Origin of the sequence: Gulosibacter sediminis, from assembly GCF_014904065.1 — a bacterium.
Classification (GTDB): domain Bacteria; phylum Actinomycetota; class Actinomycetes; order Actinomycetales; family Microbacteriaceae; genus Gulosibacter; species Gulosibacter sediminis.
This window is the reverse complement of sequence record NZ_JACXJG010000006.1, coordinates 83-56161: the sequence shown is the minus strand read 5'-3', so window position 1 is coordinate 56161 and position 56079 is coordinate 83. Positions and strand designations below refer to the sequence as shown.

Here is a 56079-nt window from a genome sequence, read left to right as displayed (position 1 = left end):
ACCGGTTACCCGGAGCTTGCCGCCACCGCGAGCTACACTCCGGGCGTTGAAATGCAGGCGAGCGGAACCGGTACGGTCGACTACGAGTTCACGGAGTACGAGGACTTCGAGATCACGCTCGTGTGTGACTCGTCGTTCTAACCAACAAGTAACCTGAAGAGATTCCTAGGAGAGGTGCACGCAATGCGAGCGAACCTGCGACACGCGAGCGGTGCCATCGCCGCGCTGGCCGCGATGACGCTGCTCGTCGGCTGCTCGACCTCGAACACCGATTCGCCCGAGGCCGACGCGAACCGACCGGAGTCGGACGGCAGCAACATGCCCTTCAATCTGACGGCAAGCGGCGGCGGCAGCACGACGCCCGACACCGGGCCCACCGAGACCACCGGCAGCGACTCGGGCTCGAGTAGCGACTCTGGCTCGGGCAGCGATTCGGGCAGTTCGGGTGGCTCTGGCGGTGGCGACGGCACCTCGGTCGTGAAGTACGGCGACGTCGACCTGTCGGACTCGAACTGGACGGTCACGTGCATGGATGACTACCTCATGGCGAGCGACATCGAGGGCGATGACTACTCCGCCGACTACAACAGCGTCAGCGTTTCGCTCGACAGCGACGGCAATGTCGATTACGTCATGGTGATGCCGGTGGAAGGTCCCTCGCTCTATTACTCGAGCGATCTGTCTGAGAGCGACCCGCCCAAGGTGTCATTCGAGGGCATGGACTTTGAGGTGAGCGGCGAGGCGTTCCTCGACTACGACACCTCGAACCTCGCGCAGTTCGAGATCAAGCTCACCTGCGACTCGAAGCTCTAGTCGACACAACGAGGTACTTGGGAGGGCCAGTGACTTCACGAACGCGACGCGCGCTGACGTCCGTCGGCGCGATTTCGGCGGCCCTCATGGCACTGATGGCGTGCTCGCAGCCTGGTGGCAGCGATCCCGAGCCCGAACGCCCGGAGTCCGACGGAAGTAACCTCCCGTTTGCGCTGCCCGGTAATGACGAGCCCGACCCGACGCCGACGCCGACGACCGAGCCCGATCCGACGCCGAGCAGCACCTCGGGCGGCGGAAGTGGCGATAGCGACGGCGCTGACAGCATCAAGCTTGACGGCGAAGACGTGACGGGAACCTCGTGGCAGGTCACCTGCTCGCCCGACGCGACCGGCACCTACCGCGTTACCGCGTCGAACGACGACGGCGGGTACATCTTCGTGCTCGTCGATGGCGAGGGGAAGTTCGAGCGCTTCGAGTACGCGCCTGACGACGGTACCTCGACAGTGCGGTACTGGTACTGGGTCAACGAGCACGAGGGTGAATCGACTGCCCTCGAAACGTCGGGGCCCGACTTCAAGGATGGCAAGGTGACGATCACCGGCCAGACGTACGAGTACGACGATTTCGACTACGCCACGCCCGTCAGCTACGACGTCACGCTCACCTGCGACACCACGGACTAGCGAAGACGGGGGTACGGCATGCGAGGCAAGCTTGGCAATGGGGTAGGCACGGTCGCGGCGGTCAGTGCGGTCATGCTGTTGACCGCCGGCTGCGCGCCACAGAGCAGCGCGAAGGCCGACATCGACCCTGCCGACGGCAACTGGTACCAGGTCGGTGTCGACTTCACCTCGGCGTGGGGCGAGGTTGTGACCTGGGACGGTGGGCCCGACCTGAGCGGGATGGACTGGGATGTCGACTGCCAGCCGAACGAGTACTACGCGGTCTACGCCTACGGCAACGTGAACTCAGCTGAGGAACCATACATTGCCATTCGTATCGACACCGACGGCACGGTTCAGCAGCTGCAGGCCACCCCGAGCAGTACGTCGTACGACAATTTCCTCTGGTATTCGTCAGCCGAGAAGTCGAACATGCCCTCGAATGTCGACCCGGGGAAGGTCGTGTTCGAAGGCAATGGCGTGCGTGTCTCGGGTCAGGCCTTCCAGTACTCCGACTTCGACTACGCGACTCCGCTTAACTACGAGATCCGATTGACCTGCGACTCGCAGGGCTAGCAGTCAGCAGAACTGCAATGCGAGACGACAGGCAACGCTGAAGGAACGCCGCAGCGGCGTCCGCACGCCTGCTCATCACGACCGGATGCGCGACCTCGAGCAACGCGGGCGGCACGGGCGCCGATATCGACCCAGCAGTTGCGAACGAGCCGTACGTCGGCATTCCCGTTGGGGCAAGCGTTCCAGCACCTCGACTACGACCACGAGACCGCGATCGATGTTGCGCTTCCGCTCACCCGCGATGTCTGGGACTAGACGTCCTCACCCTCGAGCAGCGCCCGGCGACGCAGCAGCGGTGCGATGCTCGGCTCCTCGCCGAGGAAGTCACGCACCATCGTGAGTTCGTCGCGCGAACCACCCGGTTGCAAAACGGCCTCGCGGAAACGGCGACCGGTGGCCGCCAGGTCGTCGGAGCGTTCGAACACGTCGACCGAGGCCGCGTCGAACACCTCCGACCAGAGGTAGCCGTAGTACGAGGCCGCGTAGCCGCCGCCGAAGATGTGCTGGAAGTATGTGATCGAGTATCGAGGGGGTACCGCGGTGAAGTCGAGCCCCGCGTCGGCGAGCACGCGCTGCTCGAACTCGGCCAGGTCGCTGACATTCGCGGCCTCGTCGGGCGAGAGCTGGTGGAGCGCCTGGTCGAGGGTGCTCGCGGCCACGTTCTCGGCGGTGAGGAAACCCTGGTTGAAGGTCGCGGCGGCCCGAAGCTTGGCCGCGACCGCTTCCGGCAGCGCCTCGCCCGTCTCGTAATGCTGGGCGTACCCGGGCAGGATCTCGGGGTGGAGCAGCCACGACTCATTGACCTGGCTCGGGAACTCGACGAAGTCGCGCTTCACCTCGGTGCCCGACTGCGCCGGGTATACCGTGTGGGCGAGCAGCCCGTGCAGCGCGTGGCCGAACTCGTGGAAGAGCGTTTCGACCTCGTCGAAGGTGAGCAGCGTCGGCGCACCCGCCGGCGGCTTCGTGACGTTGAGGATGTTGAACACGACGGTCTTGTGCCCGAACAGCTCGTTCTGCTGCAGGTAGGTCGACATCCAGGCGCCGCCGCGCTTCACGTCGCGGGCGTAGAGATCGACGATGTAGAGCCCGAGGCCGCTGCCATCTTCGTCGAACACCTCGAAGACGCGCGCGTCGGGGTGGTGCGCCACGAGGTCCTCGCGTTCACTGAACGTGATGCCGTAGAGCAGGTTGGCGGCCCGGAACACCCCCTGCTCGAGCACCCGACCGGCCTCGAAGTACGGGCGCAGGGCGGTCTCGTCAACGTCAAAGTCGCGCTCGCGCACCTGTTCGGCGTAGAACGCCCAGTCCCACGGCTCGATCGGGGTGTCGCCAGCGAGTTCCTGGAGCTTCGCCTGCTCGCGCTCGACGCTCGGGGCTACAGCGCGTCCGAGACGCGCGAGGCGCTCGTTCACCGCATCCTTCGACCCTGCGGTCGAGTCGGCGAGCCGGAGGTCGGCGTAGGTGTCGAAGCCGAGCAGGGGCGCCTTCTCGGCCCGTAGCTGCAGCAGCTCGCGCACAATCGCCGAGTTATTGTTGCCGTTGTCGCGCGCACCTCGGCTGCGCGAGGCACGGTAGATGCGCTCGCGCAGGGCCCGGTTGGTGAGCTTCGCGAGCCAAGCGTGCCCGACCGGCAGCGTCAACGTGATGCGGTACTTGCCCTCGAGCCCGGCCGCGGTCGCGGCCTCGAGCGCCGAGGCCTTGTCGGCCGGGTCGAGGCCGTCGAGCTCGGACTCGTCGTCGACGACGACCGCGAGCTCGTTCGTGTCGGCGAGCAGCTGTCGCACGAACTGCGACTGCAGGCGGGCCTCGCGCTGGTTGAGCTCCGCGAGACGCTCCTTGTCGGCATCGCCGAGGGTGGCGCCGGCGAGGCGGAATCGCAGCTCGTAGTCCTCGACCAGCTTGAGCTGGTCGTCGCGCAGCCCAAGCGCGTCGCGCTGCTCGTAGATTGACCGCACGCGCTCGGAGAGCGCGCTGTTCAGGTGAATTCGGTCTTCGTGTGCGGCGAACTTGGGGGCGTACTCCTCTTCGAGCGCCTCGATCTCGGGTGTGGCGTCGGACGACGCGAGGGCGAACAGCACCGAACCCACGCGCCAGAGTAGTTGGCCCGAAGCCTCGAGCGCCTCGAGCGTGTTCGCGAAGGTGGCGGGCTCGGGGTTGCTCGCGATGGCGTCGATCGCGGCCTCGCGGTCGCGGAAACCCTGCTCGATTGCCGGAGCGAAGTGCTCGGGCAAAATGCGCTCAAAGTCGGGAAGTTCGTAGGGGAGCGGGGAAGGGGCGGCGAACGGATTCTCGGACGACAGCGCAGCAGTCATGCGCCTCACCCTACGTGTCGCCGTCTGGGTTAACCGAGCCAGTCGTCGTCGTCGAGGTCGAGCTCGGTCTCGCCGGCCGCGAGTGTGGCGGCGGTGCCATCCTCGCGTTCGAGCACGCGGAGCCCGGATGTGTGGGTCGCGATCGCGCGCCCCTCGAGCCAGGTGAGGGTCCAGTCGCCGGCGAAGTCGCCGTCCGCCTCGAGCTTCGAGCAGGCCTCGGCCACGGGGGCCGGGATGCTGCTCGGCGCGGGCGAACCGACCGACCAGCGGGTGCCGATCTGCATGCTGCCTCCGATTCGGCGACGAAAACGAACGTGCTCGGGTGACAACTTGGCCTGCGTCGCAGAAGTCATCAGTGAGTTGTACATGAGGATAGGCGAAGCGGGTGATGGTGTCTGGACGGTGTTCCTCTTAGATTGAATTTGTGCCGCGCTCTGCGTGGCACTCCCGGTATTTCTTGCCGGGACCCTGGGGAGGGAATCGCCGGGTGGTGGTGTTCAGGGGGAACGCCGCCACCCGGTTCACTCATTTCCTGCGCCGACCGGGTGGTGCGCCGTTACGGGTTCGCGGAGAGGTACGTGTCGGACTCGTAGAGGTCGAATGCGAGCGTGCCGGTGAGGTTCTGGACAGTTCCGTTGACCGTGATCGTGCGGCCGTCGGCGGTGACCGTGGCCGAATAGTTGATCGTTGCGACGACGGTGACGGCGTCCTGGCTGTTATAGCGGTGGCTCGTGTGGGTGTCGCTGAGTTCGGGGAGCCCCTGATCGGCCCACGACGAGCCGGGCGTCTCGAGCGTCTGCGAGGTGCCGTCGCCGTAGTCATACGTGGTCGAGACGGGCGTGAAGGTGACAGTGACCTGGTGCCCGAGCACGGTCGCGCCGACCGAGTGGGTGGATGCGGTGGTCCAGAAGTTCACCGGCTGGCCGAGGATCGCCCAGCCATTCGGCTCCATGAAGAGCTGTGCCTGCGACGGGGCGACGTTCGCGAGATCGGTGACCTGGATGACGTCGGGCAGCGGCGCCGGGCCCGATGTGTTGGTGTCGACCGGGGCAGGGTCGCCGAAGTCGAGGCCGTCCAGGCAACGCTCCTCGGCGGTGCCGTTCACGCACGGACCGTCCGGCACGTATGACGTGCCACCACCCGAGCCACCAGAGCCGCCACCACCGGAGCCGCCTCCCGACCCGCCCGAGCCCCCGCCGCCCTGTGAATAGTCGATCGAAACATCCACCGACGCCCCGTCGGAACTACATTGCATGTCCCAACTGGTTGCATTCGCGCAGTCATTTGCCATCGCACCGGCTGGCGTCAGCAGAGTCGCGGCCCAGACTGTGACGACCGATAGTAGTGCTACGCGCAGAATGAGTCGTTGTCCCAATGCGCAGCCTTGTCGATTAGGAACGAATCACCGCTCCGGACTAAGTAGACTTCTTTGGCTTCGAACGCAGACGCGCGATCACCGCCGACGGGCTGTCCAGCGCTGTCGGTCAAGCTCGACTCGGAAAAGTCGAGGCACGCATAAAAGTGGATGCTGTCGTCGTCAAGTGACTGCAATTCGGCAGCTCGTACCTTGATGGTTCCAGCGGCGGTGTAATCATCTTGGCTGGCCGACTCCTCGAGCCCGACGACGTACTCAGCCATGTTGTCTGTGACCAGATTCTTCATTTCATCGATCGACTCGCCGCCGCTGTCGAACACCGCACCCTCAACCGAAAGAAACTCCTCGTAGGTCGCAACCGCGATGTCGAGGGCCTCCGACTCGGTGAGCTCGGTAGGCGCGGGCGTCGGGTCAGCCCCCGAGGTTGTTGCCGAGGCGGAGCCGGTCGGGGCCGCGTCGCCGCTGCCGGCGCATCCGCTCAGCGCGAGCAGCGCTGCGGCCGCGACCAACGCGATGGCGTGCCGGCCTTCGCTGCGTGAACCTGGTGTGCGCATCCGCCCTCCTCAAAATGAAGCAACCCGCTGAGGGTACGAAACTTTGGCAATCGCGTATCCGACTTATCCACAGGCGCGCGATCGTCGCGCGGCGGGCGAAACACCGGATAGGCTAGGGCCATGGAAATGTTCTTCGAGATTCTCTTCCTGGGTCTGCTCAGCGCTGCGGTTATCGGCATCCTGGGCGTCAGCGTCGTCGTGCTCCGCCGCCTCTTCAAGGGCCAGAGCTAAACCACATGATCGAGATTCCGGTCGGGCTGCAACCCGAACTGGTTCCGCTGGCCTGGGTGATTGGCACCTGGGAGGGCACCGGCATGATCGAATACTCGGTCGACGGGCAGCTCCGCGAGCACGCGTTCCGCCAGCAACTCGAATTCACCCACCGCGAGCTGCCGTTCCTCGAGTATCGCTCGCAGCTGTGGTTGCTTGACGACGAGTCGGGCGACGAGACGCCGCTCACCGCGGAGTCCGGATACTGGCGGCTCGNCGCGCCCGCGCACCGACGGCGACGTCGGTCCGGGCATTCTGCCGCCCTCCGGAGTTGCACCCGTTCAGGGTGTTGATGACGTCGAGGCGCTGCGCAACGCAACGGGCGGCTTCGACCTCGAGGTGACGCTGGCGCATCCGACCGGCCTCACCGAGATCTACACCGGCACCATCGCCGGCCCGCGCATCGACCTTGCGACGAGCTCAGTGCAGCTCGCCGAGGGCGCGCACGCGTACGAGTCCGCGACGCGCATGTACGGGCTCGTCAACAACATGCTGTTCTGGGCATGGGACATCGCGGCCCTCGGGCAGGAGCTCGCGACCCACGCATCCGGCCAGCTCAACCGAGTTTCGAACGAATCGGACGAATCGTGACTTCCCCCTTCCTCGACCGCCCCGGCGCGGTCGCCGTCGAGTCCGGCCCCGACGTGGGCGTCGCGGCGCACTACGGCCAGCCGCTGCCCGAGCAGCGCGCGCTCGCGGCTGGCGAGGCCATCGTCGACCTCGGCCACCTCGGCGTCGTCGAGGTGCGCGGCGCCGACCGACTCACCTGGATCAACTCGCTCACGAGCCAGGACGTCGTCAACCTCGCCGATGGCGTGAGTGCCGACGACCTGCTCCTCTCGGTGCAGGGTCGCATCGAGCACGAGTTTGGGATGCTCGACGACGGCAGCAGCGCCTGGCTCATCACCGAGGCTGCCGCGGCCACCGACCTCGCGGCGTGGTTCACGAAGATGCGGTTCATGATGCGCGTCGAGGTGCTCGACCGCAGCGACGACATCTTCCCCGTCGGAACCCTGGCCGACCGTGACCTTGGCGCCACCCTCGTGTGGCGCGATCCCTGGGCGCAGGGGGCGATCGGTGGCGTGACCTACGCCGCCACCGGCAACCACCCCGGCACCGCCTACACCCTGCAGTTGCACCTGCTCGAGGCCGACGCCTACCGCGCCGCCGCGCAGGCCGAACAGGTTGCGGGCGTCGACGCGCTTGAAGCCCTGCGCATCGCCGCGTGGCGACCGCGCGAGGGCCGCGAGTTTGACGACCGCGTGCTGCCGCACGAGCTCGACCTGCTGCGCAGCGCCGTGCACCTGACGAAGGGCTGCTACCGCGGGCAGGAGACGGTCGCGAAGGTGCACAACCTCGGGCATCCGCCGCGGCGTCTCGTGCAGCTCGACCTCGACGGCACCATCGCCCAGCCGGGCGCGCTCGTGTACGTGCCCGGCAACGACAAGCCCGTCGGCCGCGTGACGTCGTGTGCGAACCACTTCGAAGACGGTCCCATCGCGCTCGCGATCGTGAAGCGTGGCACTGATGTGGCCGCCCAGCTCGAGGTGGCCGACGGCGACGACGCGCGCATCGCGGCGGCACAGACAGTGATCGTGCCACAGGGCGCCGGCAGCACGGTCGACCTCAGCGCCTTCCGCGGCCGCTAACCAAGCCCGCGCACGCTGTGACGAATGTCACGGCGAAGTCGTGACGCTTCAGCGAGCCTGGGCGTTGGCCTGCGACGCATGCTGGTGGCATGAACACCGAACGCAGCTCCGGCACCGCACTGCAACTCACGGGCGTCACGAAATCCTTCCGTGTAGGCACCGAAACGGTCCGCGCCGTCCGAGGCATCGACCTCTCCATTCAACGCGGCGAGATCGTCGCGCTTCTCGGCGCGAACGGCGCCGGCAAGACCACGACGCTCGACATGGTGCTGGGCCTCACCCCGCCCACCTCGGGCGAGGTGCGTGTGCTTGGTGACACCGCCGAGCACGCGGTCGCAGGCGGCCGCATCTCGGCCGTGCTGCAGACCGGCGGCCTGCTGCNCCTCAAGGTCGGCGAGACCGTGAAGCTCATCGCGAGCACGTACCGCCACCACCTCGACGTGGACGAGGTGATGCGTCGCACCGGCCTCGAACGGCTCGCGAATCGCATGGTCTCGAAGTGCTCCGGCGGCGAGCAGCAGCGGCTGCGCTTCGCGCTCTCGCTGCTCTCGGAGCCCGAACTGCTCATTCTCGACGAGCCGACCGCGGGCATGGACGTCAACGCCCGCCGCGAGTTCTGGGGCACCATGCGCAAAGAGGCGCTCGAGGGCCGCACGATCATCTTCGCGACGCACTACCTGCAGGAGGCCGACGAGTTCGCCCAGCGCATCGTCATGATGGCGGGCGGCGAGATCGTCGCCGACGGCAGCGTCTCCGAAATCCGCGCCCTCGCGGGCCGCAAGCACGTGTCGGCCAGGTGGGCGGATGCGCGCGACGAGGAGCTCGCGCGGGTCGCGGGCGCCGAGCGGGTCCTTCGCCGCACTGGCGAGCGCGTCACCTTCGAGTCGGGCGACGCCGACGCGACCGCGCGCTACCTCCTCACCGAGACCGCCGCATCCGACCTCGAAATCGTCGCGGCCAGCCTCGACGACGCCTTCAGCGCGCTCACCTCGACCGACCGCACGCCAGCCACGACCAAGTAGGAGCCAGAGATGTCTGCAACTGCCACCGCCCCCGCCGCCACACCCCGCAACAGCGTCAAGGTATCTGGCACCAACATGATCGGTACGTATGTGCGCATCGAGCTCGTGCGTCAGCTCCGCCAGGTTTCGAACCTCGTGTTCATGGTCGGCCTGCCGCTCATGCTCTTCTTCATCTTCGGCGCCATGCAGGAGTATTCGACGACCGAACTCCCGAACGGCAACGGCAACGTGTCGGCGTCGATCATGGTGTCGTTCGCGTCGTACGGTGCGATCACCGCCACCGCAGGGCTGGCCGGCTCGGCTGCGATTGAGCTGCAGCAGGGCTGGGGCCGCCAGCTCGGCATCACCCCGTTCCGCGGCACGCACTTCCTCGTCTCGAAGACGATCGTGGCGATGGTGCTCGCGCTGCTGCCGGTCGGCGTCATCTTCCTCGCCGGTGCCCTGACCACGGCCCGCCTCGACGGTTGGATCTGGGTCGCGTGTGGCGTGCTTGTGCTCGTGCCGGCTGTCGTGTTCTCGCTCTACGGGCTCGCGATCGGCACGCTGTTCCGCAGCGAGACGGCGGTGGGCGCCGCGAGCGGCATGATCGTGATCTTCATGTTCCTCGGCAATGCGTTCATGCCGCTGTCGGGGTTCCTCTTCGACCTCTCGCCCTTCACCCCGGTCTGGGGGGTCATGCAGCTCGCCCTGTGGCCGCTGCAGGAGGGCACCGTGTTCAGCTCCGACAACCTCACGCAGTACGAGCTCTGGCAGCCGATCGCCAACGTCGTGGTGTGGGGCCTCATTTTCGCCGGGCTAGCCGTACTCGGGGCGCGCCGTGGCACCAGCCGCCGCTAACTCAAGCCTCTAGGCTGATGGCACTGTGAAGCGAATCCTGCGATACGAAGATCTCTACGCCGGGGTGTGGCTGGTCTTCCTACTCCTCCCGGTGCTGTTCGTCGCGCTCTATTCCGACGCCGGTGTGTGGTGGGATGGCGGGGCCTACCTCGCCATTGCCGCGTTCGCCGTGATCTACGTCGTGGTCTTCCGCTGCATGATCGCCCGCGACATGCCGTCGATCGTTGCCGGTGCTCGCCCCAACCTTGGGTCGGCGAGCATCGGCACGGTGCTGCTGCTCGGCTGCATCGCCGTCACGGTGCCCTCGCTCGGCCCGAACGCGACCGCGATGATGCCCTTCCTCGCGGCGCTGTGGATGTGGGCACTGCCGATGGGCCTCGCGATGTTCGCGGCCGCCGTGTGGTGGTTCGTGTCGATGGGATTCATCTGGCTCTTCCTCGGCCCCGATATGGCGAGCGTCTGGATCGGCCCCACCATGGCGCTCCTGTTCATCTGTTTCTTCCGCTTCTTCAACGAGCGCGCGGCGCGCGAGGAGTCGCTCGCGACCGAGCTCGCGACGGCACGTGAACGCGAGGAGATCTCGCGCGATGTGCACGACCTGCTCGGCCACTCGCTCACGGCGGTGTCGCTCAAGGCACAGGTGGCGCGTCGCTTTCTGCGCACCGAACCGGACCGCGCCGAGGCCGAGCTCGAAGAGCTCTTGCAGCTCACGCAGCGTTCGCTCGAGGAGGTGCGTGGTGTCGTGGGGCGCATGAGCACGCCCGACCTGGCGTCGCAGCTCGCCGCGGCGCGCGAGGTGCTCGAGGCCGCCGAGGTTCACGTCGAGGTGCGCGGCGCGAGCGAGCGGGTGCCCGCGCCGCGCCGCGCCCTGTTCGCCTGGGCCCTGCGAGAGGGCACCACGAACGTCGTGCGCCACGCGCAGGCCGCGAACGTGACGATCACCCTCGAGCCGGACCGCCTCGAGGTCGCCGACGACGGCCGCGGCATCTGCGCAGAGGAGGGCCACGGGCTGACCGGGCTGCGTCGCCGCATCGAGGATGCTGGGGCCACCCTGCGCCTGCGACCCACGAACGCGGCGCTCGAGCGCCCCGGCACCCAACTCATCGTGGAGTACGAGTCATGAGCATCCGCATCCTTATTGCCGACGACCAGGACCTGATTCGGGGTGCCCTCGCGGCGCTGCTCGGGCTCGAGGAGGATCTCGAGATCGTCGCGCAGACCGGCCGAGGCGACGAAGTTGCGCAGCTCGTGGAGGAGCACGACGTCGACGTGGCCCTGCTCGACATCGAGATGCCCGGACGCAACGGCATCGACGTCGCGGCCGAGCTCACGAACTCGGGCTCGGCGTGCCGCGCCCTCATCGTCACGACGTTCGGCCGCCCGGGCTACCTTCGCCGCGCCATGGCCGCGGGGGCACGGGGCTTCGTTGTGAAGGACACTCCGGCCGAGCAACTTGCGAAGACGATCCGCGAGGTCGCCGCGGGGCGCCGCGTCGTCGACCCCGTGCTCGCGGCCGAGTCGATGGGTGTGGGGGAGAGCCCGTTCAGCCCGCGTGAGGCCGAGGTGCTCGCCGCCGCGGCCGACGGGGCGAGCGTGCGCGAGGTTGCCGCGCGGGTGCATCTTTCGGCAGGCACCGTGCGAAATCACCTCTCGGCGGCCATCGGCAAGACCGGCGCCGGCAACCGTGCCGAGGCCGCGCGGATTGCTCGGGATCGCGGATGGTTATTGGACACGTGACCTCGCTACGCTGAAGTCATGAACGCACCGCTCACGCTCATCCTCGTCCGCCACGGTCAGAGTGACTGGAACGAAAAGAATCTCTTCACCGGTTGGGTCGACGTCGACCTCACGGAGCAGGGTCGCGCGGAGGCCAAGCGCGCCGGCGAGCTGATCCGCGACGCCGAGCTCGCACCCGACATCCTCTACACCTCACTGCTTACGCGCGCCATCGAGACCGCGAACATTGCGCTGAAGGAGGCCGGGTTCAACTGGATTCCGGTGAAGCGCGACTGGCGCCTCAACGAACGTCACTACGGCGCGCTGCAGGGCAAGAACAAGGCGCAGGTGCGTGACGAGTTCGGCGAGGAGCAGTTCATGACCTGGCGCCGCTCGTATGACACGCCGCCGCCCGCCATCGCCGACGACAACGAGTTCTCGCAGATCGGCGACCGCCGCTACGCCTCCCTCGGCGACGACGCGCCGCGCACCGAGTGCCTCAAGGACGTGCTCGAGCGACTCCTGCCCTTCTGGGAGTCCGACATCTCCGGCGACCTCAAGGCTGGCAAGACCGTACTCGTCGCAGCGCACGGTAACTCGCTGCGCGCGCTCGTGAAGCACCTCGACGGTATCTCGGACGACGAGATCGCCGGGCTGAACATCCCCACGGGCATTCCGCTCGTCTACCAGCTCGACCCCGAGACGCTGCAGCCCGTCGCCCCGGCCTCCTACCTCGACCCAGAGGCAGCTGCCGCGGGTGCCGCAGCCGTCGCAAACCAGGGCGCCCAGAAGTAGCGATCGCCAGTAGAGAACGGCCCGTCTCCGCTTGGAGACGGGCCGTTCTTCGTTGCGGTGTCGAGCGGGACTAGGCTTCCTGCTCGGTGCCCTCCTGCTGGTAGCGGATGCGCTTCGCAATCGACACGGCGTGGTCGGAGAAGCGCTCGAGGTAGCGGTTCGCGAGGGTCGCGTCGACGACCTGGGTCGGCGAGGCCTCCTGATTGCCGTCCTGCTCGAGCTCGCCGAGGGTGTCGAGCACCTGCTTGTGCCTCGCGTCGATTTCGTCGTCAGCCGCAACGATCTCGTCGATGAGGCGGGGCTCTTCGCTCTCGAAGAGTCGCACGAGACGCTCGGCCTGCGCAACGTCGAGCGCACCCATTTCGAGGAGGTGCTGACGCACCTGCGAGGCGCCCGACTCCTCGGGGTAGCGCATGCGGGCGAGCTGCGCGATGTGCGCGGCGAGGTCGCCCATGCGCTCGAGCGACCCACTCATGCGCATCGTCGAGACGATGAAGCGAAGGTCGTTCGCGACCGGCGCTTGCATGAGCAGGATCTCGAGAGTGAGGTCGTCAAGCTGAGCCGTCTGCTCGTCGATCTTGAGGTCATCACCGATGACCTCGTCAGCCACGGCGACGTCGGAGTGCGCGAACGAGGCGAGGGCACGAGTCATGGCCGACTGCACGTGGTTGGCAACGTTGACGAGGCCGCCCTGCACCTGGGCGAGCTCCTGCTGGAAAATTTCACGCATGATCTGTCCTTCGATGGAAGTGGAACTTAGTGGGCTTATGCCAAAAAGAAGGGCCGATGAACTCGGGTTTGGTTCTCCACGCTAGTGGCTGCCGGTGACGTGGCGGTGAACAGCACGCGCCAAACCGGTGATTGCCGAACCCAGGGCAGTGACAACCGACGGCTCCTATGCTTAAGCGTTGTGAGTCCCGGCTTGATTTTCTTCCTCGCGATCCTGACGGGCGTTGTCATCGGCATCGTCGGCACCTCGGTGGTCTTTCTCGCGCGACGAAATCGGGCTGAGGTCGCCGCGCTGCGGAACCCGCACGTGCCCCAAGGTGTTGAGGAGGTGCTGCGGGCGCTGCCGCAGACCGCGATCGTCGCCGACCCCTCGCACAACGTCGTTCGGGCCTCGGACAACGCCTACACTTCGGGCCTCGTCTCGCGACCTGGCCGGCTGACGACCGACATTCACGACATCGCGTCGCGGGCCTGGCAGACCGGCAACGCCGTCGAAGAAGTCGTGCGGGTGCCTCGCGGCCCGTTCGGCTCGGTCGAACTGACCTATCGCGTCCGCGCGGCACTGCTCGAGCCCCGCTATGTGCTGATTCTCGCCACCGACATCACCGAGTCGCTGCGCGTCGAGGCCACGCGGCGCGACTTCGTCGCGAACGTGTCACACGAACTCAAGACGCCGATCGGCGCGGTCACGCTCCTCGCTGAAGCGGTGAAGGAGGCCGCCGACGATCACGACCAGGTGCAGTACTTCTCGGACCGCATGCTGCTCGAAGCGGAACGGCTCGCGCGCCTCACACGCGAACTCATCGACCTCTCGAGGCTGCAGGCGATGGACACGCTCGAAGAGGCCGACGACGTCGAGGTGTCCGACATCGTCGAACAGGCCATCGAGCTCGCGCGCGTCAACGCCGAGCGCAAAGACATTCGGGTGCACGCGAAGATCACCGAGGGGCTCGTCGTGTGGGGCGACGAGCGACTGTTGCTCATGTGCTTCCAGAACCTCATCACGAATGCGATCACGTACTCGCCGGTCGGCTCGCATATCGGCATCGGCGCGCGCCGACTCGGCGACGTCATCGAGGTCTCGGTGGCCGACCGTGGAATCGGCATCTCGGAGGACGACCAGAAACGCATCTTCGAGCGGTTCTACCGCGTCGACGCCGCGCGTTCACGCAACACCGGCGGCACCGGGCTCGGTCTCAGCATCGTGCGGCACATCATCGAAAACCACGGCGGTGAGATTCGTGTGTGGTCGAAGCTCGGTTCGGGCTCGACGTTCACGGTGCGCCTGCAAGCGGCGGATGCGCGCCGCTCAGGCCGCGACGAGACGACCGAGAGCATCCGCTTGCCCAACAAGGTCACGTCTTAACACCCGAACATGCAGCACGCCTGCAGGTTCACGAAACGTTTCCCCGCCGTATGCACAATGGAGACGTGACACGAATCCTGATCGTCGAAGACGAGTCATCCCTGAACGAACCGCTCGCATTCCTCCTCAAGCGGGAGGGCTACGAGACCGCGATCGCCGAAACCGGCACCGACGCGGTCGAACAGTTTGAGCGCGANCGGGGCCGACCTCATCCTGCTGGACCTCATGCTGCCCGAGATGCAGGGGACCGAGGTGTGCAAGCGCATCCGCGCCACCTCGACCGTGCCGATCATCATGCTCACGGCGAAGGACTCCGAAGTCGACATCATCGTCGGCCTCGAACTCGGTGCCGACGACTACGTCACGAAGCCATACTCGACGCGCGAGCTGCTCGCCCGCGTGCGCGCCGTGCTGCGCCGCAGCGAGGTCGACTCGGAGGACGAAGACGAGAGCATCGTCCAGGTCGGTGACATCCGCATGGACATCGATCGCCACACCGTGCTCGTGCGCGGCAACCTGACGCAGATGCCGCTCAAGGAGTTCGAGTTGCTCGAGTACCTCATGCGCAACGCGGGGCGCGTGCTCACGCGCAGTCAACTCATCGACCGCGTGTGGGGACCCGACTACTACGGCGACACGAAGACGCTCGATGTGCACATCAAGCGCATCCGCTCGCGCATCGAGGTGACCCCGTCGTCGCCGAAGCTGCTCGTTACCGTGCGAGGGCTCGGCTACCGCTTCGAGGGCTAGGCGCGCCACACGCAAAGAGGGAGGGCCCCAAGCGATCGTTTGGGGCCCTCCCTCTTTGGCTGCGTGGTCTTAGCCGACCGGTGCGTTCTCGGCGCCGGTCGACTGCTGCGGCAGGAGCGTCTGGTATTCCTCGTGGACCGAAGCGGCGTCGTCGTCGCCGAGCACGGGCACCGCGTGAGTTGCTTCGACCGTCTGGCGAGCGCCGTCGGCGTCGGTGTAGGAAGCCTGGAAGGTCACCTCGACCGTCGTCCCGGTGGTGAAGTCACCCTGCACGAGCTGCTGGCCCTGGTCGCCGAAGCCGACGTCGGTGAGCTGCTGGCCCGGGGTGTAGGTGAGGGGGACGTTCACCGTCGTGCCTTCGATGTCGAGGGTGAGCTGGGCGTCTTCGGAGGTGGTATTGACTGCGGTGAAGACGAGGTTCGCCTCAGTGCCAGCGTCGTTGGTGAGCAGCAGCACGTTGCGCGCGTGCACGTCGCCGAGGTCGATGTTGACGCCATCGCTCGCCGCGTACTCCATGGTCGTGCGCTGCGGGCTGAACATGTTGCAGCCGGTCAGGCCTGCAGCAAGCGCAAGAGCCAGGGCGGATGCGGCAACGGCACGGATCTTCACGGCAGGGGCCTCCCGGTGTGGTTGCGAACCGTTCCCGGTTCGCCCAATAAAGCTGTGCCAAGCCTAGCGGATTGTAGGGGCTACACCGTGCACCGCGGCGGCGGCGCGGAATAGTAGCACTCCTCCGTGATAGAATGGGGCGTTGGAGAAAGGGGCCCATCTATGAATCTTGAGGTCGGCGAGACCGTCGTTTACCCGCACCACGGCGCGGCAACGATCGAAGAAGTCAAGACTCGCATCATCAAGGGTGAAGAGCGGACCTACCTGAAGCTCAACGTTTCGCAGGGCGACCTGACGATCGAGGTGCCGGCTGAGAACGCCGAACTTGTCGGCGTGCGCGACGTTATCGATGAGCGTGGCCTCCAGGAGGTCTTCGACGTCCTCCAGGCGCCGATCACCGAGGAGCCCACGAACTGGTCGCGACGCTACAAGTCGAACCAGGAGAAGCTCGCGTCGGGTGACGTGCTCAAGGTGTCGGAGGTCGTGCGCGACCTGTGGCGCCGCGACCAGGACAAGGGCCTGTCGGCCGGCGAGAAGCGCATGCTCGCGAAGGCGCGACAGGTGCTCGTGAGCGAGCTCGCGCTCGCCGAAGAAATTGACGAGGGTGCCGCAAACGAGCACCTCGACAAGGTGCTCGCGGCCTAGTTCCGCGGTGACAACTATGCACCTGGGGGTGCCCTGTACCGGCGTCGTAATTGTGGCGGCGGGCAGTGGCACCCGCCTTGGTTTTGGGGTGCCGAAGGCCTTCGTGGAGCTCGCCGGTGAGCCCATGCTCGCGCACACGGTNCGCGCCCTCGACGCGCTCCCCGGCCGCGTGGCCGTCGCGATTGCCACCCCGCCGGCAGATGCCGAGCGCGGTGGTTACGCCCAGGGGCTGCTCGTGGGGCTCGCCGAGCGAATCGGCAGCGACCGACTCGTCAGCGCCGCCGTCGTTGAAGGTGGCGCGACGCGCTACGACTCGGTGCAGGCGGCCATCGCGCAGCTGCCTGACGACTGCGACGTCATTCTTGTGCACGACGCGGCCCGTGCCTTGACGCCCGGCGAACTGCACGAGCGCGTCGCTGGTGCGGTGCGGGCCACCGGCCACGGCGCCGTGCCCGGCCTGCCGGTCGTCGACACGATCAAACGCATCGATGGCGCCGGACTCGTGCTCGAGACCGTTGATCGCGCACCGCTGCGCGCGATGCAGACGCCGCAGGGTTTTCCCGCGGATGCGCTGCGTCGCGCCTACGAGCGGGGGAGCGTCGCCGACACCGACGACGCGGCAACATTTGCCGCCGCGGGCGGCCGGGTCGAGATCATTCCCGGTCACGAGGACGCCTTCAAGATCACGACGCCGCACGACCTGGCGCGGGCCGAACGCGAACTCGCGCGCCGAGCGGGTGTCGCGGTCGAACTGCGCGTTGGCGTCGGCACCGACATTCATGCCTTCGACGACCATTCGCCATGTTGGCTCGCCGGGCTGCATTTCCCGGGGGAGCCTGGCCTCTCCGGCCACAGCGACGGCGACGCGGCGAGTCACGCGCTCGTCGATGCACTGCTCGGCGCTGCTCGCCTCGGCGACATCGGCAGCACCTTCGGCACCGACGACCCGCGCTTCGCGAACGCGCACGGCGAGGTCTTCCTGCGCGCGACCCGTGAGCTGCTCGAGTCGGCCGGGTGGCGCATCCGCAACGCGAGCGTGCAGGTCATCTGCCGCCGTCCCCGGTTCGGCCGCCGCGCCGAGGAGGCCTCGGCGTTCCTCAGTGAGGTGCTTGGTGCACCGATTTCGGTGAGCGCGACGACGAGCGACGGGCTTGGATTCATGGCCCGCACGACCGACGGCGGCGTGTTCGCGATCGCCACGGCGCTGCTCGACAACGAGAACCTAAGATAGAGGGCGTGACTCAGCGCCTTTACGACACTCGACTGCAATCGCTCGTCGACTTTGCTCCGCTCCGCCCGGGCGAGGTATCGCTGTACGTCTGCGGCCCGACGGTGCAGTCGGGACCCCATCTCGGGCACCTGCGCTCGGCGCTCATCTATGACCAGATTCGCCGTTGGTTCACGCACGAAGGGTACCGCGTGACCCTCGTGCGTAACGTGACCGACATCGACGACAAGACGCTCGCGAACGCGACGCCGGAGGAACCCTGGTGGGCATTGGCGTACCGCGTCGAGCGCGAGTTCGGCGAAGTCTATGGCGCGCTGCGCATCCTGCCGCCGACGTACGAACCCCGCGCGACGGGGGTAATTCCTGAAATACAGGAGCTCATCTCCCGCCTCATCGAGCGGGGCCACGCCTACGCCGTGAACGACGGCTCGGGCGACGTCTACTTCGACACCGCGAGCTGGCCGGCCTACGGCGAACTCACGCATCAGCGGCCGGCCGACATGGTCGACGCCGCGGACGGCCCCGCGCGCGCGAAGCGCAATGCGACCGACTTCGCGCTCTGGAAGGGGCGCAAGGCCGACGAGCCCGCCTCTGCGGCGTGGGCGTCGCCCTGGGGCGAGGGGCGCCCGGGCTGGCACATCGAATGCTCGGCGATGTCGACGAAGTATCTCGGCCCCGCCTTCGACATTCACGGCGGCGGCCGCGACCTGCGCTTCCCTCACCACGAAAACGAACTCGCGCAGTCGAAGGCCGCGGGCGACGACTTCGCGCAGTACTGGCTGCACAACGGTCTCGTCTCGCTCGGCGGCACGAAGATGTCGAAGTCGGTCGGCAACACCATCTCGGCGACCGAGCTGGTGCACACGCGCCGGCCCATCGTCGTGCGGTACCTGCTCGGCACCGGCCACTATCGCTCGACGATCGAGGCGGGTGACAGCGCCTACGACGAGGCGGAGGCCGCGTTCTCGCGCATCGAGAACTTCCTCGAGCGTGCGACGCGCCTCGTTGGGGAGGTGGACGCGGCGGCCGAGCTCCCGGAGGCATTCGAGGCGCACTTGCGCGACGACTTCTCGGTGCCGCAGGCGCTTGCCGTCATCTTCGACACCGTCTCCGAGGGCAACAACGGGGTCTCGGCGGGGGACACCGAGGGAGTGAGGGCGTCGGTGGCGCTCGTGCGCGGGATGCTCGACATCCTCGGCCTCGATCCGCTCGCCGACGAATGGGCGCAGGACAACGCGGGTGCGTCGCTTGAGCCCGTGCTTGACAAGCTCGTCGGCGAACTACTCGAACAGCGCACCGCGGCGCGCACAGCCAAAGACTGGGCCGCCGCCGACCGGATCCGCGACGGACTCGCCGCGGCCGGCATCACGATTGAAGACAGCCCGCAAGGACCACACTGGAGCGTGAACGAATGACTAAGTCACAGAAGAAGGGCCCCGCGAAGGGCACCGGCGGCCTCGGCCGCAAGGCCCTCGAGGGTAAGGGTCCAACGCCGCGGGCGGAGGACCGTCACTGGGCGAAGGACCGCCGGCGCAAGCAGGCCGCCGACGCGAAGAACCGCCAGGCGCGCCCGCAGCAGCGGCAGCGCCGTGCGTCGTCGAGCGGACAAAATGACGCTGAGATGGTGACCGGTCGCAACGCGGCCGTCGAGGCACTGCGCGCCGAGATTCCTGCCACGACTTTGTACGTCGCGCAGAACATCGAGGTGGATGACCGTATTAAGGAGATCATTCAGCTCGCGGCGAAGCGACAGATTCCCATGCTCGAGGTGACCCGCCAAGAGCTCGACCGGATGGTGCCGTTCGACGCCGTGCACCAGGGCGTCGCGCTCAAGGTTCCGCCGTACGAGTACTCCGACCCGGTCGAGCTCACCGAGCGCGTGATCTCGCGCGGCGATGTGGCGCTGTTCGTGGCGCTGGACGGCATCACCGACCCCCGGAACCTCGGTGCAATCATCCGTTCGGTCGCCGCATTCGGCGGTCACGGTGTCATCGTTCCCCAGCGACGGGCCGCAGGTATGACCGCGACCGCGTGGCGCACCTCGGCGGGCGCGGCCGCGCGCCTGCCGGTCGCGCTCGCGAGCAACCTCACGAACACGATCAAGTCGCTCAAGCAGCAGGGCGTTTTCGTCATCGGCCTCGATGGCGACGGTGACGTCGAGCTTCCCGGACTCGACCTCGCGACCTCGCCGCTGCTCGTCGTCGTCGGTTCGGAGGGCAAAGGAATTTCGCGCCTTGTCGCCGAGCAGTGCGACGCGATCGTGTCGATTCCGATCGACGCGGCAACCGAGTCGCTCAACGCGGGCATCGCCGCGTCCGTCACCTGCTACGAGATTTCGAAGCTGCGCGCGGCCGCCGCCGAGGCGAAGGAAGCATTGCTCTAGTTGAGGCGAGTGCCGTCGTCGAGGCGGAACCGGTGCAAGCGCTGCCGGTTCGCCTCGAGGCGTACCTCATCACCGATCTGCGGGTGGTCGCGGCCGTCAACGCGCGCGACGAGTTGGATCTCTTCACCCGCGATCTCGCCGGAGCAGAACAGGTAGCCGTCGGAGCCAAGCTCCTCGACGAGCGTGACGCGCGCCGGGATTCCGCCCTCGTTCGTGAGACGGAGATCCTCGGCGCGGATGCCGACGCGTTCACCGTTTTCGGTCCAGAGGTTCATCGCCGGTGTGCCGATGAAGCTCGCGACGAACTCGTTTACGGGGCNCAGCTTGCCCTCGTTGAGCACCGCGATGCGCGTGCCCATGGTCATCGCCTCGGTCTGGTCGTGCGTCACGTACACCGTCGTGGTGCCGAGCCGGCGCTGCAGCGAGGCGATCTGCGCTCGCGTTTGCACTCGCAGCTTCGCGTCGAGGTTCGAGAGCGGCTCATCCATGAGGAAGACCTGGGGCTCGCGCACGATGGCGCGTCCCATCGCCNGCTGGCGCTGGCCGCCCGAGAGCTCCGAGGGTCGGCGGTGCAGCAGGGGCTCGAGGTCGAGCAGCTTGGCCGCCTCGCGCACCTTCTCGTTGCGCTCGGCCTTCGAGACGCCGCGCGTCTTGAGGCCGAAGCCCATGTTCTGCTCGACCGTGAGGTGCGGGTAGAGCGCGTAGTTCTGGAAAACCATCGCGATGTCGCGATCCTTCGGCGCGACGTTTGTCACCTCGTCGTCGCCGATGAGAATGCGGCCGTCGTCGACCGGGTCGAGANCGCGAGCATCCGGAGCGTCGTCGTCTTGCCACAGCCCGAGGGACCCACCAACACCAAGAACTCGCCGTCGGCAATCTCGATGCTGAGATCGTCAACGGCGTTTCGGGTGGCGCCGGGGAAGCGGCGCGAGACACTCGCGAAGGTAACTGCGGCCATACCGAGCAATCGTAGTCGGGTGTCGTTCAGCGCGCGGTGCCACGATGAGCAGACCTCCCATCGAGAACAAAAGGGGTCATATTCATGTCATTTGCAGGTCGCGTCGCATTGGTCACCGGAGCCGGCTCAGGCATCGGCGAAGCCATCGCGAAGGAGCTCGCCGCGCAGGGCGTCAAGGTCGTCGTTTCCGACATCAACGAGGACGGCGCGAACCGCGTCGTTGAGGAGATCACCGGCGCCGGGGGAACCGCCGCTGCCTTCGTCGCGAACACCGCGGTGAAGGAAGACAGCGAGAAGTCGGTCGCGTTCGCGATCGAGACCTACGGCAAACTCAACTACGCCGTGAACAACGCGGGCATCGGCGGCGCGAATGCCCCCGCCGGTCAGGTCGACCTCGACGACTGGGACCGCGTCATCGACATCAACCTCAACGGCGTGCTCTACGGCATGCGCTTCCAGATCCCCGCCATGCTCGAGGCCGGCGCCGCCGAGAGCGCCATCGTCAACATGGCCTCGATTCACGGGACCGTCGCGGCCCTCGGCAACGGCGCTTACACCGCCGCGAAGCACGGCGTTGTCGGGCTCACGAAGAACGCCGCCGCCGAGTACGGCGCGCAGGGCCTGCGCATCAACTCGGTCGGCCCTGCCTACATCAACACGCCCCTGCTCAAGCAGATGCCCGACGAGATGTACAACGCGCTCGCCGCCAAGCACCCGCTCGGTCGCCTNGGTGAGCCCGAGGAGGTCGCCAAGGTGGTGCGCTTCCTGCTCAGCGAGGACGCCTCGTTCGTGACCGGTGGCTACTACCTCATTGACGGCGGCTACACGGCCATCTAGCTCGTTACCGCAGCATCCCATCACCCCGTAGTATGGGATGCTGTTGCCGCCTTAGCTCAGCTGGTAGAGCATCTGTCTTGTAAACAGAAGGTCATCGGTTCGAACCCGATAGGCGGCTCCACGACTTCGCAGGGTTAAGGTGAGTCGCTACCACCGCACCCAGTAAAGGAGCCAGCACATGGCAATTGATCCGCAGCTTGCCGGTACTTGGCAGATCGACAACGCCCACTCCCGCGTCGGGTTCTCGACCCGCCACGCCATGGTGTCGCGCGTTCGCGGCGCGTTCAACAACGTGCAGGGCCAGGCCAGCATCAACGCCGAGAACCTTGGCGAGTCGAGCGTGCAGGTCACGATCGAGGCCGCGAGCATTGACACTCGCCAGCCGGAGCGCGACGATCACCTGCGCAGCCCTGACTTCCTCAACGTCGGCGAGTTCCCGCAGATCACGTTCGTCTCGAGCTCGATTGACGAGATCGGCGACAATCAGTTCATCATCACGGGCGACCTGACGATCCGCGGCATTACCCGTCAGACGTCGATCCCGCTCGAGCTCATGGGCATCGAGCACGACCCGATGGGCGCAACGCGCGCGGGCCTCGAGGGCTCGCGACGCATTGACCGCCGCGACTGGAATGTTCGGTGGAACACCCCGCTCGACTCTGGCGGCGTGCTTGTCAGCGACAAGATCACGCTCGAGTTCGAACTCGCGCTGGTTAAGCAGTAGCGGGCACGAACTCCAGGCTGACCGAGTTCATGCAGAACCGGTCGCCGGTGGGGGTGCCGTAGCCGTCGGGGAACACGTGCCCGAGGTGCGAACCGCACTTCGCGCAGCGAACCTCGACGCGGCGCATGCCGAGCGTGTTGTCTTCGAGATACTCCACGGCGCCCTCACGCAGTGGCTCCCAGAAGCTGGGCCAGCCGCAGCCCGCGTCGAATTTCGTCGTCGCATTGAAGAGCTCGTTGCCGCAGGCGCGACACGTGTAGGTGCCCGGGCGCTCCTCATTCAGCAGCGCACCGGTGAACGCGCGTTCGGTTCCAGCCTGCCGCAGCACCTGGAATTCCTGCGGGTTGAGTACCTCGCGCCACTGTGCGTCAGTGCGTTCAACTTCGTACGACATGGGACCTCCTGGTTAGGCAAGTGTACGCGCGCCGTTGGGGCGAATGACCCGAGCGCGCGTAGGCTCAGGGCGAGCATTCCGCTATTAGTTCAACACCGCTGAGGAGGCGAATATGCCCGAAGCTGCAGGCGCCCTGCGACACTCGAGCCCGCCGCCGCTCCACGACGAAGACCGTGCCCTGCTCGAGTTCGAGGCGGAGCATCCTCGCCATAGCCGGGGGAAAGAGGACGCGATTCGCGCCCAGTTCGGCTATTCTACGGCTCGGTATTATCAGATACTCGGTACGCTCATTGAGTCGCCCTCGGCGCTCGTCGCGTATCCGATGCTTGTGCACCGGCTTCGGCGGATGCGCGAGGCACGTCGAGCGCACCGGTTTGGTACGGTCGACGCCCGCAACTAGCCCCACCCCTGCAGGAAGATTCAGCACACGTGAAGTACCCCAAGGATCGCTTCGACGACTTCCCCCGCACGCTCAAGCGCCGCGGGGCACACCGCGCACCGCGAACCTGGGCGTCGAAGTTCATGTCGTGGATCGTGGCGATCATCGCGTTCGTGCTGCTCGTCGGCATCGGCGTCGGCGTGATGTGGGCGATTGACAACCAGGTGCAGTTCACCGCCGACATGGGCGGGCAAGAAGAGACGACGTCGCCGACCGAGTCGAGCACCGCCGAAGCGACCCCGACGCCGACCGAGACGGGCCCCACCGCGACGGTGGATGCATCGCTCAGCGTCACGGTGCTCAACGGCATCGGCACGCCCGGCCTCGCGACCGCGGGCTCGGAGGCCATGACGAGCGGCGGCTGGACCGTCGGCACGGTCGCCGACGCCGACAGCTTCGACTACCAGACTACGAGCATTGTCGTCGCGAGCGAAGACCAGCGCGGCGCGGCGCTGGGCGCGCAGGAGACGCTCGGCTTCGGCGAGATCTCGGTCGACCCGAATATCGCCGCTGAGGGCACGCTCGTCGTGATTCTTGGCGCAGACGCAGCCGACGCGCTGCTATAACGGCCTCGTTGCCCTTCCCGTCACGCGAATTTCACGTGCCGGTTGCGCTTGCCACCTAGGGTGCCGCTATGGCTACCGGCATCGTGAAATGGTTCGACGCAGAAAAGGGTTTTGGGTTCATCACCGTTGATGGTGACACCACCCCCGCACAGGAAGTTTTCGTGCACTATCGCTCGATCGACATGAATGGTTTCCGCACTCTGCAGGAGAACCAGGCGGTCGAGTTTGAGGTGACGCAGGGTGACAAGGGGCCGCAGGCCGAGCATGTGCGCTCGCTCTAGGCGGACTCTCCTTGCACTCTCAGGGTGGGAGTGCCAACATTGGTATTAGCACTCCACGACACTGAGTGCTAATCCGAAGACCACTCAGGTCCTGAAAGGACGACACATTTATGTCGAAGATGATCGCCTTTGATGAAGAGGCTCGTCGCGGTCTCGAGCGTGGCCTGAACACGCTCGCTGACACCGTCAAGGTGACCCTCGGCCCGCGCGGCCGCAACGTTGTGCTCGAGAAGAAGTGGGGCGCCCCCACCATCACGAACGATGGTGTCTCGATCGCAAAGGAAATCGAGCTTGAGGACCCGTACGAGAAGATCGGTGCGGAGCTCGTCAAGGAGGTCGCGAAGAAGACTGATGACGTCGCCGGTGACGGTACGACCACCGCAACCGTGCTCGCCCAGGCCCTCGTGAAGGAAGGCCTGCGCAATGTTGCTGCCGGCGCCGACCCCATTTCGGTCCGCCGTGGCATTGACAAGGCCGTCGCCGCCGTCGTCGAGCACCTGCTCAACTCGGCCGTCGAGGTCTCGAGCAAGGGACACATCGCCGCGACCGCGTCGATCTCGGCCGCTGACCCGCACATTGGTCAGCTCATCGCCGAGGCGATCGACAAGGTCGGCCGCGAAGGCGTCGTGACCGTCGAAGAGTCGAACACCTTCGAGACCACCCTGGAGCTCACCGAGGGTATGCGCTTCGACAAGGGCTACCTGTCGCAGTACTTCGTCACCGACACCGACCGCCAGGAAGCGGTGTTCGAAGACCCGTACATCCTCATCGTCAACAGCAAGATCTCGAACGTGAAGGACCTCCTTCCCGTCGTTGACAAAGTGATGCAGGCTGGCAAACAGCTCCTCATCATCGCCGAGGACGTCGAGGGCGAAGCACTCGCGACCCTCGTGCTCAACAAGATCCGCGGCATCTTCAAGTCGGTCGCCGTCAAGGCTCCCGGCTTCGGCGACCGTCGCAAGGCGATGCTCCAGGACATCGCGATCCTCACCGGCGGCCAGGTCATCTCGGAAGAGGTCGGCCTCAAGCTCGAGAACACGAACCTCGACATGCTCGGTCGCGCACGCAAGGTCATCATCTCGAAGGATGAGACCACCATCGTTGAGGGCGCTGGCGAAGCCGCGCAGATCGAGGGTCGCGTCGCGCAGATCAAGCAGGAGATCCAGAACACCGACTCCGACTACGACCGCGAGAAGCTTCAGGAGCGCCTCGCCAAGCTTGCCGGTGGCGTTGCCGTCATCAAGTCGGGCGCGGCCACCGAGGTCGAGCTCAAGGAGCGCAAGCACCGCATTGAGGACGCTGTCCGCAACGCGAAGGCTGCGGTTGAAGAGGGCATCGTCGCTGGTGGTGGCGTTGCGCTGACCCAGTCGGGCTCGGCCATCGACGCCCTCGACCTCGTTGCTGACGAGGCGACCGGTGCCGCGATCGTCAAGTCGAGCCTTGACGCCGCGCTCAAGCAGATCGCCCTCAACGCTGGCCTCGAGCCGGGAGTTGTGGCCGAGAAGGTCCGCGGCCTCGAGACCGGTCACGGCCTCAACGCTGCGACGGGTGAGTACGTCGACATGATCGCCGAGGGCATCCTCGACCCGGTGAAGGTGACCCGCTCGGCGCTGCAGAACGCTGCGTCGATCGCCGGCCTGTTCCTCACCACCGAGGCTGTTGTCGCCGACAAGCCGCAGCCGGCTGGCGCCGCTGCTGCTGGTGACCCCACGGGTGGCATGGACTTCTAGTCCCTGGCACCAACTGATACCGCGAAGGCGGGCGACTCCTATGAGTCGCCCGCCTTCGCCGTTGTTAGACGGTGAACAGGCGAATCACATCGTTCTCGGTGTTGCCGTAGTGGACGCCCGCCGAGGAGAGCGCCTGATTGATCTGCTCGATCGACGTCTCGACCTGGCCCTGGGTCGACTTCCATTGGTCGACGACGCTCTGGAACTGGGCCTGTGCCTGGCCCTGCCACGAGCCCTGCAGGCTCGTGAGGTGCGTTGTGAGCTGATTGGCGGCGGTGCGGACCGACTCGATGTCGGCCTGCACCGTCGAGACCGCGCTCTGAATGATTTCGCTGTCGACGGTGAACTTTGCCATGTGGGGCTCCCTTCCTGCGGCCCCACATCCTTGGTTCATGCGAGGCACGGCCCCAAAGGTAGAGCCCGGCGTTTTGCGCGCCGGGCTCTATGTCACGATTCTGTGGAGGGCTCTTCATCCACAGGTGGCGCCATGAGCAGGGGGAAGCTCAGGCGGAATGTGGCACCGCCACCGGGAGTCTCGACCACGTCGACCGTGCCCTCGTGCGTCTGTAGGATCGCCGACACGATGGCGAGGCCGAGGCCTGTGCCGCCGGTGTCGCGCGTACGCGAGGTGTCGGCGCGCCAGAATCGCTGGAAGATCTGCGCTCGGCTCTGTTCGGGGATGCCGTCGCCGTGGTCGATTATCTCGACGATGGCGCGCTCGCGGGTCACGTCGATGACGACCCCGAGCTCGATGGGCGTGCCCTCGGGAGTGTAACGCAGGGCGTTGCCGACGATGTTCTGGATGGCCTGGCGCACCTTGTCGCTGTTGCCATAGATCATGGCGGGCACGTCGTCGTCCGACGCGAACTCTTCGCCGCCCTCGAGCGGTTCGCTTGCTGTCTCGGCGGTCGCGTCGGGCTGCTCGCTCGGGCCCCCCGGCGAGGAGCGTCGTCGCAGGCGTAGAACGCGGGCCAGGCGGCCACGCGTGGTGCCCTTGACGGGTTCGGGTGCATCGGTGTCGGGCTCGGGTTCGGTGGGGGCATCCGTCTCGACCGGCAGGTCGGTGAACGCCGTCTCCTCGGGCCGGTACGGGTGATCCTCATCAGCGACGAGCACCGTCGGATGCACGCGGATGGTGCGGTCGGGCGCCTGCGCGCGGGTGTCCATCGCCGCATCCTCGACGAGCGGCTCGAGGTCGAGCACATCCTTCGCCATCTCGCGGTTCTCGTCGAGTCGCGCGAGCTGCAGCAGGTCTTCCACCAGGCCGCCCATGCGCTTTGCCTCGCCCTCGATGCGGTCCATTGCCTGGCCGACCTTGGTCGGCTCGTCGAGCGCGCCCATGCGGTAGNGCTCGGCGTAGCCGCGCACGGTGACCAGTGGCGTGCGCAGCTCGTGCGAGGCATCGCCGACAAACCGGCGCATCTGGCTGATCGTCCTATCTCGCTCATTCAGCGCCGAGTCGATCTGCCCGAGCATCGAGTTCAGCGAGCGCGAGAGCCGGCCCACCTCGGTGTTCGGGGTGGCCTCGGGCAGGCGCTGGTCGTAGTCACCGGCCGCGAAGTTCATGGCGGTTGACTCGACCTTACGCAGCGGCCGCAGTGTCGCTGAGACGAGCATGCGGGTGAGCACGGCCGCGAAGATGAGCACCGAGAGGCCGAAGCCGAAGAAGATGGCGAGGAAGCTCGCCATCGTCGCGTTGACGCTCGACATCGGCATCGCGACGATGAGTGTGCCGAACACCTGGTTCGAGTTGTATTGGTCTTCCGGAACCACCACCGCGCGCCAGGGCGCGCCGAGCCCATCCTTCAGCTCGTAGATCGCGAAGCCAGCGCCGCTATTGCTGTCGAACTTGAGCTCCATGGTCGACAGGTCGGGCGCCACTGAACGCGGCTGCCACTCCCAGTTGTCGACCATGACCTGGCCCGAGTCATCGACGACCGCGACGTAGTACGGCTGCGGCGCCGTGCGGATGTTCTCGAAACCGAACTCGCCCGTGCTCGCGTCGCCGCCGAGCACGAGCGTCGGGTCGGCGGCGATCGAACGTAGGCTCGCGTCGAGCTGCCCCACGAGCGTGGGTCGCAGCAGCAACGTGGTGCCGCTGCCCGCAATCACCAGAGAGAGGGCGAGCAGCACCACGTTGACGATCGTGAGCTGGTTTCGGAGGGAAAACTGATCCCACCGCGAGGGGCCGGAGGTCAAACGAGTTACGCCTTGACCCCGGGAACCTTGAGCATGTAGCCGAAGCCACGCTTCGTCTGAATCAGCGACTCCGACGTGTGCGCGTCGAGCTTGCGGCGCAGGTACGAGATGTAGGACTCGACGATGCCCGCGTCACCGTTGAAGTCGTACTCCCACACGTGGTCGAGGATCTGCGACTTCGACAGCACTCGGTTCGGGTTGAGCATGAGGTAGCGCAGCAGCTTGAACTCGGTGGGGGAGAGGTCCACCGGCTCGTCGTTGATGAACACCTCGTGCGTGTCCTGGTCCATCGTGAGGTCGCCGACTCGAATGACGGCCTCCTCTTCGGTGTGCATCGTGCGGCGAAGAATAGCCTTGATGCGGGCGACGATCTCGTCGAGGCTAAAGGGTTTGGTGACGTAGTCGTCGCCGCCCGAGTTGAGGCCTTCGATCTTGTCGTCGGTGTCGTCCTTGGCAGTGAGGAAGAGGATCGGCGACACGTACCCAGAGGCACGAAGGCGCTTGGTCACGGCGAAGCCGGACATGTCGGGCAGCATGACGTCGAGCACGATCAGGTCGGGCTCCTCGTCAATGACGGCCGCAATCGCGCCCGCGCCGTTGCCTACCGTGCGCACCATGAACCCTGCAAAGCGAAGGCTCGTCGAGAGCAGCTCGCGAATGTTCGGCTCGTCGTCTACCACCAGGATTTTTGGTCCAGCATCAGTCATGCAGCTATTTTGGCGCGAGCTTGCTGAATGCCGTCTGATGCGCGGTTATGCGGAAGTTATGTGTCGATATCTTGGAGCGCATGGCTCGTTATCTGCACGGACACGCACCCTCGGTGCTCGCATCGCACACCGTTCGCACCGCTGAGAATTCCTGCGGTTATCTGCTGCCACATTTGCGGGAGGGGATGCGCGTGCTCGACGTCGGCTGCGGCCCAGCGACCATCACGCTCGACCTCGCCGCGCTGGTCGGACCGAGCGGACAGGTGACGGGCCTCGAACTGTTCGAGGAGACGCTCGAGCTCGGGCGAACTGAGGCCTCGAGGCGTGGCGACGACCGCACTCGCTTCGAGGCGGCCGACGTCATGGCGCTGCCCTATGACGACGGCAGCTTCGACGTCGTGCACGCCCACCAGGTGCTCCAGCACCTCACCGATCCGGTCGCCGCGCTCCGCGAGATGTGGCGCGTGCTCGCCCCCGGAGGCGTCCTCGCCGCGCGCGACGCCGACTACGCCGAGATGTCGTGGTACCCGCAGCCGCGCGAGCTCGACCGGTGGCGCGAGCTCTACCTCGCGGTCGCGCATGCGAACGAGGCGACGCCGGATGCGGCGCGTCACCTGCGCGCGTGGGCGCGGGCCGCGGCGCTCGAGAACATCAAGCTCGGCGCCTCGACCTGGACGTACGCCGACGAGGAGACCTGCGCGTGGTGGGGCAAGCTCTGGCAGAAGCGGGCGCTCACGTCGCGCTTCACCGAGGAGGTGCTCGAGCGCGAGCTTGCGGGCCAAGATGAGCTTGAGGCCATCTCGCACGCGTGGCAGGCGTGGGGCAGTGACCCCGACGCCATGTTCATCATGACGCACGGGGAACTGCTCGCCTTCCGTCAGGCGAACTAGCCGGCCGCGACCTAGCGCTTCGGCGACCAGCCGAGCGCTGGGCCGACGCGCGTCGCGAGCTGCTCGAGCATCTGCTTCCAGTCGGCGAGCTCCATCTCGAACGGCAGCTCGAACAGGAGGTCGTCGGCCGCCTGAATCGCGGCGTCGTTCGCGACGAACTCGAGAATGTCGTCGAGCGAGCCGAGCACATCCTTCGCGATGATCGTATTGCGGCCGACGATGCCCTCGGTGCGCGGGTTGCGGCCCTCGGCGTACGCGCGGTATTTCTCGACCTGCGCATCCGTCGCCCCGTCGGTGGGCACGATGACGCGGGCGACCGTGACACGCGAGCCGCCAGCGTCGCGATAGGCGTCGATCTGGTTGCGCTGCGCTGCGGAGAAGTTGGTGACGCCGTTCTCGGACGAGGAGATGTTGCTCACGAGCCAGTTCAGGCCCGCCTCGCCCGCCCACGCGGCCGACTTCAGCGAGCCGCCGCCGTACCAGAGCCGCTCCGCGAGCCCCTCGGAGTGCGGCTCGACGCGCTCCGAGTCAAAGTCGCCGCCGAAGCCCGAGTACGCCTCGAGCTCGCGCACCGGCTCGCCGCGCAGCAACGACCGGAGCCGCTCGATGCGGCCGTAGCCGTAGTCTTCCTCGCGCCAACCGGTGTCGAAGACGAGGTCGTTCGTCGCCTCCTCGTAGCGGGGCGGGTGCACGCTGAGACCGGGCAACACGCGGCCGCCGGTGAGCACATCCGCCGTCGCGAGGTCCTCCGCGAGCCGGAACGGGTTCTCGAACTCGACCGGAATCACGGCGTTGCCGAGCCCGAGGTGCGTTGTTTCACGCGCGAGGGCGCCGAAGAGCACCGCGGGCGAGGGCACGCCGTACTGCATGTGGCGCGTGCGCAGCCAGCCCGAGTCGAGGCCGAGCTCGTCGGCGAAGCGGAACAGGTCGATCGCATCCTCGAACCCGGCGCGCGGGGCGTCGCGTGCAAAGGGGACGAGGTGGATGAATCCGAGGTGGGTGAACGCCATGATGCTCCTAGCTTGCGGTGATGTCGTCCGCGTCGAGGATGGAGTAGGAATACCCCTGCTCGGCAAGGAAACGCTGTCGGTTCTGCGCGAAGTCCTGGTCAACAGTGTCGCGCGCCACCACGGTGTAGAACGACGCGGTGACGCCCGATGACGACGGGCGCAGGAGGCGACCGAGGCGCTGGGCCTCCTCCTGTCGCGAACCGTACGAGCCTGAGATTTGTACCGCCACCGAGGCATCCGGCAGATCGACCGAGAAGTTGGCGACCTTGGATACGACGAGGATCGGCTCAGCACCTGAGCGGAAGGCGTTGAACAGCTCCTCGCGCTCGGCGACCGGTGTCTGGCCGGTCACCTTCGGTGCGTGGAGCTCCTCGGCGATCGCGTCGAGCTGGTCGAGATACTGGCCGATGATCAGGATGCGCTCGCCCGCGTGCTTTTGCACGAGCCGGCGGGCGACATCGTGCTTCACCTCGGCGCTCGCCGCGATGCGGTAGCGGTCTTCGTCGCTCGCGCCGGCGTACTCCATGCGGGCCTCGTAGGGTAGGTCGACGCGCACCTCGAAGCACTCGGCGGGCGAGATGTACCCCTGCGCCTCGATCTCTTTCCAGGGCGCGTCGAAGCGCTTCGGGCCAATGAGTGAGAACACGTCGCCCTCGCGGCCGTCCTCGCGCACGAGGGTCGCGGTAAGGCCGAGGCGGCGGCGCGCCTGCAGCTCGGCCGTGAGCTTGAACACAGGGGCCGGGAGCAGGTGTACCTCGTCGTAGACGATGAGGCCCCAATCGAGCGCGTTGAGCAGCGACAGGTGCGCGTACTGGCCCTTCCGCTTCGCGGTGAGGATCTGATAGGTGGCGATCGTGACCGGCTTGACCTCTTTCACCTCGCCCGAGTACTCGCCGATCTCGTCCTCGGTGAGTGAGGTGCGGGCGAGCAGCTCGCTGCGCCACTGGCGCGCCGAGACGGTGTTCGTCACGAGAATCAGGGTGTTCGTGTCGGCCGCCGCCATCGCGCCGGCGCCGACGATGGTCTTGCCCGCGCCGCAGGGGAGCACGACGACGCCCGAGCCACCGGTGAAGAAGTGGTCGACCGCGTCGCGCTGGTAGTCACGCAGGCTCCAGCCGTCCTCATTGAGGTCGATCTCGTGGGGCGTGCCCGGCGTGTAGCCCGCGAGGTCTTCTGCCGGCCAGCCGAGCTTGACGAGCTGCTGCTTGAGCTCGCCGCGTGCCCAGTCCTCGACCCGCATCACGCCCGGCGCGAGCTCGCCGTGCAGCAGTGGCGCGATCTTCTTGTTTGACGAGACCTGCCGCAGCACCGATTCGTCGTTGCTGCGCAGCACGAGCCCACCGTCATCGTCACGGTCGACCGTGAGGCGGCCGTAGCGGTTCACGGTCTCGCGGAGGTCGATCGCGACGGCGTCGGGCACCGGGAACTTCGCGTACCGGTTCAGCGTGCCGAGCATCTCGTCGGCGTCGTGACCGGCCGCCCGAGCGTTCCAGAGGCCGAGCCGCGTAATTCGATACGTGTGGATGTGCTCGGGGGCCCGCTCGAGTTCGGCAAACACCGCGAGTTCGTGACGAGCCGCATCCGCGTCTGGGTGCGCGACTTCGAGCAGCACCGTGCGGTCGCTTTGAACGATGAGGGGTCCGTCAGCCATAACCTGCAAGTTTAGTCGCGTTCGGCGACCCGGGTGCCCTCGACCGCGACGATCGCGCGAAGCGGAACCGTGCGCTCGACCTCGGCTTCGGTATCGCGGGCCCGCAGCCGCTGCTCGGTGACCGAAATCGGCACGAGTTCGAGCTGCGCGGTTCGATCGCCGCCGAGCGCGATCTCGAGGCGGAGCTCAGCCCGATCGCGGCGCGCCAGCTCGAGCCGCCGGCGCAGCCAGGTCGCCTCGTCGTCGCGCTCGGGTTCGCCCGCGGTGTGTTCGGCGAGGGCGGCCGCGGCGGCGCGCAGGGTCGCGCTCGGGTCCGGCCGGTATACGGGGGCCGTGACCGGGTCGACGCCGCGACGCAGTTCGCCGTCGAGATCCTCGAGCGCCGCCGGGTAGCGCGCCTCGATGAGCGTGAGCAGCGTGGTTTCGGGGCTCGCGGCCGAGGCGAGCTCAGAGTCGGCCGGGCGCAGGGCGAGCGAACTCAGCGCGGTGTCGATGCGCAGGGTATCGAGCAGCTGCGGCGACTCGGCGCGCACTCGCGAGCTGATGCGGCCCAGATCGTCAACGTGCGCACGCACGCGCACCCGGCCGAAGCGTTCGGCGCTCGACTCGAGCAGGTAGGCGACCGGCTGCGGGATGCCCGTGAGCGAGAGTCGCTCGAGCTGCCCGCGGATGCCGGCGAGCGTGTCGCCAGCGAGCAGGGCTCGCTCGATCGAGGCCTGGGTCAGCCGAAACTGGCTCGCGAGGGCGCGGTGTTCGAGGTCGGCGACCCCGCGCAAAGCGGCATCGTCGGCGGCGCTGAGCGGGCCCGGCGCGATGATGGTTTGGTCGGGCTGCACGTAGACGCCGTGCACTGGCGGCGTGAGTTCGCCGGCGAGGAGGTCTCGGGCGTCGTCCGCGCGCCCGTCGAGCACGAGCGCGCCGAGCTTCGTGAGTGAGCCGTGTGCGGCGTCGGCGAGGCCGAGCGCAACCGCCGGATGCTCGGGGTCGCGCAGCCAAGTCGCCTCGCGCACCTCGTCGAGCGAGAGTTCGGCCAGCCACGCCTGCGCGAGCGTCAGCCACCGCTGCTCGATCGGGCGAGAGGAGAATTCGCGGCCGGATGCGGTGGGCGCCCAGATCTCACCGGCGGGACCAATGAGCTCGGCGTGGGCGAGCCAGGCGTACACGGCGGAAACGACCTCGACCGGGCGCTCGAGCTCGACGGCGAGACGCCGCAGCTCGATCGCGCTAAGCCGAACGCCGGTGCGCGCGTGCTGCACGGCTCGGCGGCGCGCATCCAATTGCCAGAGCGCGTCGAGCGCAAGTTGGGCGCCCTCCTGGGCGCGGTCACTGCCGCTGGGGGCGTCGTGCGCGAGCGCGTCGGTGTAAGTGGGCACTTCGGGCAGCAGGCGCTCGAGTTCGGCTCGTGCGTGCGGCAACAGCTCGATGTGGTCGCCGCGCACCGCGAGCTGTAGCCGGGCGGCGGCCTCGAGGGCACTCTCGTGCCCGAGTCGCAGTCCGCGCAGCAGCCGCCAGTGCAGGCGGCGAAGACCGCTCGTGACATTCGCGTCGTCGCAGAGCCACTCGGCAAGGTCGATCGGGTCGGTCAGCCCGCGCGTCGGCACCCGCCGTGCGCGCAGCAAACGGACAAACCCCGACTCATCAAGCTGTCGGAGTGCAGCGAGAATTCGTAGCGAGTCGGGGACTTGAGTCACTTGTACCTGCGGTTCGCGATGATGCGCCAGACGATCACCGCGGTGACGCCGATGAGGGCGATGGGGAAGCCCCACCAGGCGACGAGCAACGCCACGGGCCAGAACCACGTCGCGTCGGTTGCGAAATCGACGCCCATCAGCGGGGCGATGAGCACGGCGAGGAGGCAGATGAATGCCACGATCGCGAGCGTCGCGGTGGCGTTGGCGAGAACGCGCTCGCCGCGACCCACCGGAGCCTGGTTCTGGGACTTGGTCACCGAACAAGCCTAAGCCACCGCGGGCGTCGGTAGAATAGGGGTTCGTTCGATTCGACGCAGCCGCGACTGCGCTGCACAAGGAGATGTGCCATGCCAACGGGCAAGGTCAAGTTTTATGACGCCGACAAGGGCTTTGGGTTCGTGCAGGGCGACGACGGACAGGAAGTCTTCCTCCACGTCACCGCGCTGCCCGCCGACGTGACGCAGTTGCGGGCCGGCACCAAGCTCGAGTACGGCATCGCGGACGGTCGTCGGGGCCCGCAGGCCCTGTCGGTGCGTGTTGTGGAGGCGCCCGCGTCGGTGACGCGCATGAAGCGCAAGTCGGCCGATGACATGGCGATCGTGGTCGAAGACCTCATCAAGGTGCTCGACCGCTCGGCCGGGCAACTGCGCCACGGCAAATACCCTGAGGGCGCGACCGGCGCCAAGATTGCGGCCATGCTGCGCCGCGTTGCGGATGACTTCGATGCCTGACGCGCTGACCCAGCTCGCGCTCGTCGCGCTAGGTGAGGTCGCACCCGCCGAGCAGATTGGCGAGCTCATTTCGATGAGCGAGCCCAACGAGGAGGGCGTACGCACGCTTCGCTTCGCTTCGGCCGTGCCCGGCCACCCGGACTGGTTTTGGACCGTCTGGACGACGCAGGTCGACGACGACGAGCCCACGGTGCTCGAGTGCGACCTGCTGCCCGGTGAGGATGCCCTGCTCGCGCCCGCGTGGATTCCGTGGGCCGAGCGTCTGGCCGAGTTCCGCGCGACGCACGACCGCAGCGGCAAGCTCGTTGACGAGGACGACGGCGAGGATCTCGATGACGAGGGCGAAGAACCCGAACCCGGGGCCGCCGACGCCGACGCCGAGTCGGAAGAGCTCCGCAGCTCGCGCGGCAAGTCCTCGGCGCGGACACAGCGCCGCACTCGGCGTCGCCGTCGCCGCCGGAGTTCCTAGCTAGAGGCGCTCGGCGACGTAATCGATCGCGGCGGCGAGGCGCTCAACATCGGAGGTCGGCACGGATGCAAACGTGCCGACTCGAAGCTGGTTGCGGCCCAGCTTGCGGTACGGGTCGATGTCGACGACGCCGTTCTCGCGCAGAATCGCGCGGAGCTGTGCGCTGTCGACCTCGGGCGCGAGGTCGAGTGTCGCGACGACCTGCGAGCGGTACTCGGGCCGCTGCACGAACGGGGTGACCCAGTCGCGCCCTTCGGCCCAGGTGTAGATGTAGTCGCTCGAGGCCTTCGTACGCGCCGACAAGGCGGGCAGTCCGCCGAACTCAAGCATCCAGCGCAGCTGCGAGTCGAGCAGCGAGAGCGTCGCGACCGCAGGCGTGTTCAGCGTCTGCTCCTTGCGCGAGTTCGCCACGGCCTGCGTCAGGCTCAACGACTCGGGGATGTACCGCCCGGATGCGCCAACGCGGTCGATGCGCTCGATCGCGGCCGGGCTCATCAGGGCGAACCAGAGGCCGCCGTCGCTGCCGAAGTTCTTCTGCGGGGCGAAGTAGTAGACGTCCCATTCGGCGGGCGAGGTTTCGGTGCCGCCGGCGGAGCTCGTCGCGTCGATCATCGTGAGTGCGCCCGGCGCATCGACCCGCTTCGGGGTGATCATCGCGCCCGTCGACGTCTCGTTGTGGGGCGTCGCATAGAGGTCGATGCCCTCGGCAGCCTCGAGCAGCGCGACCTCGCCGCCCGGCGCTTGCCGAACATCCGGCGCTTGCAGCCAAGGTGCCGCTGCCGCCTTCGCGAACTTGCCGCCGAACTCGCCGAACGATGCGACCTGTGCGCGCGTTTCGATCAGCCCGAATGCCGCCGCGTCCCAAAACGCCGTCGACCCGCCGTTACCGAGTACGACCTCGTAACCGTCGGGCAGGGCGTAGAGCTCGGCGAGCTGTGCGCGCACCGATGCCACCAACTGTTTCACCGGCGCCTGGCGGTGCGAGGTGCCGAGCACGTCGCGGCCGCGGGCCACGAGTTCGTCGAGCTGCGCTTCGCGGATCCTCGAGGGGCCCGAGCCGAAACGGCCGTCTGCGGGCAGAAGATCGACGGGGATGCGCATGTCTGTCATGACAATAAGACTACGTGCGGCGTGAGCCTGCGCATCGCATCAGGGCAGAGCCGATATATTTGAATAACGTGCCTTGCGAACAGCGGAAGGGGGTGCATGGTGTCGAACCTGGTGGACACAACGGAGATGTACCTCCGAACGATTCTTGACCTCGAAGAAGAGGACATCACGCCGCTGCGTGCCCGAATTTCGGAGCGACTGGGACACTCGGGGCCAACGGTGTCGCAGACGATTGCGCGCATGGAGCGCGATGGCCTCGTTGAAGTAGCCGCAGACCGACGACTCGTGCTCACCACGACGGGTCGGGAAAAAGCGATTCGGGTGCTGCGCAAGCACCGCATCGCCGAGTCGCTGCTGGCGAACGTGATCGGCCTCGACCTCGCCATCGTGCACGACGAGGCCTGTCGGTGGGAGCACGTCATGAGTGACGAGGCCGAGGAACGCATCTACAAGCTGCTGGGGGAGCCGACCGAGTCACCGTACGGCACGCCGATCCCTTCGGAGGTCGACTGCGGGCTGCAGCCCGACGTGGAGTTTTTTCGAGGCGTAGCCTCGCTCGACCAGGCCGAGATCTCTTCGGGCGATGTTGCCGAGGTGCGCCGCCTCGGCGAGCCACTCCAGGCCGATCTCGAGTCGATGCGGATGTTCCGGGAGCAGGGCGTGCTGCCTGGCAGCCGGGTCGTGGTCGAGTATCTCGGCGACGACATTCGTCTCTCGCCGGTGGGAGGGTCGACGAAGGTCGACGTGCCGATCCAGCTCGCTCGCCACGTCTATATCACGGCCGAGTAGACGCGCCGTTATAATTGAAAAGTGGCTCTGACCAGGGAAACGTTATCTAAAGTATCCAAATTCGGTACATTACCGTGACATTTTCGTGATCTTTCGTTACCGTTGGTGTATCGACGAACGCACTCGCGTTCACGATGTACCGAGGCACCGCGAACCCGCCCCCTCAGTACTTCTCACCTAGATCTCGGTGGGCGGGGGAGNCCGCGGTGCGGAGGGTCGAAACTTTGCAGAACACCACCCCCACTGGCGCACTTACTCGTCGGGAAGCCCGCGAGATCGAGCGCCGCACTGGCGTCCGGCCCGTCGCGTCGACGACCGTCTCCCCGTGCCCCAGCACGTCGAACGTGTGGGACACCGGTCGCATCGATCGCAATGAAATGGCCGCGCTGCTCTCGGTGATCCCCACCGAGCTTGCTGCCGAGGCTGAGACTGCGGCCGTGTCGAGCCGTAATGGACGCGGGCTCACCGTTCGTGCCGAGCGCCCCGCCGCCCTCGTCGCCCGCGGTCGCCGCCGCACTGCCGGCGGATTCGCTGCCGCCGCATCCATCACCGCGCTCGCTGCCGTCGGTCTTACCTCGGTCGTTGGCCAGGGTGCCGTCGTGGCCGACAGCTCGAACCACGAAGCCGACCTGCTGGCCCGCGTTGGTGCCAATGAGGCCCTCAAGCAGTCCGACGGCACCGTGAAGTCGGACGACACTGAAAAGGACACCACTGCCGAATCGAGCAATCCTGCCGCTGAGTCGAGCGAGCTGACCGAGATCGAGGCGTTTGACGCCGGTTCAGTGTCGTCCGCCGCCGCGGCCACCGAGGTCGAGGAGCCCGAGGCCTCGGTCACCGAAGTGAGCGCCGAAGGCTCCAGCGAGACCGCGACCGATGACACCACGGCCGCCGCCGACTCGAGTGCCACCGCATCCGCGAGCACCTCGGGCAGCTCGGTCATGTCGATCGCCGAGCAGTACATGGGCACTCCCTATGTCTGGGGCGGCACCACGCCGTCGGGCTTCGATTGCGCAGGCTTCGTCGCCTGGGTGCTCAACGAGTCGGGCTACAGCGCTACGACCTCGATCGCGCAGCTCGCGTCGATGGGCACCGTGACGACCGATCCGCAGCCTGGCGACCTCGTGATCTACGACGGGCACATCGGCTTCTACGCCGGCCCGAACTCGATGCTGCACGCTCCGTACGCAGGCGATGTCGTCCGCTACGGCACCATTGACTGGGGCTCGCACTACTTCGTGCACCTCGGTTAAATCGGGCTCCGTGACAAATCTCGTTATCTTTTTGTGAGATTTCTGTCACATGGGCGTGACATTCCCGTGATCTTTCGTTACGCTCATTTTTGTCGACGAACACGACCGTGTTCAGGTCATACCGAGGCACCGCCAACCCGCCCCCTCGGTACACTCACCAAAGTCTCGGTGGGCGGGGAAANCCGCGGTGCGGAGGGTCGAAATTGGACAACACCACTCAGAATGGCGCAACGCTCACCCGCCGTCAGGCACGTGAGATCGAGCGCCGTACCGGCGTCCGCCCCGTGGCAAATGCCGAGCCCGGCTCGTCGTTCCACCGCGAGGACACCGGTCGCATCGAGCGCAACGAGATGACCGCGCTCATCTCGGTGCTGCCGACCGAACTCATTAACCAGCTCAGCGAGCCGGCTGCCGAGGCCGAGGCGCCCCGCGGCCTCACGGTCCGCGCCGCCCGCCCTGCAGCGCTCATCGCGCAGCGTCGCCGTCGTACCGCGGGTGGCTTCGCCGCCGCGGCCTCGGTGACCGCCCTTGCTGCCGTTGGTCTCACCACGGTTGCTGGTCAGGGTGCCGTTGTCGCTGACACGCAGCACCAGGCCGACCTCCTCTCGGCCGTAAACTCGCAGGTCACCGGCGCAACCGCCGACGCCGCGACCCAGGCTGCCGAAGACAAGAAGGCCGAAGAGGCCGCCGCGCAGGAGCAGTCGGCTCCCGCTGCCGAGTCGACCGAGGCAACCGAGATCGAGTCGTTCGACTCGGCAACCGTCGCTTCGGCGGCCGTGGCCGTGCCGACCGAAGAGCCCGAAGAGACCACGACTGCCGCCGACACGAGCTCGAGTTCGACTGAGGCCTCGTCGTCCGACAGCACCGGCAGCAGCAGCTCCGCGTCGACTCCGGCTCCCGCCCCCGCGACCGGCAACGTGCAGCAGGTCATGCTGAGCTACCTCCAGTCGATGCTTGGTTCGTACGGCATGGACTGCACCGACTACGTGCAGAACGCGCTCGCCGCGGCCGGCCTCACGACCGCTCGCCTCGACGGCGGCTACGACTACGGTGTTGGCGACTTCACGCAGTTCGGCACGCAGATCGACCCGAGCCAGGCGCAGGCCGGCGACATCATGATCAAGTACGGCTACCACGTCTCGGTCTACGCCGGTGGCGGCCAGGCCTACCACGGTGGCTGGAACGGCGCGAAGAACGACAACGTCCTCACCTCGTACCAGGGCGACCCGTACTTCTACGACGTCATCATCCGCGTCAACGGCTAGTACCGGTATCGCATGCGGGCGGGCAGCACTCTTCGAGTGGTGCCCGCCCGTTTGCGTTTTCGCCCCAGCGCGCAGTCGAGGTGTCGAACGCGTGAACTCTGCGTGACGAGCTCGCGCGTCGCCGAGGCAAGATCGGCAACTCCGGCCCGTTGGGCAGTAGCATCTTCCACAGATCACCCCGGTGACTCGAGTCCGAAAGGAGCAGTCATGACCTTGCAACGTCGTCAGGTCAGGCCGCAGGCGCGCGCCTGCTCCGGTTTCGAGCGCCATTTCCACCATGGAATAATCGCGCCTGCGTCTAGTTATGGCACTGCCTTGTGGCAGTGCCATTTTTTGTCTGCATTCCAGGAGCAAGCATGCGAACTCTCGTTTTGAACGCCGGGTACGAACCAATCGCCGTGGTCTCAGACCGCCGCGCGCTCGTGCTGGTGCTGGGTGGTAAAGCCGCCCTGCTCGAGGCCGACGATACAGTGCCGCTACGTTCCACGAACCAGGAGTTCTCCCGGCCGCGGGTGATCCTGCTCAAGCGCTACGTGCGCATCCCCATGGCGCGACGGATGCCCGTGTCACGCAAGGGCGTACTACGTCGCGACGACAACAGTTGCGCCTACTGCGGTCGCTTCGCGAACACGATCGACCACGTGCAGCCGCGCTCACGTGGGGGCCGCGACTCGTGGGAGAACCTCGTAGCGTGCTGCCTGCGTTGCAATAACGTCAAGGGAGACCGTACGCCCGAGGAGATGGGCTGGCAGCTACTGTGTCGCCCGGCGGCGCCACTGAGCCACGGCTGGCACGTGCGCGGGGTCGACCGGGACTCCTCGGAGGAGTGGGCCCCGTACCTCGCGGCTTAGCGGTCGCGGTGGCGCGCGCCGTGGGGGAGCGACCCCGCGGTCGCGCGCTCGACGAGCTCGACGTCGCGGGCGGCGGCGCGGAAGTCGTCCATGCGTGCTTCGAGCAGCGCGCGGAGCTTCACGAGCATGACTTGCTCGGCCTGCGGCCCGAACACGGGGAGTCGGTGACGGAAGGTCGTCTTCCAGGTCACTCGGGTGCCACCGTCAGTCGGGGCGAAGTGCCAGCCCTCACCGTAGCTCTCGAGCCACCACGGCCCCTTGACGAGCCGCGTGCTCGAGAGCTGGCCGGGCATCCAGTGGTCGTACTCCTGGATCAATCGCAGCCCATCGTCGAGCCGCACGAACACCTGCGCGCCGCTGCCGAGTCTCGTCGCATCGCGCAGCAGAAGCTGCTTGACGACACGCGTGTCCCACGCCGTGCGGTCGGGACCGAGCGTGTGCGCGAGCGCGAACGCTTCTTCGGGAGTGAGTGGAACGGTGGCCGTGACTTCGTACGACTGCGACATGCCCCCAGTCTACGAAGCGGCCTGCACGGGCCACCCCTCGGAGGGCTGGATCACGACAAATCCCTGGCCGTGGAAAGCCAACTGGAACGCCTCGCCGCTGCCGCGGCCGATGAGCGAGCCCATCTTGAAGTCATTCTTCAGCGTCGGCTGGAGGTTGGCCGACCACGCGACGGTGGCCTGCGGATCGGTGAACACCGGACCCTGGCTTGCGTCGAGCACGAAGGGTGTGCCGTCAGACGTCAGCGCAACCGTACCGCTGCCGCCGATCTCGAGATTGAACAGGCCGCCGGCGAGCAAGCCAGCGTTGCCGAGCATCCGCGGCTCGTACTGAAGGGTGTCGTCAAACGCGAGCAGGTGGTCGGTGTTGAGGGTGATGCCCTCGTTCTCGACCTCCATCATGAAGACCTGCTGGGCGCGGTTCGCGAACCATGCCTCGCCCTGGCCGGTCACGTGCATGAGGCCCTTGCCCTCGCCCGTGAACTGCTTCTTGAAGAACTGGCCCACCGACTTGGAGCCCTGGTGGGCGAAGTCGAGCCCGCCGCGGTAAGCAACCATGACGCCCTTGCGCGCTATCACACCGGGGCCGAAGCCCGTGCGTAGCAGTCGGCTGCTCTCGAGCACCCAACGGTCGGTCGACGGGTCGCGAAAGTTGTCCTTGTCAAAGATTGGGCTGCGCATGGTGTATTCCTTTCGTTCTGCAGCAAGTTATACACGCGTTGACCAGGTGCGCTCACTGCTTGCCCGCCGGTGCACCCCTTGCGGTGGAGGCGGATTACTCCAGGGGGCGGACATAGGCTGGCCAAACACCATCAACGTCGATGAAACGAGGGTCCATGTTCTCTACTGCTGACGAACTCATTGCCGCGCTGCAGCCCGCAAGCGGCGGTCGAGACGTTATCGATCCGAGCACCGGTGAGGCATTCACACAGGTGCCCGTTGCCGCGTCGGAAGACCTCGATGCGGCGATCGACCGTGCCGAAGCCGCGCAGAAGTCGTGGGCCAAGCTGTCCCATGCCGAGCGCAGCGACTACCTGAACAAGGCGGCGGATGCGATCGAGGCGTCGAGCGAGGCACTCGCCGTGCTCCTGTCGCGCGAGCAGGGCAAGCCGCTCAACGGCCCAAACGCCCGCTTCGAGGTCGGCGCGTGCGTGAGCTGGCTGCGCGCGACCGCGGCCTTTGAGCTTGAGCCCGAGGTCGTCATGGAGGACGACACGCAGCGTGCCGAGCTCCACTACGACCCGATCGGCGTCGTCGCCGCGATCAACCCGTGGAACTGGCCGATGATGATCGCCATCTGGCAGTTCGCGCCGTCGCTGCGCATGGGCAACACGGTTGTCTCGAAACCCGCAAGCTCGACCACGCTGTCGGTCCTCGCGCTTGCGAAGGTCATGAACGAGGCGCTGCCCGAGGACGTGCTCATCGTCGTGCCGGCGAACAGCAAGGTCGGCGCGGCGCTCACGGGCCACCCGAAGATCGGTAAGGTCATGTTTACCGGTTCGACCGAGGTCGGCCGCATCATCGCGCGCGACGCCGCCGAGAACATCGCCCGGGTCACCCTCGAGCTCGGCGGCAACGACGCGGGCATCGTGCTGCCCGATGTTGATGCCAAGGCAATCGCAGAGGACCTCTTCTGGGGCGCGTTCATCAACACCGGCCAGACCTGTGCTGCACTGAAGCGCCTCTACGTTCCGGCCGAGATCTACGACGACGTCGTTGAGGCGCTCGTCGAGGTCGCGAAGAACATGCCGATGGGTAACGGCCTCGACGAGCAGAACGTGCTCGGCCCGCTGCAGAACCAGGGCCAGTACGAGGTCGTGGACCGCCTCGTCAACGCAGCCCGCGACGGCGGCGCGACGATCAACGTCGGCGGCGACCCGGATGCGTCGGCTCCCGGCTATTTCTACCCGACCACGATCGTGTCGAACATCAGCAACGACAACCCGCTCGTGGCCGAAGAGCAGTTCGGCCCGGCCCTGCCGATCATCAAGTACGACTCGCTCGACCAGGCGATCGAGTGGGCGAACAGCCTCGAGGTTGGCCTCGGCTCGAGCGTGTGGAGCTCCGACACGGCGAAGGCCGTCGAGGTCGCCCGCCAGCTCGAGGCCGGCACGACGTGGATCAACGCGCACGGCGCGATCGACCCGCGCATCCCGTTCGGCGGCGCGAAGGCGTCGGGCTACGGCCTCGAGTTCGGCACCGCCGGTCTCAAGGCGCTCGGCCAGCCGCACGTCATCACGATCCCCAAGGCGTAATCGCCGTCACGAACAAACCGCGGCCCCACTCGTTTGAGTGGGGCCGCGGTTTCGCTGTGTGCCCTCGGCGGGAATCGAACCCGCGCGCACCCTTTAGGAGAGGGATGCTCTATCCACTGAGCTACGAAGGCGCACTGCAATCGTAGCGGGCCCGCGAATGCATGAAACTCCACGGGCACTGCGGCAATCACCGGGCAACGTCGCCTAGGTTGAAACCTGTGTGGGGCATTTTCCGGAGGCAGAACGCCAAGAACAACGACGAAGCAACCGTCGACGTCTCGGCGGAGCGCGATCGCAAGGAGGCGAGCGCGACTGAACCCATTCTCGAACGCGAGCAGCGCGAGCGAGAACTCGAGGACGGCGTCGCGGTTGGTGATCGCCCGACCGAGTGGATTAATCAGGCGCGCGCCACCCGGGCGACCAAGCCTGCCGACGAGACGCCCGAGCCGACCGACACCACCGCGTTTGCGCCGATGCCGACGCTGCCGGCGGTCGAGGTAGAGGAGCGGGAAGCAGAAGCGAGCTCCGAAGCGCCGGCCGACAGCGAGTTTGCCGCACCCGAGACGTCACCCGTCGCGGCGCAGCCGGTCAACATCGGCGACACGCACGTGCGCTGGCGCGAAGAAATTGCCGAGCTCGGCGGCACCTCGCCGCTGCGCAACTTCGCGGCTCGCCGGGGCACCTACATCGACCTGACGACGGCGCACCCCTCGGGCATCGCGACGCTGCTTGCGCGGCGCCCCGTCATGCTCTCGAGTCTCGTGCGCGAGCCGATCGCTTTCCGCACCGCCCTCGAGGCAGCGGGTCTCGTCGCGCGTCGCGGCGCCGAGCTCGAGGCGGGGCGCGGGCTGAGCTGCGTGCAACTCGCGATCGGGTTTGCGAGCTGGCTTTCGAGCGACGGGGAGCTCCACGCCCCGATCTTCCTGCGCACCGCGACCCTGCGTCGCCTCGGCCGCGACTATGAGATTCGCCTGCGGGGCAAGCTGCAGCCGAACATCGCGCTGCTGCGTGCGCTATTCGACGACGGCGTGACCGTGCGCGCGAGCGAGTTGCAGACCCGGCTCGGCGACTCGGGCTCGCTGTTCCCCGACGCCGCGTTCGAGTACGTGCGTGAGGCCGGGGCGAACCTGCCGAAGTTCGAGATTGACTCGATGGCGGCGCTCTCGACCTTTGCCGACTTCTCGGGCGCCATGCTCGACGACGCCAAGCAACTGCGGCACCCAGTGCTCGACGCGCTTGCGGGCGACCGGGATGCGCGGGCGCGGCTCGCGCGGCCGATCAGCGCCGAGACGTCGATCGACCCCGACCGCCGCGACCCAGCATCCGACCGGCTGCTGCTCGACGCCGACACCGAGCAGGAGCGCGTCGTCGACGCGATCCTCGGCGGCTCGAGCTTCGTCGTCGAGACCCTGCCCGGCACCGGTGTCACTCAGACTGTCGTCAACGCGATCGGCCACCTCGTCGACCGCGACCGTCGCGTGCTCGTCGTGACGCCTCGCATCGCCTCGATTCGGGCCATCCGCGCGCGGCTCAAGCACGTGGGGCTCGAGGGCCTCGCGGTGACGTCGCGTACGCTGCGCCGCGACGTCATCGCCGCGATCTCGCGCAACGAGCGTGCCGATCGCCCGAACACCGCCGACCTTGACGACGCGCTCGTGCGCCTGCGTCGCGTGCTCGCCGACTACCGCAGCGCGCTGACGACCGACCACCCCGAGTTCGGGGTGTCGCCGCTCGACGCGCTCGAGGAACTCAGCCGTCTCGAACTGCGCGATGTGCCGCCGTCGACGACCGCGCGCCTCGGCCACGAGCAGCTCGTCGCGCTGCGCGAGCCCGCGAAGCGCGCCGGCGTCGCCGAGCAGATGCGCGACCTCGCCGAGCTGGGGGAATTCCGCTTCTCGCACGACGAGTCGCCCTGGTACGGGCTCGGCTTCCAGAGCACCGACGAGGTCGAGCACGTGCACTCGACCGCCGTTCGCCTCGCCGACGGCCGCACGAGCGAGCTGCTGCGCTCGGGCGAGAAACTCATCGAGCAGACGAACCTCCGCGCCCCCGAGACCTTTGCTGAGCTCGGCATCTACCTGCGGCTGCTCGCAGACATTCGCGAGACGCTCGACCGCTTCACGCCCGAGATCTTCGACGCCGACCTTTCTGAGCTCATCGAGGCGACCGGCCCGCGCCGCGAAGGCAGCGACATGTCGGCCTCCCGCCGCCGCGAACTGCGCAACTACTCGCGCGAGTTCGTGCGCCCCGGCGTCACCGTGAACGAGCTGCACGAGTCGCTCAAGTACGTGCAGCGCCAGCGCATCATGTGGCACCGCTACGTGCGCGACGCCGCGCAGCCGAACGTGCCGACCGGCATCGACCGCATGCGTTCGGAGTGGCGCGACGTGAATGCGCTCGTGCAGATCGTCGACGCGCCCCTCGGCGACGCCGGCAAGACGACGCTCGCCGAAACGAAGCTCGACGAGCTCGAGGAGCGCCTGCAGCAGTTCGCCGCAAAGTCAGAGGTGCTCGACAACGCCGTGGATCGGCTCGCCCTCAACGAGCAGCTGCGTGGCCAGGGCCTCGGCGAACTGCTCGACGACCTCGGTGAGCGCCACCTCGAGCCCCACGAGGTCGAGGACGAGCTCGAACTCGCCTGGTGGCAGTCGGTGCTCGAGGAGCAGCTCGCGAACGAGAAGGCGCTGCTCAACGCGAACACGCGCGTGCTGACGCGACTCGAGAGCGACTTCCGGGTCGTCGACGAGGCGCACACCGCATCCAGCGCCGACCAGCTCGCCTGGCAGCTCGCGCAGGCGTGGAAGGTCGCGCTCGTCGACCGCGCCGAGGAGGCGGACTCGCTGCGAGAGCTGCTGCGCACGCCCGGCCTGACCTCGCGCCAGCTCGTGGACCAGGCGGCGGGCCTCTCGCGCTCGGTGTCGCAGGTGTGGATCACGACGCCCTACGACGTGCCCCGCATCGACCCGCGCGCGAAGTTCGACGCCGTGCTGCTCGTCGATGCCGCGGCCGTGCAGACCTCCGAGGTCGTCGGCGCGATCCGTCGCGGCACGCAGGTGATCGCCTTCGGCGACCCGGTGACGCAGTACCCGACCCCGTTCAGCGTGGCCGTGCTGCCGCCGAGCGAGCCGCAGCCGGGCGTGAACCGCAGCGAGGCCGAGGTCGAGGCGAGCATCGACGACACCGCACACGCGCAGCTCGCGAAGCTCCTGCCAACCATCTCGCTGACCCGGTCCTACCGGGCAGGCGGTGAAGACCTCACTGAGCTCGTCAACGAGCGCTTCTACGGCGGCCGGCTGCACTCGATGCCCTGGGCCGGCGCGTTCCTCGGGCACTCCTCGCTCACCTACTCGTATGTGCCCGGCGGCACGGGCCTGCCCGACCGCCGCACCGGCACCGTCGAGGCGACCGACGCCGAGGTGACGCGCGTCGTTGAGCTCGTGCTCGACCACGCCATCCACCGCCCGCGCGAGTCGCTCATGATTGTGAGCGCGTCGGCGGCGCACGCCGAACGCGTCGAGCAGGCGATCTGGTCGGCGGTCTCGCAGCGCAGCGACCTCGCCGAGTTCTTCACGAAGCCGCGCAACGAGCCGTTCACCGTCGCGACCATCGAGGCCTCGGTGGCGCAGGCGCGCGACCGCGTCATCTTCTCGCTCGGCTACGGCGTGACGCCGCACGGCCGCGTGCTCTCGGACTTCGGCGTGCTCGGCAGCCCCCTCGGCGAGCGCGCGCTCGCCGTCACGATGACACGCGCGCGTCGCTCGCTCGTCATCGTGACCTGCGTGCGCCCCGACCAGTTCGAGGTGTCACGCCTGACCCGCGGCACCGTCGGCCTCGCCGAGATCCTCACCGAGCTCGGTGAGCGCACCGAGCAGCCCGGCGGTTCCGACCCCGACGGCAGCGGCGACGCGCCGATGCTCGTCGACCTCGCGCGCCGCCTCGCGTCGTTCGGGATGCGCGTCGAACTCGGCTTCCGCGGCGAAATTCCGCTCGCGGCGTCGTACGGCAACCGGGCCATTGTCATCGACATGGATGTGGCGGCCGGCGAGTCGGCGCCGACCACGACGCTGCGCGAGTCGCTGCGCTTGCGCCCCGAGCTGCTGAAGCGCCTCGGCTGGTACTACCTGCGCGTGCGCGCATTCGAGCTGTTCGCGAACCCCGAGGCCGTGGCCCGGCGCATCGCGATCGCACTTGACGTGCCGATCCCCGACGAGGATGCGGCCGATCTGCCCGAGCTCACGCGCGGCAAGCCGCAGCTGCCTCGAGCGGAGGCGGAGTGACGCGCAAGCATCGGCGGGTGATCACCGAGCCACCCGCTGGCAGCGATCCGCAGCCGGCCGACACCTATCGCGAGCTCGCGGGCGAAGACCGCCCCGAGCAGTGGGGGGATGCGCCGCGCAAGGCGGAAGACTCCGCCAACGATGACCGGCTGCGCGACAACGTGCCGCCACACAACGTGAACGTTTAGGTGTCGATGAGCACGCGTCACCCCGAGCGCGACGACGAAGAACGTGAACTCGTCGCCGCCGAGACCGGGCAGATTCCACTTGATGAGATCGCCGCCGCCGCGAAGCAGGCCGACCGCATCCCGCGCGAGATCTGGATTCTCATCGGCGCGACGTTCTTCGTGGCCGTGGGCTTCGCGCTCGTCGTGCCCGTGCTGCCGCAGTATGCCGAGAGCTTCGGGGTCGGCGCGTTCCTCGTCTCGGTGGTGGTGAGCGCGTTTGCGTTCATGCGCTTCATCACGGCGCCCGTCGGTGGCATCCTTGTCGACCGCTTTGGCGAGCGGCCGATGTACATCGCCGGCCTGCTCATCGTCGCCGGCTCGAGCTTCGCCTCCGCCTTCGCGAGCAGCTATGTCGAACTGCTCATCTTCCGCGGGCTCGGCGGCATCGGCTCGGCGCTCTTTACCCTCTCGGCGTCGGCGATGGTCGTGAAGTTCTCGCCCCCGCGCATCCGCGGTCGCGTCACGTCGCTGTGGTCGGGCACCTTTCTCATCGGCAACATCTCGGGGCCGATCTTCGGCGGGATCCTCGGTCAGGCCGGTATGAGCGTGCCATTCTTTGTGTATGGCTGCGCGCTCGTCGTCGCTGCGGTGATCGTCGCCGTGCTGCTGCGCGGCGGCCGGTCGCGCGCGAGCGCTGGCGCGGTGAAGTTGCCGCCGATGACGTTCGCCGAGGCGTTGGCGATTCCGGCCTATCGCACCTCGCTGCTGTTTGGCTTTGCGAATGGCTGGGCGAACCTCGGCATGCGGGCGGCGGTAATTCCGCTGTTCGTGAGCCAGGTCGTCAATGACGAGCCGTATGCCGCGGGCCTCGTGGTTGCCGCAGCGGCGATCGGCATGGTGCTTATCCTGCAGTGGTCAGGCCGCGCGAGCGACCACCGTGGTCGTCGACCGCTTATTCTCGCCGGGCTCGTCGTGTCGTCGGCCGCGATGGTCGCCATGGTGTGGTCGCACGAACTTTGGGTGGTGCTGCTGGTCAGCTTCGTCGCCGGCATCGGCAGCGGGCTCTGCGGGCCGGTGTCGCAGGCCGCGGTCGGCGACATCATCGGGCCGAACCGCTCGGGCGGGCGGGCGCTGTCGCTGTTCCAGATGCTGCAGGACCTCGGGCAGATCGCGGGGCCGATGATCGCTGGCCTGCTCATCGACTTCGTGAGCTATGAACTTGCCTTTGTCGTCGCGGCGGTCGTGCTGTTGCTGCCTGGGATCGCCTGGGCATTCACGCGCGACACCTTGCCCGGACATGAAACTGGGCCCGGCCAACGGCCGAGCCCAGTGCGGTAAGCAGTGACTACTGCTGACGGGTTGCGAGCAGGTCGCGGATCTCGACGAGCAGGTCGGTCTCGGTCGCCACGGCCTCTTCCTCTTCTGGGCGGTGGCCGTGCTTGCGGATGTACATGGCTTCGTTCAACTTGTTCATCGGCTGGACGATGACGAAGTAGACGACGAGCGCGATGAGCAGGAAGTTGATGACGGCGGCGATGACCTGGCCGACGCCGAAGGCGACGGGGCCAACCTGCCACACGGCGCTGGCGAGCTGGTCAGCGTTGAACATTGCGGCGATGAGCGGGTTGAAGATGCCCTCAACGAGCGCGTTGACGATCGCAGTGAATGCAGTGCCGATGATGACCGCGACGGCAAGTTCGACGACATTGCCCCGCATGATGAATTCTTTGAAGCCTTGCATGGCTCCTCCTTGTGAGTCGGAAATATCGTGATGTCCGGCTACCGGGGAGAGGGCGCACCCGCCGAGTTTGCGGCCGGGCGCAATCATCGCAGCAGCGGTCTGAGCATAACCCTGCGCTGAATAAACAAGTGCGACACGCCGCACAGTTCATCGGAATTTGGGTCGCTGGCTAGCTGGAATTGGCGCGTGTATCGAGATACATCGATGGGGTCACGATGCCCGCCACGCGCACGTCGTGGGGCTCGCTGGGCAGTCGTTCGAACACCTCGTCGTCGTGCACGACCGCGATGAGGCGGGCCCGTTGCTCGGGCTCGAGCACGGCGAGGGCCCGGTCGTAGTAGCCGCCGCCCCAGCCGAGGCGCGTGCCGCTTCGGTCGGCCGCGGCCGCGGGCAGCAGCAGGAGTTCGGCGGTGTCGAGGCCGGATGCGAGGGCTGGGCCGAGCGGTTCGGGCACGCGCAGCCGCGGATGCTCGGTGAGCTCGCCCGTGTCGATGCACCACTCGAGGGTGGTTTCGGAGGAGGCGCGGGGGAGGAGCACCCGCACGCCGTGCTCGCGCGCCCAGGTGAGGAAGGCCCCGGTAGGCGGCTCGAGGGTCGTCGACGCGAAGCAGGCGACCACGCGGGTGTCGAACATGCGGGTGAGGCCCCGCAGTTGCTCGGCGAGGTTGCTGGCGAGGGCCGCGGTGGCGGTCTCGCCGCGCATCCGCCGCATGCCGCGCACCGTTGCGCGGAGCTCGTACTTGCTTGCCATGAGATAACGCTAGCGGTCAATGCGGATGGTTAGGATGCACGGTATGACGTTTGAGGTGAACAAGGCGGTCATCCCCGCAGCTGGTCTCGGCACCCGATTCTTGCCGGCAACGAAGGCGATGCCGAAGGAGATGCTTCCGGTCGTCGACCGGCCCGCGATCCAGTATGTGGTCGAGGAGGCCGTTGAGGCGGGCCTGACCGACATTCTCATGGTGACGGGGCGCAACAAGACGCCGCTCGAGAATCACTTCGACCGCGTGCTTGAGCTCGAGTCGGCGCTCGAGGAGCGCGGCGACCAGCACAAGCTCGAGGCCGTGCGCCAGGCGAGCAACCTCGCCGATGTGCACTACCTGCGCCAGGGCAGCCCGCTTGGCCTCGGCCACGCCGTGTACCGTGCCCACCAGCACGTCGGCGACGAGTCGTTTGCCGTGCTGCTTGGTGACGACATCATTGCCGAGGGCGGTCAGCTGTTGCGCGAGATGGTGCGCGTGCACCGCGAGACCGGCGCGAGCGTTGTTGCGGTGCAGGAGGTGCCGCAGGAGCAGGTGTCGTCGTATGGCGTCGTCGCCCCGCAGCTCGTCGACGGCGAGTTCAAGAGCGCCGGCGACTTCGAGTGGCCGACCTACTGGGTCAACTCGCTCGTCGAGAAGCCCGCCGTTGAGGATGCCCCGTCGAACTTCGCGGTGATTGGTCGCTACGTGCTCCGCCCAGAGGCGTTCGAGATTCTCGAGAACACTCCTCCCGGGCGCGGCGGCGAGATTCAGCTCACCGACGCCCTCGTCGAGATGGCCGCGAACCGTGAGGAAACCGGCGGTGTCGTAGCCCTCGTCTACGGTGGCCGCCGCTTCGACACCGGCAACAAGTTCGAGTACCTCAAGGCGAACGTCGAGCTCGCGATCGCGAACGCTGAGCACGGCCCCGCGGTGCGCGAGTGGATTCAGCAGTACGCGCAGCAGCTCGCGCAGCAGACGAAGAACGGGAACTAGTCATGTTCGCCGGGGTGGAGCATCCCGCGCTGAACGACGGCGAGCTCACGCTGCGCCCGCTTCGCACCCGCGATGCGCGGGAGCTCGAACGTGTGTTGCTCGAGAACCGGCCGTGGCTGCAGCCCTGGGAAGCAACGCTGCCGGGTGGCTCCGGTAATTGGAACGTGCGGGGCGCGGTGCGCTCGCTGCTCGAGCAGTCGGCGCAACGCGTTGCGGTGCCGTGGGTACTCGAGGCTGAAGGGCAGTTGGTAGGCCAGCTGACGATGTCGAACATCCAGTGGGGCGCCGTGCTGCAGGGCACGATTGGGTACTGGGTCTCGCAGAGCGTTGCGGGTCGCGGGTTCACGCCGAGCGCCGTGGCGATGGCCACCGACTACGGCTTTCGCGCGTTGGGCCTGCACCGGGTCGAGATCTGCATTCGTCCCGAGAATGGTCCGTCGCTGCGGGTCGTCGAGAAACTGGGGTTTCGATACGAGGGGCGCCGCGACCGATACATCCACATCGATGGTGACTGGCGCGACCACTACTGCTTCGGGCTCGTGCGCGATGAGGTGCCGCAGGGAGTGCTGGCGCGCTGGCGGGCGGGCCAGGTCGACGAGCGGGTCGCGGTGCGGCCCGAAACGGGACCGCTCGCGTAGTTCGGGCGGCGGCCCTGCGCGAGATTTCCGGCTCGATGCCGAGCTACGGGGCAGCGCACTGGTTGATGCTGGCATTGCTCGTCGTCCTCGTGGCCGTATGCGTGCCGCTGGCCCGACGCATCCGCGGTACTGAGCGCGAGGCGCGCGTGTATCGCAGGTGTGGGTGGGTGCTGCTCGCCTGGTCGATCGGGTGGTGGGGCTGGGGGGGTGCTGCCCGAGAACTGGAACCCGGGGGAGTCGCTGCCGCTGCACTACTCGGATGCGCTGCGGCTCATTGCCGCTTTGGCACTGATCACGCGGCGGAGGTTGTGGCTTGCGCTGCTGTTCTTCTGGGGTCTCACGCTGAACCTGCAGGCAGTCGTGACCCCGTCGCTGAACTACTACGTGTCGGCCCCGGCGGAGTTTGTCGATTACTGGAGCTTTCATCTGCTCGTGCAGCTCGCGGCGATCGTGATCGTTTGGGGCTATGGGTATCGACCCACGTGGCGCGAGTACTGGTGGGCCTTCGGCTCGGCGGTGGTGTGGGCGGTCGTCGCGGGGGTCGGGAATGTGGTTTCAGGAGGCAACTATGGGTTCCTCGCGCACAAGCCGGCGACCGCATCCGCCCTGAACGTGATGCCGGAGTGGCCCTGGTACGTGCNCGATCGTGCTGCTGCTCGTCGGGGGTGTGTGGGCGCTGATGACGTGGCCGTTCGCCCGCGGGCGCGGGAAACTGCGAAATACCTGGGAAACCACATACGTCACACCAGACACTCCCAGAACAATCCGCCGCAACGATCGGGCGGCCCCCTAGCGTGGTCGCATGCAGGAATTCGGAGGGGCAAGCAGTCTCGCGCTCGCGTTGATCGCGCTGCTTGCCGTCGGATTTTACGTGCCGACGTGGGTGCGCGAGCACAACGCTCGGGCGACCGAACGAAATGCGGTGCGACTGCAGCAGACGATTCGCGCGCTCGCGCAGACTGCCGCTCACCCCGAGGTCTACGAGCTCGAGGCGAACGCCCGCGAGGTACGCACGCAGCGCCGCGAGCTGAAGCGGGCGCGTCAGCTCGAGGCCGACGCGGTGCGCGAGCAGGCGCGCGCGGAGGCGGCAGAACGAGAGGCATCCGCCCGGCTAGAACTGGCCGAGGCGCGGGCAAGCAAGCAAGAACGAGAGGCGGCGGAGGCGGAGATGGCAGACGCAATTGCACGACGTGAGGCCGCTGCTCGGGCGCGGGCGGCAGCGGCTCGCGCGGCGCAGCGTGAGGCAGAGATTCGCGGCACGTGCGAAACTGCGCAGGAGCGCTGGGCCGGCGGCTCGTCGGGCTCGGAGCGCGCGGTCGAGCGCAAGATTACGGGGCAGGTGCCCCGGCTCGCCGGCTCGCGCGAGGCGGCGAAGCGTCGCCAGCGCGGTCGCCTCACAGCAACCGGCGTGGGCGCGTCTGGTCTGCTGCTTGCCGTGATTGGCCTGGTCGTCGGTCTCAGTGGGCTCGGTATTTCGCTGCTGGTGTTCGGCGTCACGGCGGCGGTTGGCGCTGCCTGGATGCTTTCTCGCATTAATTCGGTGTGGCTCGCGCAGCAGGACGAAGTCGTCGTGGCCGCACCTGAGGCGCAGGAGATCGCCGAGCAACTTGAGGAGATCGCGGAGGCGCAGCCGAAGCAGCGCGACCTCATCTTCTTCGATGTCGAGACGCGCACGGACGCTGCGCCGGCTCCCGCGAACTCGTGGACGCCCGTGCCGCTGCCGAAGCCGCTCTATCTTGGCCGGGCGACGTCAGCCGAGCTTGGCAGGCCCCAGGGCGGCCCCGACGGTGGGCCCGATGGCCCAGGCAGCAAGCGTGATCAGATGGATGCTGATCTCGCGCAGCTCCTGCGTGAGGAGTCGGACCGCTCGACGCAGGCCCTGCGTGACGCGCACCGCGACGTTGCGAGCCTGCCGAATGGCGTGCAGCGCATCCGCCCGATTACCGTCGGCAGTGCGAGCGAGTGGAGCCACATGGGCGACGTCGACGCGATCGTTGAAGATGCAGGCGTCGGCGACTACGACGACTTGGATGCCGTGCTTCGTCGCCGTCGCGCGGGTTAGTCAGTAGGATGAGCGGTTGACGGTTGTCGTTCGTGGCGACCGGCAACTCCCATAATCAGCAACAAGGTTGGCAGGCACTCGATGGCGCGACGCGAAGGTCCGGATCCGTTCGACCAGACCAGCGGTGATCCGGTGCAGGTTGAGTCGGGTCTGTTCACTTCCCAGGGCCGTGACCGTGGGCGCACCGGGGCGTCGAATGCCCGTGCGGCCACCGGTGGTCTGGGCGCGCGTTGGCGGAGTTCTTCGCAGCAGCGCCGCGTCAACCTCGTCACGCTGCTCGTCGTCGTGCTCGTTGTTGTGATTGTGCTGCCGATGCTCATCTCGTTTGTCGGTGCGAACCGGCGAGAGGCGCTCGCCGCGGCGGATGCCGCTGGCGTGCAGCCCGTGAACGTGGTCGTCATTGACGCCGATGTGCAGGCGGCGGCAGATTCGTCGAGCCCCGTGCTCGGTGCCTACGCGATGTCGTCGGCATTCGTTTCCAACGAGACGAGCGACGAGATGCAGAAGCGCATCGAGGCCGTATCGTCGTCGGTGATCGACAACAATGCTAGCGAGACGCAGTCGCTTTCGGATGACTCGATTTCGTACTTCACGGGCACCTATGCGCCCGAGCTCGTGTCGATGGTGCCCGAGCACAAGGCCAATTGGTCGGCGATGAACTGGGACACCTCGACCGAGATCGACACGGCCGCCGAGCAAGTCAACACGGCACTCGGTGGAGGGCAACTCGACCAGATCGCGAATGCGGTGATTCAGTTGGCGACTGCGCTGGGTGACGCTCGCGACGAGCACTACGCGAACCGTGTGACCTATGTGGCTCCCTCGCCGAAGGCGACGCAGGATCCCACCCCGAGCACAACGCCCGAGGAGACGGAAGAGCCANAGGCCCCCGAAGAGACCGAGGAGCCCGCCGAGACCGGCGGCATCGGTGGAGGTGGCAGCGACCCGGAGCCCACGTCGGACCCGGTTGACCCGGAGCCCAATCCGACCAGTGACGACACCGGTAACGGCGCCGGCAACGGCCTGGGCAACGGTTAAGACTGACTGCTCGTCCGTCGAATCGCCCGAGTCTCCAAGGGGCGCAGGACTATTGGGCGGGGTTTAGTAGGCCAACATTCCCATATTGTTCGTGCCTCGCCCGCGCGGCGCGAGCCTCTTGGCGTTGGTGTCAGTTCGCCCGGGCGCGTGGGTGGCCGCCATCGATTTCGCGCTGTCGCGAAACGGATGGTAACGTTGACTCTTGTTGTAAGGGCCTATGGCGCAGTTGGTAGCGCGTCTCGTTCGCAATGAGAANTTCGAATCCCCTTAGGTCCACGTAAGTTGAGAAAATCGAAACCTGCCCCGTCTGATGGCGGGGCAGTTTCGTGTTCGGGCCGGGATCGTCTGCGGTGCTGCCGCTGCCGGACGCGAAGACGCTGGCGGCAGGCTCTCCGAGTGTTATGGGCAGTGGTTGACGGGCAGGCTCATGGCCGTTTCGCCACCGTCAAGACCACCACCGAGTCTTCGACTGCTTCCAGCCCGTGCGGGGCATCGGGTATGAACATCAGGTCGCCCGGGGAGCCGTTCCAGCTGGCGTCGTGACCAGTGAGGGTCACTCGTCCGTGGAGTACCTGCACGGTTGCTTCGCCTGGGTTCTCATGCTCGTGAAGCTCGGAGCCGGCACGCAGAGCGATCATCGTTTGTCGGAGGATATGTTCGTGGCCGCCGTAAATGGTATGGCCACTGCGCCCGCTTGACGCGTTTCTGGCGATCTCCAGTTGGTGGCGCATCAACGCTGGTAGGGATACTTTTTGCACGGAGCCTCTTCCGTTCGGGATGGACTGTCGGTAGCCGCCTCGTCGGACTATCCGGCCCAGCAGTGTGGACTGCTATCCATGATCTCAGCACGTCGAGGGGTTACACGCAT

At 67.1% G+C, this 56079-nt stretch carries 55 protein-coding genes, 3 tRNA genes and 4 pseudogenes (1 of these 62 running past the window's edge); 40 read left to right on the top strand and 22 right to left on the bottom strand.

Annotation, left to right across the window (positions count from 1 at the left end; all coding sequences use genetic code 11):
* The 4 genes from ID132_RS03665 to ID132_RS03650 form a co-directional block, all read left to right on the top strand.
* Positions 1-141, top strand: partial view of a hypothetical protein gene (locus tag ID132_RS03665; RefSeq protein ID WP_193127870.1) — the 3' end only. Its footprint begins 303 nt before the window's first position; 141 of the gene's 444 nt are visible here — the last part of the coding sequence; its start codon lies off the left edge, out of view; the stop codon is at positions 139-141.
* Positions 142-183: 42 nt separating this feature from the next.
* Positions 184-813, top strand: coding sequence for a hypothetical protein (locus tag ID132_RS03660; RefSeq protein ID WP_125106457.1), 630 nt, complete (start codon positions 184-186; stop codon positions 811-813).
* 29 nt (positions 814-842) lie between these two features.
* Positions 843-1457 carry a hypothetical protein gene (locus ID132_RS03655; protein WP_193127869.1) on the top strand — a complete coding sequence of 205 codons (615 nt, stop codon included), beginning with the start codon at positions 843-845 and terminating at the stop codon, positions 1455-1457.
* Between the two features lie 72 nt (positions 1458-1529).
* Entirely contained in the window at positions 1530-2012 is a 483-nt protein-coding gene (locus tag ID132_RS03650; RefSeq protein ID WP_193127868.1) for a hypothetical protein, read from the top strand.
* A 251-nt stretch (positions 2013-2263) separates the two neighbouring features.
* Here the strand turns inward: ID132_RS03650 and ID132_RS03645 are convergent, their stop codons facing one another.
* The 4 genes from ID132_RS03645 to ID132_RS03630 form a co-directional block, all read right to left on the bottom strand.
* On the bottom strand, positions 2264-4324 hold the full coding sequence (locus ID132_RS03645; RefSeq protein WP_193127867.1) for a M3 family metallopeptidase: 2061 nt from the start codon (positions 4322-4324) through the stop codon (positions 2264-2266).
* Positions 4325-4353: 29 nt separating this feature from the next.
* A complete protein-coding gene (locus ID132_RS03640) occupies positions 4354-4608 on the bottom strand; it encodes a hypothetical protein (protein ID WP_125106453.1) in 255 nt (84 codons plus the stop codon).
* A 272-nt stretch (positions 4609-4880) separates the two neighbouring features.
* Positions 4881-5579, bottom strand: coding sequence for a hypothetical protein (locus tag ID132_RS03635; protein WP_211198243.1), 699 nt, complete (start codon positions 5577-5579; stop codon positions 4881-4883).
* A gap of 92 nt (positions 5580-5671) precedes the next feature.
* Positions 5672-6253, bottom strand: coding sequence for a hypothetical protein (locus ID132_RS03630; protein WP_125106451.1), 582 nt, complete (start codon positions 6251-6253; stop codon positions 5672-5674).
* Between the two features lie 236 nt (positions 6254-6489).
* Between ID132_RS03630 and ID132_RS03625 the strand changes: the two are divergent.
* The 7 genes and pseudogenes from ID132_RS03625 (at position 6490) to ID132_RS03595 (ending at position 12542) form a co-directional block, all read left to right on the top strand.
* Positions 6490-7114 (top strand): annotated as a pseudogene (locus tag ID132_RS03625) (heme-binding beta-barrel domain-containing protein).
* Positions 7111-8172 (top strand): CAF17-like 4Fe-4S cluster assembly/insertion protein YgfZ, encoded by a 1062-nt coding sequence (gene ygfZ, locus ID132_RS03620; protein WP_241209103.1) that lies wholly within the window; start codon positions 7111-7113, stop codon positions 8170-8172. Before ID132_RS03625 ends, ygfZ begins: the two are co-directional and overlap by 4 nt.
* A gap of 89 nt (positions 8173-8261) precedes the next feature.
* A complete protein-coding gene (locus tag ID132_RS03615) occupies positions 8262-9194 on the top strand; it encodes an ABC transporter ATP-binding protein (RefSeq protein WP_193127866.1) in 933 nt (310 codons plus the stop codon).
* 9 nt (positions 9195-9203) lie between these two features.
* The gene (locus tag ID132_RS03610; protein ID WP_235988277.1) at positions 9204-10031 is read left to right on the top strand and encodes an ABC transporter permease; all 828 of its coding nucleotides are present in this window, start codon (positions 9204-9206) and stop codon (positions 10029-10031) included.
* Between the two features lie 25 nt (positions 10032-10056).
* Positions 10057-11154, top strand: a complete 1098-nt coding sequence (locus tag ID132_RS14625; protein ID WP_193127865.1) for a sensor histidine kinase — start codon at positions 10057-10059, stop codon at positions 11152-11154.
* On the top strand, positions 11151-11768 hold the full coding sequence (locus ID132_RS03600) for a response regulator transcription factor (RefSeq protein WP_125106446.1): 618 nt from the start codon (positions 11151-11153) through the stop codon (positions 11766-11768). The genes ID132_RS14625 and ID132_RS03600 overlap by 4 nt, the downstream gene beginning before the upstream one ends.
* 18 nt (positions 11769-11786) lie before the next feature.
* A complete protein-coding gene (locus tag ID132_RS03595) occupies positions 11787-12542 on the top strand; it encodes a phosphoglyceromutase (RefSeq protein ID WP_125106445.1) in 756 nt (251 codons plus the stop codon).
* A 70-nt stretch (positions 12543-12612) separates the two neighbouring features.
* On the opposite strand, the gene phoU is transcribed toward ID132_RS03595, so the two are convergent.
* Entirely contained in the window at positions 12613-13272 is a 660-nt protein-coding gene (gene phoU, locus ID132_RS03590; RefSeq protein WP_125106444.1) for a phosphate signaling complex protein PhoU, read from the bottom strand.
* Between the two features lie 180 nt (positions 13273-13452).
* Between phoU and ID132_RS03585 the strand changes: the two genes are divergently transcribed.
* Together ID132_RS03585 and ID132_RS03580 are read left to right on the top strand one after the other, a co-directional pair.
* A complete protein-coding gene (locus ID132_RS03585) occupies positions 13453-14637 on the top strand; it encodes a sensor histidine kinase (RefSeq protein WP_241209101.1) in 1185 nt (394 codons plus the stop codon).
* 65 nt (positions 14638-14702) lie between these two features.
* Positions 14703-15387, top strand: a pseudogene (locus ID132_RS03580) (response regulator).
* 69 nt (positions 15388-15456) lie between these two features.
* On the opposite strand, the gene ID132_RS03575 reads toward ID132_RS03580, so the two are convergent.
* Positions 15457-15996 carry a hypothetical protein gene (locus tag ID132_RS03575; protein ID WP_193127864.1) on the bottom strand — a complete coding sequence of 180 codons (540 nt, stop codon included), beginning with the start codon at positions 15994-15996 and terminating at the stop codon, positions 15457-15459.
* Between the two features lie 162 nt (positions 15997-16158).
* On the opposite strand from ID132_RS03575, the gene ID132_RS03570 reads away from it, so the two are divergent.
* The 4 genes from ID132_RS03570 (at position 16159) to rlmB (ending at position 20252) form a co-directional block, all read left to right on the top strand.
* On the top strand, positions 16159-16641 hold the full coding sequence (locus ID132_RS03570; protein ID WP_125106441.1) for a CarD family transcriptional regulator: 483 nt from the start codon (positions 16159-16161) through the stop codon (positions 16639-16641).
* Between the two features lie 16 nt (positions 16642-16657).
* A complete protein-coding gene (gene ispD, locus ID132_RS03565) occupies positions 16658-17872 on the top strand; it encodes a 2-C-methyl-D-erythritol 4-phosphate cytidylyltransferase (RefSeq protein WP_125107403.1) in 1215 nt (404 codons plus the stop codon).
* A 5-nt stretch (positions 17873-17877) separates the two neighbouring features.
* On the top strand, positions 17878-19284 hold the full coding sequence (gene cysS / locus ID132_RS03560; protein WP_125106440.1) for a cysteine--tRNA ligase: 1407 nt from the start codon (positions 17878-17880) through the stop codon (positions 19282-19284).
* On the top strand, positions 19281-20252 hold the full coding sequence (gene rlmB / locus ID132_RS03555) for a 23S rRNA (guanosine(2251)-2'-O)-methyltransferase RlmB (RefSeq protein ID WP_193127863.1): 972 nt from the start codon (positions 19281-19283) through the stop codon (positions 20250-20252). The genes cysS and rlmB overlap by 4 nt, the downstream gene beginning before the upstream one ends.
* Here rlmB and ID132_RS03550 read toward each other — a convergent pair.
* A pseudogene (locus tag ID132_RS03550) lies at positions 20249-21210 on the bottom strand (ABC transporter ATP-binding protein). The gene rlmB and the pseudogene ID132_RS03550 sit on opposite strands and share 4 nt — an antisense overlap.
* 84 nt (positions 21211-21294) lie before the next feature.
* Here ID132_RS03550 and ID132_RS03545 point away from each other — a divergent pair.
* From ID132_RS03545 to ID132_RS03535, 3 genes are all read left to right on the top strand, one after another.
* A complete protein-coding gene (locus tag ID132_RS03545) occupies positions 21295-22047 on the top strand; it encodes an SDR family NAD(P)-dependent oxidoreductase (protein ID WP_125106437.1) in 753 nt (250 codons plus the stop codon).
* Between the two features lie 45 nt (positions 22048-22092).
* Positions 22093-22168: transfer RNA gene (locus ID132_RS03540), tRNA-Thr, on the top strand.
* 57 nt (positions 22169-22225) lie between these two features.
* Positions 22226-22771, top strand: coding sequence for a YceI family protein (locus ID132_RS03535; protein WP_193127862.1), 546 nt, complete (start codon positions 22226-22228; stop codon positions 22769-22771).
* Here the strand turns inward: ID132_RS03535 and msrB are convergent.
* A complete protein-coding gene (gene msrB, locus ID132_RS03530; RefSeq protein WP_125106435.1) occupies positions 22761-23165 on the bottom strand; it encodes a peptide-methionine (R)-S-oxide reductase MsrB in 405 nt (134 codons plus the stop codon). The two genes, ID132_RS03535 and msrB, sit on opposite strands and share 11 nt — an antisense overlap.
* 112 nt (positions 23166-23277) lie before the next feature.
* Between msrB and ID132_RS03525 the strand changes: the two genes are divergently transcribed.
* The 4 genes from ID132_RS03525 to groL all read left to right on the top strand — a co-directional run bounded on the left by ID132_RS03525 (position 23278) and on the right by groL (position 26181).
* Entirely contained in the window at positions 23278-23565 is a 288-nt protein-coding gene (locus ID132_RS03525) for a DUF3263 domain-containing protein (RefSeq protein ID WP_193127861.1), read from the top strand.
* Positions 23566-23594: 29 nt separating this feature from the next.
* The gene (locus ID132_RS03520) at positions 23595-24170 is read left to right on the top strand and encodes a LytR C-terminal domain-containing protein (protein ID WP_125106433.1); all 576 of its coding nucleotides are present in this window, start codon (positions 23595-23597) and stop codon (positions 24168-24170) included.
* Positions 24171-24238: 68 nt separating this feature from the next.
* Positions 24239-24451, top strand: a complete 213-nt coding sequence (locus tag ID132_RS03515; protein WP_125106432.1) for a cold-shock protein — start codon at positions 24239-24241, stop codon at positions 24449-24451.
* 110 nt (positions 24452-24561) lie between these two features.
* The gene (gene groL / locus ID132_RS03510) at positions 24562-26181 is read left to right on the top strand and encodes a chaperonin GroEL (protein WP_125106431.1); all 1620 of its coding nucleotides are present in this window, start codon (positions 24562-24564) and stop codon (positions 26179-26181) included.
* A 64-nt stretch (positions 26182-26245) separates the two neighbouring features.
* On the opposite strand, the gene ID132_RS03505 is transcribed toward groL, so the two are convergent.
* The 3 genes from ID132_RS03505 to ID132_RS03495 form a co-directional block, all read right to left on the bottom strand.
* Positions 26246-26536, bottom strand: a complete 291-nt coding sequence (locus ID132_RS03505; RefSeq protein WP_125106430.1) for a WXG100 family type VII secretion target — start codon at positions 26534-26536, stop codon at positions 26246-26248.
* Between the two features lie 92 nt (positions 26537-26628).
* Positions 26629-27798, bottom strand: a complete 1170-nt coding sequence (locus ID132_RS03500) for a sensor histidine kinase (protein WP_459562427.1) — start codon at positions 27796-27798, stop codon at positions 26629-26631.
* Between the two features lie 587 nt (positions 27799-28385).
* On the bottom strand, positions 28386-29087 hold the full coding sequence (locus tag ID132_RS03495) for a response regulator transcription factor (protein WP_125106428.1): 702 nt from the start codon (positions 29085-29087) through the stop codon (positions 28386-28388).
* Positions 29088-29167: 80 nt separating this feature from the next.
* On the opposite strand from ID132_RS03495, the gene ID132_RS03490 reads away from it, so the two are divergent.
* Complete coding sequence (locus ID132_RS03490) at positions 29168-29977, top strand: class I SAM-dependent methyltransferase (RefSeq protein WP_125106427.1); 810 nt, start codon at positions 29168-29170, stop codon at positions 29975-29977.
* Positions 29978-29988: 11 nt separating this feature from the next.
* Here ID132_RS03490 and ID132_RS03485 read toward each other — a convergent pair whose 3' ends face one another.
* From ID132_RS03485 to ID132_RS03470, 4 genes are all read right to left on the bottom strand, one after another.
* On the bottom strand, positions 29989-30987 hold the full coding sequence (locus ID132_RS03485) for an LLM class flavin-dependent oxidoreductase (protein ID WP_125106426.1): 999 nt from the start codon (positions 30985-30987) through the stop codon (positions 29989-29991).
* A 7-nt stretch (positions 30988-30994) separates the two neighbouring features.
* Positions 30995-32638, bottom strand: coding sequence for a DNA repair helicase XPB (locus ID132_RS03480; protein ID WP_125106425.1), 1644 nt, complete (start codon positions 32636-32638; stop codon positions 30995-30997).
* Positions 32639-32649: 11 nt separating this feature from the next.
* Complete coding sequence (locus tag ID132_RS03475) at positions 32650-34257, bottom strand: helicase-associated domain-containing protein (protein ID WP_164509716.1); 1608 nt, start codon at positions 34255-34257, stop codon at positions 32650-32652.
* 68 nt (positions 34258-34325) lie between these two features.
* Positions 34326-34586: a hypothetical protein gene (locus ID132_RS03470; protein ID WP_164509715.1), complete on the bottom strand. Its 261-nt coding sequence runs from the start codon at positions 34584-34586 to the stop codon at positions 34326-34328.
* A 90-nt stretch (positions 34587-34676) separates the two neighbouring features.
* Here ID132_RS03470 and ID132_RS03465 point away from each other — a divergent pair, with 90 nt between their 5' ends.
* Positions 34677-35060 carry a cold-shock protein gene (locus ID132_RS03465; RefSeq protein ID WP_125106423.1) on the top strand — a complete coding sequence of 128 codons (384 nt, stop codon included), beginning with the start codon at positions 34677-34679 and terminating at the stop codon, positions 35058-35060.
* Positions 35053-35529, top strand: a complete 477-nt coding sequence (locus ID132_RS03460; protein ID WP_235988276.1) for a DUF3027 domain-containing protein — start codon at positions 35053-35055, stop codon at positions 35527-35529. Before ID132_RS03465 ends, ID132_RS03460 begins: the two co-directional genes overlap by 8 nt.
* Here the strand turns inward: ID132_RS03460 and serC are convergent, their stop codons facing one another.
* Positions 35530-36639: a phosphoserine transaminase gene (gene serC, locus ID132_RS03455; protein WP_125106421.1), complete on the bottom strand. Its 1110-nt coding sequence runs from the start codon at positions 36637-36639 to the stop codon at positions 35530-35532. It lies immediately after the preceding gene.
* A gap of 99 nt (positions 36640-36738) precedes the next feature.
* Here serC and ID132_RS03450 point away from each other — a divergent pair, with 99 nt between their 5' ends.
* The 4 genes from ID132_RS03450 (at position 36739) to ID132_RS03435 (ending at position 40794) form a co-directional block, all read left to right on the top strand.
* Positions 36739-37428 carry a metal-dependent transcriptional regulator gene (locus ID132_RS03450; protein WP_125107402.1) on the top strand — a complete coding sequence of 230 codons (690 nt, stop codon included), beginning with the start codon at positions 36739-36741 and terminating at the stop codon, positions 37426-37428.
* A 224-nt stretch (positions 37429-37652) separates the two neighbouring features.
* Positions 37653-38678: a C40 family peptidase gene (locus ID132_RS03445; RefSeq protein ID WP_125106420.1), complete on the top strand. Its 1026-nt coding sequence runs from the start codon at positions 37653-37655 to the stop codon at positions 38676-38678.
* A 203-nt stretch (positions 38679-38881) separates the two neighbouring features.
* Positions 38882-39943: an NlpC/P60 family protein gene (locus tag ID132_RS03440; protein ID WP_125106419.1), complete on the top strand. Its 1062-nt coding sequence runs from the start codon at positions 38882-38884 to the stop codon at positions 39941-39943.
* 356 nt (positions 39944-40299) lie between these two features.
* Entirely contained in the window at positions 40300-40794 is a 495-nt protein-coding gene (locus tag ID132_RS03435) for an HNH endonuclease (protein ID WP_125106418.1), read from the top strand.
* Here ID132_RS03435 and ID132_RS03430 read toward each other — a convergent pair.
* Both ID132_RS03430 and ID132_RS03425 read right to left on the bottom strand, forming a co-directional pair.
* On the bottom strand, positions 40791-41300 hold the full coding sequence (locus ID132_RS03430; protein WP_125106417.1) for an SRPBCC family protein: 510 nt from the start codon (positions 41298-41300) through the stop codon (positions 40791-40793). The genes ID132_RS03435 and ID132_RS03430 overlap by 4 nt on opposite strands.
* 9 nt (positions 41301-41309) lie before the next feature.
* On the bottom strand, positions 41310-41978 hold the full coding sequence (locus ID132_RS03425; RefSeq protein ID WP_193127859.1) for an AIM24 family protein: 669 nt from the start codon (positions 41976-41978) through the stop codon (positions 41310-41312).
* 155 nt (positions 41979-42133) lie between these two features.
* Between ID132_RS03425 and ID132_RS03420 the strand changes: the two genes are divergently transcribed.
* Positions 42134-43552 (top strand): aldehyde dehydrogenase family protein, encoded by a 1419-nt coding sequence (locus ID132_RS03420; RefSeq protein WP_125106415.1) that lies wholly within the window; start codon positions 42134-42136, stop codon positions 43550-43552.
* A gap of 59 nt (positions 43553-43611) precedes the next feature.
* Here ID132_RS03420 and ID132_RS03415 read toward each other — a convergent pair.
* Positions 43612-43683, bottom strand: a tRNA-Arg gene (locus ID132_RS03415).
* Between the two features lie 87 nt (positions 43684-43770).
* Between ID132_RS03415 and ID132_RS03410 the strand changes: the two genes are divergently transcribed.
* Genes ID132_RS03410 through ID132_RS03400 form a run of 3 tightly spaced genes read left to right on the top strand, consistent with a single transcriptional unit; the run spans position 43771 to position 49334 of the window.
* Positions 43771-47829, top strand: coding sequence for an AAA family ATPase (locus ID132_RS03410; RefSeq protein WP_193127858.1), 4059 nt, complete (start codon positions 43771-43773; stop codon positions 47827-47829).
* Complete coding sequence (locus tag ID132_RS03405; RefSeq protein ID WP_193127857.1) at positions 47826-48017, top strand: hypothetical protein; 192 nt, start codon at positions 47826-47828, stop codon at positions 48015-48017. Before ID132_RS03410 ends, ID132_RS03405 begins: the two co-directional genes overlap by 4 nt.
* Positions 48018-48023: 6 nt before the next feature.
* Positions 48024-49334, top strand: coding sequence for an MFS transporter (locus tag ID132_RS03400; RefSeq protein ID WP_193127856.1), 1311 nt, complete (start codon positions 48024-48026; stop codon positions 49332-49334).
* 7 nt (positions 49335-49341) lie between these two features.
* On the opposite strand, the gene mscL is transcribed toward ID132_RS03400, so the two are convergent.
* Together mscL and ID132_RS03390 are read right to left on the bottom strand one after the other, a co-directional pair.
* Positions 49342-49737 carry a large conductance mechanosensitive channel protein MscL gene (gene mscL / locus ID132_RS03395; protein ID WP_125106412.1) on the bottom strand — a complete coding sequence of 132 codons (396 nt, stop codon included), beginning with the start codon at positions 49735-49737 and terminating at the stop codon, positions 49342-49344.
* 169 nt (positions 49738-49906) lie between these two features.
* Positions 49907-50488, bottom strand: coding sequence for a 5-formyltetrahydrofolate cyclo-ligase (locus ID132_RS03390; protein ID WP_193127855.1), 582 nt, complete (start codon positions 50486-50488; stop codon positions 49907-49909).
* Between the two features lie 43 nt (positions 50489-50531).
* Here ID132_RS03390 and galU point away from each other — a divergent pair, with 43 nt between their 5' ends.
* The 5 genes and pseudogenes from galU (at position 50532) to ID132_RS03360 (ending at position 55487) form a co-directional block, all read left to right on the top strand.
* Complete coding sequence (gene galU, locus ID132_RS03385) at positions 50532-51473, top strand: UTP--glucose-1-phosphate uridylyltransferase GalU (RefSeq protein WP_193127854.1); 942 nt, start codon at positions 50532-50534, stop codon at positions 51471-51473.
* A gap of 2 nt (positions 51474-51475) precedes the next feature.
* Positions 51476-52111 (top strand): GNAT family N-acetyltransferase, encoded by a 636-nt coding sequence (locus ID132_RS03380; protein WP_125106408.1) that lies wholly within the window; start codon positions 51476-51478, stop codon positions 52109-52111.
* Positions 52112-52270: 159 nt separating this feature from the next.
* Positions 52271-52750, top strand: a pseudogene (locus ID132_RS15100) (TMEM164-related integral membrane acyltransferase); the annotation flags it as partial.
* A 163-nt stretch (positions 52751-52913) separates the two neighbouring features.
* Positions 52914-54173 carry a hypothetical protein gene (locus tag ID132_RS03370; RefSeq protein ID WP_235988275.1) on the top strand — a complete coding sequence of 420 codons (1260 nt, stop codon included), beginning with the start codon at positions 52914-52916 and terminating at the stop codon, positions 54171-54173.
* Between the two features lie 1249 nt (positions 54174-55422).
* Positions 55423-55487, top strand: a tRNA-Ala gene (locus ID132_RS03360).
* 149 nt (positions 55488-55636) lie between these two features.
* Here the strand turns inward: ID132_RS03360 and ID132_RS03355 are convergent.
* The gene (locus ID132_RS03355; protein WP_125106404.1) at positions 55637-55969 is read right to left on the bottom strand and encodes a cupin domain-containing protein; all 333 of its coding nucleotides are present in this window, start codon (positions 55967-55969) and stop codon (positions 55637-55639) included.
* Between the last annotated feature and the right edge of the window lie 110 nt (positions 55970-56079).

Bases quoted from the DNA above. Each gene is read 5' to 3' on its own strand.
- ID132_RS03660 (WP_125106457.1), top strand. From the start codon at position 184: ATGCGAGCGAACCTGCGACACGCGAGCGGTGCCATCGCCGCGCTGGCC.
- ID132_RS03650 (WP_193127868.1), top strand. From the start codon at position 1,530: ATGCTGTTGACCGCCGGCTGCGCGCCACAGAGCAGCGCGAAGGCCGAC.
- ID132_RS03645 (WP_193127867.1), bottom strand. From the start codon at position 4,324: ATGACTGCTGCGCTGTCGTCCGAGAATCCGTTCGCCGCCCCTTCCCCG.
- ID132_RS03640 (WP_125106453.1), bottom strand. From the start codon at position 4,608: ATGCAGATCGGCACCCGCTGGTCGGTCGGTTCGCCCGCGCCGAGCAGC.
- ID132_RS03635 (WP_211198243.1), bottom strand. From the start codon at position 5,579: ATGCAATGTAGTTCCGACGGGGCGTCGGTGGATGTTTCGATCGACTAT.
- ID132_RS03630 (WP_125106451.1), bottom strand. From the start codon at position 6,253: ATGCGCACACCAGGTTCACGCAGCGAAGGCCGGCACGCCATCGCGTTG.
- ID132_RS03610 (WP_235988277.1), top strand. From the start codon at position 9,204: ATGTCTGCAACTGCCACCGCCCCCGCCGCCACACCCCGCAACAGCGTC.
- ID132_RS03600 (WP_125106446.1), top strand. From the start codon at position 11,151: ATGAGCATCCGCATCCTTATTGCCGACGACCAGGACCTGATTCGGGGT.
- ID132_RS03595 (WP_125106445.1), top strand. From the start codon at position 11,787: ATGAACGCACCGCTCACGCTCATCCTCGTCCGCCACGGTCAGAGTGAC.
- phoU (WP_125106444.1), bottom strand. From the start codon at position 13,272: ATGCGTGAAATTTTCCAGCAGGAGCTCGCCCAGGTGCAGGGCGGCCTC.
- ID132_RS03570 (WP_125106441.1), top strand. From the start codon at position 16,159: ATGAATCTTGAGGTCGGCGAGACCGTCGTTTACCCGCACCACGGCGCG.
- rlmB (WP_193127863.1), top strand. From the start codon at position 19,281: ATGACTAAGTCACAGAAGAAGGGCCCCGCGAAGGGCACCGGCGGCCTC.
- ID132_RS03535 (WP_193127862.1), top strand. From the start codon at position 22,226: ATGGCAATTGATCCGCAGCTTGCCGGTACTTGGCAGATCGACAACGCC.
- msrB (WP_125106435.1), bottom strand. From the start codon at position 23,165: ATGTCGTACGAAGTTGAACGCACTGACGCACAGTGGCGCGAGGTACTC.
- ID132_RS03525 (WP_193127861.1), top strand. From the start codon at position 23,278: ATGCCCGAAGCTGCAGGCGCCCTGCGACACTCGAGCCCGCCGCCGCTC.
- ID132_RS03515 (WP_125106432.1), top strand. From the start codon at position 24,239: ATGGCTACCGGCATCGTGAAATGGTTCGACGCAGAAAAGGGTTTTGGG.
- groL (WP_125106431.1), top strand. From the start codon at position 24,562: ATGTCGAAGATGATCGCCTTTGATGAAGAGGCTCGTCGCGGTCTCGAG.
- ID132_RS03505 (WP_125106430.1), bottom strand. From the start codon at position 26,536: ATGGCAAAGTTCACCGTCGACAGCGAAATCATTCAGAGCGCGGTCTCG.
- ID132_RS03495 (WP_125106428.1), bottom strand. From the start codon at position 29,087: ATGACTGATGCTGGACCAAAAATCCTGGTGGTAGACGACGAGCCGAAC.
- ID132_RS03490 (WP_125106427.1), top strand. From the start codon at position 29,168: ATGGCTCGTTATCTGCACGGACACGCACCCTCGGTGCTCGCATCGCAC.
- ID132_RS03485 (WP_125106426.1), bottom strand. From the start codon at position 30,987: ATGGCGTTCACCCACCTCGGATTCATCCACCTCGTCCCCTTTGCACGC.
- ID132_RS03480 (WP_125106425.1), bottom strand. From the start codon at position 32,638: ATGGCTGACGGACCCCTCATCGTTCAAAGCGACCGCACGGTGCTGCTC.
- ID132_RS03465 (WP_125106423.1), top strand. From the start codon at position 34,677: ATGCCAACGGGCAAGGTCAAGTTTTATGACGCCGACAAGGGCTTTGGG.
- ID132_RS03460 (WP_235988276.1), top strand. From the start codon at position 35,053: ATGCCTGACGCGCTGACCCAGCTCGCGCTCGTCGCGCTAGGTGAGGTC.
- serC (WP_125106421.1), bottom strand. From the start codon at position 36,639: ATGACAGACATGCGCATCCCCGTCGATCTTCTGCCCGCAGACGGCCGT.
- ID132_RS03435 (WP_125106418.1), top strand. From the start codon at position 40,300: ATGCGAACTCTCGTTTTGAACGCCGGGTACGAACCAATCGCCGTGGTC.
- ID132_RS03430 (WP_125106417.1), bottom strand. From the start codon at position 41,300: ATGTCGCAGTCGTACGAAGTCACGGCCACCGTTCCACTCACTCCCGAA.
- ID132_RS03425 (WP_193127859.1), bottom strand. From the start codon at position 41,978: ATGCGCAGCCCAATCTTTGACAAGGACAACTTTCGCGACCCGTCGACC.
- ID132_RS03420 (WP_125106415.1), top strand. From the start codon at position 42,134: ATGTTCTCTACTGCTGACGAACTCATTGCCGCGCTGCAGCCCGCAAGC.
- ID132_RS03400 (WP_193127856.1), top strand. From the start codon at position 48,024: ATGAGCACGCGTCACCCCGAGCGCGACGACGAAGAACGTGAACTCGTC.
- mscL (WP_125106412.1), bottom strand. From the start codon at position 49,737: ATGCAAGGCTTCAAAGAATTCATCATGCGGGGCAATGTCGTCGAACTT.
- ID132_RS03390 (WP_193127855.1), bottom strand. From the start codon at position 50,488: ATGGCAAGCAAGTACGAGCTCCGCGCAACGGTGCGCGGCATGCGGCGG.
- galU (WP_193127854.1), top strand. From the start codon at position 50,532: ATGACGTTTGAGGTGAACAAGGCGGTCATCCCCGCAGCTGGTCTCGGC.
- ID132_RS03380 (WP_125106408.1), top strand. From the start codon at position 51,476: ATGTTCGCCGGGGTGGAGCATCCCGCGCTGAACGACGGCGAGCTCACG.
- ID132_RS03370 (WP_235988275.1), top strand. From the start codon at position 52,914: ATGCAGGAATTCGGAGGGGCAAGCAGTCTCGCGCTCGCGTTGATCGCG.